Origin of the sequence: Hyunsoonleella sp. 2307UL5-6, from assembly GCF_047345485.1 — a bacterium.
In the GTDB taxonomy this organism is placed as follows: Bacteria; Bacteroidota; Bacteroidia; order Flavobacteriales; family Flavobacteriaceae; genus Jejuia.
Window position 1 is genome coordinate 288358 of the sequence record NZ_JBLFEN010000004.1, and the last position, 57671, is coordinate 346028.

51 protein-coding genes and 1 tRNA gene (2 of these 52 only partly in view) are annotated in these 57671 nt (G+C 31.7%); 18 read left to right on the forward strand and 34 right to left on the reverse strand.

Annotated elements, in window-relative coordinates; genetic code table 11:
* Both ACKGJY_RS09405 and ACKGJY_RS09410 read left to right on the forward strand, forming a co-directional pair.
* Positions 1 to 2993: the 3' portion of a T9SS type B sorting domain-containing protein gene (locus tag ACKGJY_RS09405; RefSeq protein ID WP_413973624.1), read on the forward strand. It extends 298 nt beyond the left edge of the window; 2993 of the gene's 3291 nt are visible here — the last part of the coding sequence; its start codon lies off the left edge, out of view; its stop codon occupies positions 2991 to 2993.
* A gap of 321 nt (positions 2994 to 3314) precedes the next feature.
* On the forward strand, positions 3315 to 5321 hold the full coding sequence (locus ACKGJY_RS09410) for a vanadium-dependent haloperoxidase (protein WP_413973625.1): 2007 nt from the start codon (positions 3315 to 3317) through the stop codon (positions 5319 to 5321).
* 61 nt (positions 5322 to 5382) lie between these two features.
* Here ACKGJY_RS09410 and ACKGJY_RS09415 read toward each other — a convergent pair whose 3' ends face one another.
* Positions 5383 to 6063: an SIR2 family NAD-dependent protein deacylase gene (locus ACKGJY_RS09415; protein WP_413973626.1), complete on the reverse strand. Its 681-nt coding sequence runs from the start codon at positions 6061 to 6063 to the stop codon at positions 5383 to 5385.
* Positions 6064 to 6125: 62 nt separating this feature from the next.
* On the opposite strand from ACKGJY_RS09415, the gene ACKGJY_RS09420 reads away from it, so the two are divergent.
* On the forward strand, positions 6126 to 6785 hold the full coding sequence (locus tag ACKGJY_RS09420) for a TrmH family RNA methyltransferase (RefSeq protein ID WP_413973627.1): 660 nt from the start codon (positions 6126 to 6128) through the stop codon (positions 6783 to 6785).
* A gap of 8 nt (positions 6786 to 6793) precedes the next feature.
* On the opposite strand, the gene ACKGJY_RS09425 is transcribed toward ACKGJY_RS09420, so the two are convergent.
* From ACKGJY_RS09425 to ACKGJY_RS09435, 3 genes are all read right to left on the reverse strand, one after another.
* Entirely contained in the window at positions 6794 to 7570 is a 777-nt protein-coding gene (locus ACKGJY_RS09425; RefSeq protein ID WP_413973628.1) for a carboxypeptidase-like regulatory domain-containing protein, read from the reverse strand.
* 147 nt (positions 7571 to 7717) lie between these two features.
* Positions 7718 to 9484: a DEAD/DEAH box helicase gene (locus tag ACKGJY_RS09430; protein ID WP_413973629.1), complete on the reverse strand. Its 1767-nt coding sequence runs from the start codon at positions 9482 to 9484 to the stop codon at positions 7718 to 7720.
* A gap of 606 nt (positions 9485 to 10090) precedes the next feature.
* On the reverse strand, positions 10091 to 11170 hold the full coding sequence (locus ACKGJY_RS09435) for an alanine racemase (protein ID WP_413973630.1): 1080 nt from the start codon (positions 11168 to 11170) through the stop codon (positions 10091 to 10093).
* A gap of 98 nt (positions 11171 to 11268) precedes the next feature.
* Here ACKGJY_RS09435 and ACKGJY_RS09440 point away from each other — a divergent pair, with 98 nt between their 5' ends.
* Positions 11269 to 11763, forward strand: coding sequence for a MarR family winged helix-turn-helix transcriptional regulator (locus tag ACKGJY_RS09440; protein ID WP_413973631.1), 495 nt, complete (start codon positions 11269 to 11271; stop codon positions 11761 to 11763).
* 28 nt (positions 11764 to 11791) lie between these two features.
* Here the strand turns inward: ACKGJY_RS09440 and ACKGJY_RS09445 are convergent, their stop codons facing one another.
* From ACKGJY_RS09445 to ACKGJY_RS09460, 4 genes are all read right to left on the reverse strand, one after another.
* Positions 11792 to 12802, reverse strand: coding sequence for an NAD-dependent epimerase/dehydratase family protein (locus ACKGJY_RS09445; RefSeq protein ID WP_413973632.1), 1011 nt, complete (start codon positions 12800 to 12802; stop codon positions 11792 to 11794).
* A 59-nt stretch (positions 12803 to 12861) separates the two neighbouring features.
* Entirely contained in the window at positions 12862 to 13431 is a 570-nt protein-coding gene (locus ACKGJY_RS09450) for a Crp/Fnr family transcriptional regulator (RefSeq protein ID WP_413973633.1), read from the reverse strand.
* A 79-nt stretch (positions 13432 to 13510) separates the two neighbouring features.
* Positions 13511 to 14743 (reverse strand): M48 family metallopeptidase, encoded by a 1233-nt coding sequence (locus ACKGJY_RS09455; RefSeq protein WP_413973634.1) that lies wholly within the window; start codon positions 14741 to 14743, stop codon positions 13511 to 13513.
* A 7-nt stretch (positions 14744 to 14750) separates the two neighbouring features.
* Positions 14751 to 15545, reverse strand: a complete 795-nt coding sequence (locus tag ACKGJY_RS09460; protein ID WP_413973635.1) for a TrmH family RNA methyltransferase — start codon at positions 15543 to 15545, stop codon at positions 14751 to 14753.
* 84 nt (positions 15546 to 15629) lie between these two features.
* On the opposite strand from ACKGJY_RS09460, the gene ACKGJY_RS09465 reads away from it, so the two are divergent.
* On the forward strand, positions 15630 to 16418 hold the full coding sequence (locus tag ACKGJY_RS09465) for a DUF6503 family protein (protein ID WP_413973636.1): 789 nt from the start codon (positions 15630 to 15632) through the stop codon (positions 16416 to 16418).
* 186 nt (positions 16419 to 16604) lie between these two features.
* Here the strand turns inward: ACKGJY_RS09465 and ACKGJY_RS09470 are convergent, their stop codons facing one another.
* Complete coding sequence (locus ACKGJY_RS09470; protein WP_413973637.1) at positions 16605 to 17606, reverse strand: DUF3810 domain-containing protein; 1002 nt, start codon at positions 17604 to 17606, stop codon at positions 16605 to 16607.
* Positions 17607 to 17917: 311 nt separating this feature from the next.
* Here ACKGJY_RS09470 and ACKGJY_RS09475 point away from each other — a divergent pair, with 311 nt between their 5' ends.
* A complete protein-coding gene (locus ACKGJY_RS09475) occupies positions 17918 to 19378 on the forward strand; it encodes an aminoacyl-histidine dipeptidase (protein WP_413973638.1) in 1461 nt (486 codons plus the stop codon).
* Between the two features lie 157 nt (positions 19379 to 19535).
* On the opposite strand, the gene ACKGJY_RS09480 is transcribed toward ACKGJY_RS09475, so the two are convergent.
* The 9 genes from ACKGJY_RS09480 to ACKGJY_RS09520 form a co-directional block, all read right to left on the reverse strand.
* Entirely contained in the window at positions 19536 to 21119 is a 1584-nt protein-coding gene (locus ACKGJY_RS09480) for an Eco57I restriction-modification methylase domain-containing protein (protein WP_413973639.1), read from the reverse strand.
* Positions 21112 to 21747, reverse strand: coding sequence for an HNH endonuclease (locus ACKGJY_RS09485; RefSeq protein WP_413973640.1), 636 nt, complete (start codon positions 21745 to 21747; stop codon positions 21112 to 21114). Before ACKGJY_RS09485 ends, ACKGJY_RS09480 begins: the two co-directional genes overlap by 8 nt.
* Positions 21744 to 22415 carry a hypothetical protein gene (locus ACKGJY_RS09490; protein ID WP_413973641.1) on the reverse strand — a complete coding sequence of 224 codons (672 nt, stop codon included), beginning with the start codon at positions 22413 to 22415 and terminating at the stop codon, positions 21744 to 21746. The genes ACKGJY_RS09485 and ACKGJY_RS09490 overlap by 4 nt, the downstream gene beginning before the upstream one ends.
* Before the next feature lie 6 nt (positions 22416 to 22421).
* A complete protein-coding gene (locus ACKGJY_RS09495; RefSeq protein WP_413973642.1) occupies positions 22422 to 24851 on the reverse strand; it encodes a sensor histidine kinase in 2430 nt (809 codons plus the stop codon).
* 347 nt (positions 24852 to 25198) lie between these two features.
* On the reverse strand, positions 25199 to 25438 hold the full coding sequence (gene yidD / locus ACKGJY_RS09500) for a membrane protein insertion efficiency factor YidD (RefSeq protein ID WP_413973643.1): 240 nt from the start codon (positions 25436 to 25438) through the stop codon (positions 25199 to 25201).
* A 115-nt stretch (positions 25439 to 25553) separates the two neighbouring features.
* Positions 25554 to 27035 carry a cysteine--tRNA ligase gene (cysS, locus tag ACKGJY_RS09505; protein WP_413973644.1) on the reverse strand — a complete coding sequence of 494 codons (1482 nt, stop codon included), beginning with the start codon at positions 27033 to 27035 and terminating at the stop codon, positions 25554 to 25556.
* 46 nt (positions 27036 to 27081) lie between these two features.
* Entirely contained in the window at positions 27082 to 27756 is a 675-nt protein-coding gene (folE, locus tag ACKGJY_RS09510; RefSeq protein WP_413973645.1) for a GTP cyclohydrolase I FolE, read from the reverse strand.
* Positions 27757 to 28130: 374 nt separating this feature from the next.
* Positions 28131 to 29654 (reverse strand): OmpP1/FadL family transporter, encoded by a 1524-nt coding sequence (locus ACKGJY_RS09515; protein ID WP_413973646.1) that lies wholly within the window; start codon positions 29652 to 29654, stop codon positions 28131 to 28133.
* Positions 29655 to 29772: 118 nt separating this feature from the next.
* A complete protein-coding gene (locus ACKGJY_RS09520) occupies positions 29773 to 30978 on the reverse strand; it encodes a hypothetical protein (protein ID WP_413973647.1) in 1206 nt (401 codons plus the stop codon).
* Between the two features lie 129 nt (positions 30979 to 31107).
* Between ACKGJY_RS09520 and proS the strand changes: the two genes are divergently transcribed.
* From proS to rpsT, 3 genes are all read left to right on the forward strand, one after another.
* Entirely contained in the window at positions 31108 to 32586 is a 1479-nt protein-coding gene (gene proS, locus ACKGJY_RS09525; protein ID WP_413973648.1) for a proline--tRNA ligase, read from the forward strand.
* 114 nt (positions 32587 to 32700) lie between these two features.
* Positions 32701 to 32772, forward strand: a tRNA-Glu gene (locus tag ACKGJY_RS09530).
* Between the two features lie 25 nt (positions 32773 to 32797).
* On the forward strand, positions 32798 to 33049 hold the full coding sequence (gene rpsT / locus ACKGJY_RS09535; protein ID WP_413973649.1) for a 30S ribosomal protein S20: 252 nt from the start codon (positions 32798 to 32800) through the stop codon (positions 33047 to 33049).
* Between the two features lie 86 nt (positions 33050 to 33135).
* Here rpsT and ACKGJY_RS09540 read toward each other — a convergent pair whose 3' ends face one another.
* From ACKGJY_RS09540 to ACKGJY_RS09560, 5 genes are all read right to left on the reverse strand, one after another.
* On the reverse strand, positions 33136 to 34113 hold the full coding sequence (locus ACKGJY_RS09540; protein WP_413973650.1) for an MBL fold metallo-hydrolase: 978 nt from the start codon (positions 34111 to 34113) through the stop codon (positions 33136 to 33138).
* 1 nt (position 34114) lies between these two features.
* Positions 34115 to 35131, reverse strand: coding sequence for a COX15/CtaA family protein (locus ACKGJY_RS09545; RefSeq protein ID WP_413973651.1), 1017 nt, complete (start codon positions 35129 to 35131; stop codon positions 34115 to 34117).
* Positions 35132 to 35502: 371 nt separating this feature from the next.
* Complete coding sequence (locus tag ACKGJY_RS09550) at positions 35503 to 36921, reverse strand: CCA tRNA nucleotidyltransferase (RefSeq protein ID WP_413973652.1); 1419 nt, start codon at positions 36919 to 36921, stop codon at positions 35503 to 35505.
* Between the two features lie 40 nt (positions 36922 to 36961).
* Positions 36962 to 37531, reverse strand: a complete 570-nt coding sequence (locus ACKGJY_RS09555; RefSeq protein ID WP_413973653.1) for an L-threonylcarbamoyladenylate synthase — start codon at positions 37529 to 37531, stop codon at positions 36962 to 36964.
* A complete protein-coding gene (locus tag ACKGJY_RS09560) occupies positions 37524 to 38633 on the reverse strand; it encodes a glycosyltransferase family 4 protein (protein WP_413973654.1) in 1110 nt (369 codons plus the stop codon). Before ACKGJY_RS09560 ends, ACKGJY_RS09555 begins: the two co-directional genes overlap by 8 nt.
* Before the next feature lie 154 nt (positions 38634 to 38787).
* On the opposite strand from ACKGJY_RS09560, the gene ACKGJY_RS09565 reads away from it, so the two are divergent.
* Both ACKGJY_RS09565 and ACKGJY_RS09570 read left to right on the forward strand, forming a co-directional pair.
* A complete protein-coding gene (locus tag ACKGJY_RS09565) occupies positions 38788 to 39588 on the forward strand; it encodes a lipopolysaccharide kinase InaA family protein (protein ID WP_413973655.1) in 801 nt (266 codons plus the stop codon).
* A gap of 2 nt (positions 39589 to 39590) precedes the next feature.
* The gene (locus ACKGJY_RS09570; RefSeq protein ID WP_413973656.1) at positions 39591 to 40589 is read left to right on the forward strand and encodes a glycosyltransferase family 4 protein; all 999 of its coding nucleotides are present in this window, start codon (positions 39591 to 39593) and stop codon (positions 40587 to 40589) included.
* Here ACKGJY_RS09570 and ACKGJY_RS09575 read toward each other — a convergent pair.
* Positions 40574 to 41344, reverse strand: a complete 771-nt coding sequence (locus ACKGJY_RS09575; protein ID WP_413973657.1) for a glycosyltransferase family 2 protein — start codon at positions 41342 to 41344, stop codon at positions 40574 to 40576. The two genes, ACKGJY_RS09570 and ACKGJY_RS09575, sit on opposite strands and share 16 nt — an antisense overlap.
* Before the next feature lie 42 nt (positions 41345 to 41386).
* On the opposite strand from ACKGJY_RS09575, the gene ACKGJY_RS09580 reads away from it, so the two are divergent.
* A complete protein-coding gene (locus ACKGJY_RS09580; RefSeq protein WP_413973658.1) occupies positions 41387 to 42214 on the forward strand; it encodes a glycosyltransferase family 2 protein in 828 nt (275 codons plus the stop codon).
* Here the strand turns inward: ACKGJY_RS09580 and glf are convergent.
* A complete protein-coding gene (glf, locus tag ACKGJY_RS09585; protein WP_413973659.1) occupies positions 42204 to 43310 on the reverse strand; it encodes a UDP-galactopyranose mutase in 1107 nt (368 codons plus the stop codon). The two genes, ACKGJY_RS09580 and glf, sit on opposite strands and share 11 nt — an antisense overlap.
* Before the next feature lie 59 nt (positions 43311 to 43369).
* On the opposite strand from glf, the gene ACKGJY_RS09590 reads away from it, so the two are divergent.
* Positions 43370 to 44410 carry a beta-1,6-galactofuranosyltransferase gene (locus ACKGJY_RS09590; RefSeq protein ID WP_413973660.1) on the forward strand — a complete coding sequence of 347 codons (1041 nt, stop codon included), beginning with the start codon at positions 43370 to 43372 and terminating at the stop codon, positions 44408 to 44410.
* Here the strand turns inward: ACKGJY_RS09590 and ACKGJY_RS09595 are convergent.
* Entirely contained in the window at positions 44393 to 45460 is a 1068-nt protein-coding gene (locus tag ACKGJY_RS09595; RefSeq protein ID WP_413973661.1) for a glycosyltransferase family 9 protein, read from the reverse strand. The two genes, ACKGJY_RS09590 and ACKGJY_RS09595, sit on opposite strands and share 18 nt — an antisense overlap.
* Positions 45461 to 45541: 81 nt before the next feature.
* Positions 45542 to 46357, reverse strand: a complete 816-nt coding sequence (locus ACKGJY_RS09600) for a 2,3,4,5-tetrahydropyridine-2,6-dicarboxylate N-succinyltransferase (protein ID WP_413973662.1) — start codon at positions 46355 to 46357, stop codon at positions 45542 to 45544.
* 346 nt (positions 46358 to 46703) lie between these two features.
* Between ACKGJY_RS09600 and ACKGJY_RS09605 the strand changes: the two genes are divergently transcribed.
* The 5 genes from ACKGJY_RS09605 to ACKGJY_RS09625 all read left to right on the forward strand — a co-directional run bounded on the left by ACKGJY_RS09605 (position 46704) and on the right by ACKGJY_RS09625 (position 49375).
* The gene (locus ACKGJY_RS09605) at positions 46704 to 46967 is read left to right on the forward strand and encodes a hypothetical protein (protein WP_413973663.1); all 264 of its coding nucleotides are present in this window, start codon (positions 46704 to 46706) and stop codon (positions 46965 to 46967) included.
* Between the two features lie 104 nt (positions 46968 to 47071).
* On the forward strand, positions 47072 to 47482 hold the full coding sequence (gene ruvX, locus ACKGJY_RS09610; protein ID WP_413973664.1) for a Holliday junction resolvase RuvX: 411 nt from the start codon (positions 47072 to 47074) through the stop codon (positions 47480 to 47482).
* Positions 47483 to 47548: 66 nt separating this feature from the next.
* A complete protein-coding gene (gene def, locus ACKGJY_RS09615) occupies positions 47549 to 48139 on the forward strand; it encodes a peptide deformylase (RefSeq protein ID WP_413973665.1) in 591 nt (196 codons plus the stop codon).
* Between the two features lie 58 nt (positions 48140 to 48197).
* A complete protein-coding gene (locus tag ACKGJY_RS09620; protein ID WP_413973666.1) occupies positions 48198 to 48617 on the forward strand; it encodes a DUF5606 domain-containing protein in 420 nt (139 codons plus the stop codon).
* An 86-nt stretch (positions 48618 to 48703) separates the two neighbouring features.
* Positions 48704 to 49375, forward strand: a complete 672-nt coding sequence (locus ACKGJY_RS09625; protein WP_413973667.1) for a Crp/Fnr family transcriptional regulator — start codon at positions 48704 to 48706, stop codon at positions 49373 to 49375.
* Between the two features lie 89 nt (positions 49376 to 49464).
* Here the strand turns inward: ACKGJY_RS09625 and ACKGJY_RS09630 are convergent, their stop codons facing one another.
* From ACKGJY_RS09630 to ACKGJY_RS09660, 7 genes are all read right to left on the reverse strand, one after another.
* Positions 49465 to 51420: a DUF349 domain-containing protein gene (locus ACKGJY_RS09630; RefSeq protein ID WP_413973668.1), complete on the reverse strand. Its 1956-nt coding sequence runs from the start codon at positions 51418 to 51420 to the stop codon at positions 49465 to 49467.
* An 89-nt stretch (positions 51421 to 51509) separates the two neighbouring features.
* The gene (locus tag ACKGJY_RS09635) at positions 51510 to 52256 is read right to left on the reverse strand and encodes a shikimate dehydrogenase family protein (protein WP_413973669.1); all 747 of its coding nucleotides are present in this window, start codon (positions 52254 to 52256) and stop codon (positions 51510 to 51512) included.
* Entirely contained in the window at positions 52249 to 53265 is a 1017-nt protein-coding gene (locus tag ACKGJY_RS09640) for a DUF368 domain-containing protein (RefSeq protein WP_413973670.1), read from the reverse strand. The genes ACKGJY_RS09635 and ACKGJY_RS09640 overlap by 8 nt, the downstream gene beginning before the upstream one ends.
* Complete coding sequence (locus tag ACKGJY_RS09645) at positions 53265 to 54185, reverse strand: DUF368 domain-containing protein (RefSeq protein ID WP_413973671.1); 921 nt, start codon at positions 54183 to 54185, stop codon at positions 53265 to 53267. Before ACKGJY_RS09645 ends, ACKGJY_RS09640 begins: the two co-directional genes overlap by 1 nt.
* A 42-nt stretch (positions 54186 to 54227) precedes the next feature.
* Positions 54228 to 55616: a tetratricopeptide repeat protein gene (locus ACKGJY_RS09650; protein ID WP_413973672.1), complete on the reverse strand. Its 1389-nt coding sequence runs from the start codon at positions 55614 to 55616 to the stop codon at positions 54228 to 54230.
* Between the two features lie 151 nt (positions 55617 to 55767).
* Positions 55768 to 56961, reverse strand: coding sequence for an aspartate aminotransferase family protein (locus ACKGJY_RS09655; RefSeq protein WP_413973673.1), 1194 nt, complete (start codon positions 56959 to 56961; stop codon positions 55768 to 55770).
* 5 nt (positions 56962 to 56966) lie between these two features.
* Positions 56967 to 57671, reverse strand: partial view of an OstA-like protein gene (locus ACKGJY_RS09660; protein WP_413973674.1) — the final stretch only. It continues 1083 nt past the right edge of the window; 705 of the gene's 1788 nt are visible here — the last part of the coding sequence; its start codon lies off the right edge, out of view; it ends in the stop codon at positions 56967 to 56969.

Sequence of the window (57671 nt, forward strand, 5' to 3'; positions counted from 1 at the left end):
GAGGCGCTCCAATGGATTACACCGATTTGATAGCAGCAGTAAATGATGTGGTTTTTGAGGCTACTTTAGATACTGATCCAGGTGAAAAATTATTTTCATTTACAATAGGAAGCGCAAATTATTTACCGTCTACAGATCACTATTACGAATACGTTCCGGCTTTAGGAATTACGTGGACTGATGCTAGAGCAGCCGCAGATGCTAGAACATTTTTTGGATTAAAAGGCTACTTAGCCACAATTACTTCGGAGGAAGAAGCACAACTTTCTGGTGAACAAGCAGCTGGTGCAGGTTGGATAGGAGGTAGTGATGCCCAAACTGAGGGGGTTTGGCGTTGGATGACTGGCCCCGAAGCAGGAACTATTTTTTGGAATGGTTTAGCCAATGGGACTACGCCTAATTTTGCCAATTGGAATGCAAATGAACCTAATGATTTTGGGACAGGTGAGGACTATGCGCACGTTACAAGCCCAAACATTGGGGACAGAGGGTCTTGGAACGATTTACCAAATACAGGCGATGCAAACCCTTCAAGTGAATTTCATCCGCAAGGTTATATTGTAGAATATGGTGGCACACCGGGAGACCCTATTCTTAATATTTCTGCAAGTACTAGAATTACTATTCCGCAAATTACTAATACTACTACTCCAATAGCCAGTTGTGGACCAGCGCGTTTTACATTACAAGCCACCGCCTCTAATGGTGATGTTGCTTGGTTTGATAGTGCAACTGCAACAACTCCCTTATTTATAGGCAATGTTTTTAATACTCCAGTAATAAATGCAACAACAAATTATTATGCTATGGCTTCTGTAAATGGATGTCTTTTTGGCATGCGTACTCAAGTTACTGCAACTGTAAATCCAATTCCAACTATAGAAAGTATAACGGAGCAAACTATTTGCGAATTTGGTGCAACTACAATTAGTGCAACAGCTTCTGCAGGTATTATAAATTGGTATAATGTACCAGTAGGTGGTACCATTATAGCTACGGGTACATCTTTTAGCACACCAGCACTTTCTAACAGCACTACGTATTTTGTAGACGCCACTAATAATGGGTGTACAACAGGCACAAGAACAGCTGTAAATGTTACGGTTTTAAAAACACCAGCCCCAATAGGAAATACAGTTCAAGAATTTTGTGATATTGATATGGCAACTTTAGATGATGTATTGGTTACAGGAAGTAACATTAAATGGTATACCTCAAATACAGGAGGTACACTTTTAGAGGGTAGTACTATTTTAACAGATAATGGATTGTTTTATGCTTCACAAACCATTGATGGGTGCGAAAGTTCTAGTAGATTATCAATTGAGGCTTTTATTTATGATACAGTAGTTGCGTTATTGCCTTCTGAAATAGATGTACTAGAAGTATGCGACTCTGATGAAGATGGGGATGACACAAATGGTTTTACAGAATTTGATTTAACACTTATAGAACCAAATGTATTGAATGGTAGTAGTCCAGATGAATTCAATGTATTCTATTACTTCGATGCTGCTAGAACACAAGAAATTACTACGCCAGAGAACTTTCAGAATACCGTAGTAAACCAGCAACCTATTTTTGTAAGCATCATAAATGATTTAAATATAAATTGTGTTACAGACTTAGAATTTATGATAAAAGTAAATCCGCTTCCAGAAGTAGCTCCTGTAGTAGTTTTTGAAAATTGTGATGTAGATGGTGTTTCTGATGGATTTACAGACTTTAATTTGAATATGTTAGATGAAATCATAACAAATGAAAATTTGAGTGCTATTACAATCACCTATCATTCATCTATGACTGATGCTGAAACAGGTAATAATGTTTTAAATCCTTTGCCATATAATACTCAAATAGGAAATATTATATATGGTCGTATAGAAGACAATATAACCTCTTGTTTTAATGTTTCTGAAATCTCTTTAGAAGTCTCTACAACGGTGTTACCACTTGCATTTGTTCAAGAAATAGATGTATGTGATGATGATGCTACTGCAGACGGATTTCATGAGTTCGATTTAACTACATTATCTCAAAATTTTATAGATCAATTTCCAACAGGGCAGAATTTAACAGTACATTATTTTAAAAGTTTATCTGATGCACAATTGGTACAAAATGAAATTATATCGCCTACAAATTATGTAAATGATACTCCTTTTTCTGAAATACTTTATGTCCGTATAGAAAGTGAAGACAATGGTGCCTGTTTTGGAATTGGACCTAATGTACTACTCACCGTTTATCCCAGACCTGAGTTTGAAGTAGATCAATCTGAAACGTTTTGTTTAAATGGAGGATCAATTATATTAAATACTTTTAATCCTAATGGGATATATAGTTATGAGTGGACAAATGCTAACGGAATTACCATTAGTACTATGGAATTTGCAACCGTATCCCAAGAAGGGATATACTCTGTAATAGCAACATCTAATAAGAACTGCGTGTCTTTACCTGTTACTTTTGAAGTTAAAGCCTCAGGAATATCAAACATTACTGCAGATGATATTACTATTGAAGATGTATCAAATAACAATACAATTAGTATTGATAATTCAGATATAGGAATTGGAGATTATGAGTTTGCTTTAGATAATGAATCTGGGCCTTTTCAAAACACACCAACATTTAGTAATGTATTAGCTGGCGAGCATACAGTTTATGTAAGAGATACAAATGGCTGCGGTGTAGTTGCTATCCCCGTTTTTATTATGGGCTTTCCTAAGTTTTTTACGCCCAATGGTGATGGTGAAAACGATACATGGAATATTAGAGGTTTAGATAATGCGTTTCTTCAAAACACAACAGTTTTTATTTATGATAGATATGGTAAACTCATAAATCAGTTAATAGCATCTAGTGGTGGTTGGAATGGTACTTTTAACGGGCAACTTCTGGCAGCAGACGATTTTTGGTATGTCATAAACTTAGTTGATACTACTGGAAAAGTACAAGTATTTAAAGGGCATTTTAGTTTGATTAGATAAATGTGTGCTCAACAATAAGTTGTTAACATTTTATACTATTTTTAATAATTTAACATATTTACTGTAAATTCTTTCAATAAAAATATTACATTTGTAATCTCCTACAAATTAATAGCTGTATTTAAAATTAAAATATGGTTAATCAAAAAGCAAATCAATTTCTTTAATATTTATTTAACATCAATTTATTTGGTGTAAGTTATTCCCTTTTAACTAATTCGGTAAGCATAGTTGTGTTTATATATTTTCAATTTTTTTGAAGTAGGTCATCTTTAATTCTTCCTAAGAGATAACTTTTTTTTAATCACAAAAACTATAAAAATGAATTCAAGTAGAAGAATTTCCGCATGGAAAAAAAGGGATGAAGCCAACAGAATCGCTAATCAAAGACCACATCCACGTCATTTCGCCAATGAAGACGAACAAAAATTCAGGCATAAAAAAGATTCTAAAATATCTGAGTGTCATGAAAAAGATCATCATCATTTGGAAAAGCTAGAAACTATAAACTTAGATGGAAAACCGTCGTATTTAATGAGTTTCACTAAAGGTTTGCCTCATAATAAAGAAACTGGATTATTAAGTAATCCTATTCATTATCAATATTTTGTAAGAGGTATAGATAGTGGAGATCCTAGAGATTTTAGAGATACGCCTTTAGGCCCTCAAGGCTTTATTGGAAATCTTGTTAATTGTAAAGAAATTGATGCGAAATATTGGCATTCATTTAAGGCGAAAAAAGGAGGAAAAAACAAAACCCCAGTAGGTTTAAGAGCATGGGAAAGCCAGAGTGCTGGTTTGTCTTTTGATTTAGAAGGCGCCGATGCTCAAGCCGTAACAATGCCACCAGCTCCTAGTTTAGGAAGTGCTGAACTTACTGCGGAAATGGCTGAGGTTTACGCACAGGCTTTATTGCGTGATACAGCATTTAACGGTTTAAGTGCTGGCGTTATAGAAAAACAGTATATTGAAAAAAAGCATAACAAAATACCTAAAAATGGTGTTGTAAATAAAGCTGAGTTAGATAGTTTAGGAGCTGAAAAGCAAGCTGTAGAAAGCTATTTGAAATATACCGAACATTTAAAAGAACTAGATTGGTTTAATGATACTGATATTAAATTAAACCAAGCTGAAGCAGACAGACGTTGTGGAAGAATACACCCAACGCCATCTAGCGCATTTAGAGGCATTACAAAAGGTGATGATATTGGTCCTTATTTATCTCAGTTTTTATTAATAGGTAACACAGGAATTAATGGTAATGATGCAGAGCGAGAAGCAAAAGATGGATTAATTACTTATGGTGCTATTAATATAGATCAGCGCGTAAGAACAGCAACCCCAGAGAGAGATTATATGACTACTTGGGAAGAATGGCTAGATGTTCAGCATGCAGCAAGTCTTGGAGGACTAGAAACGTATTTACCAAAAAGTGATTCTAATTCTCGACGCTTTATTCATACACCCAGAGATTTAGCAACTTATGTTCACTATGATGCGTTATATGAAGCTTATTTAAATGCATGTCTTATTCTTTTAAGTTCTGGTTGTCCTTTAGATCCAGGAATTCCTTTTCAAGAAGATGATAACCGCGATCATCAACAAGGTTTCGCTCACTTTGGTGGACCACATATTTTATCTTTAGTGACAGAGGTTGCTACAAGAGCTTTAAAAGCTGTACGTTTTCAAAAGTATAATGTTCATAGAAGATGTCGCCCAGAAGTTTTAGCAGCTAGAATTACAAAAACTGATACGCTTAAAGAAATGGCGCCTGAATTAAAAGATGTTCGAGACCATTTAAAAGATATTTTAAAACATGTTGATTTACATAATAAAGCACAAAATGATGCTGATACGGACAAAATTATAAATCATCCATTATCAAAAAATTATTTATTACCTATGGCGTTTTGTGAAGGTTCTCCCATGCATCCCGCTTATGGTGCAGGTCATGCAACAGTTGCAGGAGCTTGCGTAACGGTTTTAAAAGCTTTTTTTGATTGTCAAAAAACATTTAAACCCAATGGAAAAGACTCTGATATGGCATACGTATCTGTAAACAATGGTAAAGAATTAAAACAAGTACCTGTTTTTGATCAACAGTGTAATAAAGCTCATTTAACAGTAGAAGGAGAGTTAAATAAGTTAGCATCTAACATTGCAATTGGTAGAAATTGGGGTGGAGTTCATTATTTTACTGATTATTATGAATCTATATTAATGGGCGAACAGATTGCTATAAGTATTCTGGAAGAACAAAAAGTTACGTTTACAGAAAACTTTTCAATGACTATTCCTTTGTTTGGTGGTGGTTCTATTAGAATTTAATAAGTATATATTCTCTAATTATAGTTATGTGGTGCTCAAAAAAGATGAGCATCACATACTATTATGAGGAAAATAGTTTTATAGCCTTATCTACCCCAATTGTAGCAGGTTCTGCAATTATAGTAACGTCTGTTTTATTTTCAATGTTTGGTTTAGGGTCAATAAAATATATTGGAGTTTTAGTAGGAGCATAGTGCATTAAGCTAGCAGCAGGATATACTTGCATAGAAGTGCCTATAATTAATAAAATATCAGCAGTTTCACATAGTTGTGCTGCTTTTTCTATAAGCGGAACATCTTCTCCAAACCAAACAATATGTGGGCGTAATTGATGTCCTTTTTTACAAACATCACCTAAAACTAAATCGGTTTTCCAATTTTGTATGTCATTTTCATCATAGGTACTCCTTACTTTTAATAATTCACCATGCAGATGTAATACATTTGTGCTTCCGGCGCGTTCGTGTAAATCATCAACATTTTGAGTGATTATAGATACGTTATATGTCGTTTCTAATTTAGCTAAATCTATATGCGCTTGGTTTGGTGTTACTTTAAATAATTGTAGTCGTCTTTGGTTGTAAAAATCTAAAACAAGCTCGGGATTTTTTGTGAATCCTTGTGGTGTGGCTACTGCCATAACATCGTGGCCTTCCCACAAACCATCAGCATCTCTAAATGTTTTTACACCACTTTCTGCGCTTATGCCAGCGCCTGTAAGTACAACTATATGCTTTTTCATTTTATAAATATAATAACATTTAATTGTACCCTAATAGTTAAACTTTAGTATTTTTAGCCTCTATGGATATTGTATTATTAAAACATCTAGAATCTTTTTTAACTACGCAACGTAGAGAAAAGTTTGCGAAGGTTATAGCACAACGCACTAAGCATTTTACAGTAGCTACAGAAGATGTATATCAATTACACAATACAAGTGCAGTAATACGTAGTTGTGATGTGTTTGGGATACAAGAAGTAAGTATTGTAGAAGAGCATAACAGCAAACGTATTGATAGAGAAATAGCTATGGGCGCTCAAAAATGGGTAGACCTAAATCGGTATCATACTGTAAAATCTTGTATCAATAATTTAAAACAACAAGGCTATCAAATTGTAGCAACAACTCCTCATAAAACAGATTGTAATTTGGATGATTTTGATGTGACTAAAAAATCTTGTTTTTTCTTCGGAAGAGAAACAGAAGGCTTATCTAAAGAGGTTTTAAACTCAGCAGATTGTTTTTTAAAAATTCCTATGGTGGGATTTACAGAGAGTTTAAATATATCAGTATCTGCTGCGATTATTTTACAGCATGTTACAAGTAAATTAAAAGCAACCGCAATAAATTGGCAATTATCAGACGCTGAACAATTAGAAAAACGACTAGATTGGTGTAGAAAAACAATTAAAAGTTATGGTGATATTGAACAGAGATTTTACACAAACAAAAAAAGTTAATTTATATGCTAAATACGATCTTTTCTTCTGTTACTTAACAATTTGTACTCCTCATAACATTCACTTATGGCATCAAGTATTTGTAGGTCGTTAGCGGTTTGAATGAAACCTTTAGAGTAGTTACATTGACTCACGATTTCATCTAAATCTACACGTTCAACCTTTAAAAGTGCGGTTAACATTTCTCTATCAAAACGAGATGCTAAAAGATTTCTAATTTCGTCATCTTTTTTCATCTGTTTTAACTTTCGTAGTTCATTAGGTTTTTTCCCAAACATACGATGTAAAAAATCAGCAGGATTAAAAATAGAACCAATAACTTTAGTTAATCCAGATTTTTTTCCAGCCTCGTAACCTTTTGATAAACCAGCAATTTGATACCTGTAATTATCATTTATTTGTGGTACTTGTTTAATGTCAACCTCTAAATAACCTGTGAGTTTTAGTTGATTTACTACAACCTTTTCTAAGGCTAAGGCTAATTCAGTCAATTCAATTTTAGAGCTACCAAATTTTAACCAGTCATTAGTTACTCTAACTTTAATACTTTTAAAACCTAAGTACGAAAAAATTAGCGTATCATTAGCTTTAGCAGTAATAGCAAATTCACCTTTACTATTAGTTGTGGTACCTTTAACCTGGTTTAGGTTAACGATATTTACACTCTCTAAAGTATTATCGTTTGCAGCATCTACAACAACACCAATAGCTTTAGCATCATCGTTTTGTGCCATTGCAAGAGCAGAGACAAAAAGAAAAACAAAGATGCTTAAAAAGCGTTTCATGGGTGTTTGTATCAAAATTATTAGATTATAAAAATACTAAACAAAACAGTAACATGTTAACGTAACTGTTTTAATTTGACTAAAAATTAACAAAAAGCATACCTTAAATTAGTACCTACAATATTTTTGTTGATTATAGTGTTATACTTAGCGTCTAGAACGTCTTGGTCTAGAACTTGCAAAATCGCCTGATTTATTAGAACGTCTCGATTTAGATTTATTGTCGCTTCTGCGTCCGCCATTATTACCAGAACCAGAATTACTTCTTCTATCATCGCGTCGCTTACCACCGCGATTTCTATCACGTCGTCCGCCACTACGTTTTCTATTTTCAGAGACTTCTACATTAACAAAGCGTCCGTTATATTTATAGTCTGTAAAAAATCCTAAAACTTTCTCTTTTAAGCTGTTTTCTGTATTAAAAAACGAAAATGTATCTTTTGCTTCAACTTTAAACACATCATCCTGCCCAAGTCCTAACACTTCTTTTAAGAAGTCTTTTAAGCTCATCCAATCAAAACCGTCTTTTTTACCAACATTAATAAAATAGCGTGTAGAGTTACCACCGTCTCTATGATCGTCGTTAGAAGCAGATATATTTAAATCTAAAGATTTTTGATAATAATTGTAGAATCTAGTAAACTCAACCGAGAAAAATTTCTTAATTAATTCATCTTTACTCGTATCTTCAAATAAGGTATTAATATCGCCTAAGTAAGGATCTATGTCGTGGTTAACCTCTGTATTATGTACCTTTTTAGCTAAAGACATCAACTGTACCTCACAAATTTGCATACCATTAGGTATCTCTTTTTTCTCAAACTCACGTTTAATGATACGCTCAATACTTTTAATTTTACGCACCTCACTTTTTGAGACAATTACCATAGAGACTCCTGTTTTACCAGCACGCCCAGTTCTACCAGAACGATGTGTATAGGTTTCAATCTCGTCTGGTAATTGGTAATTTATAACGTGTGTAATATCATCCACATCAATACCACGCGCGGCTACATCAGTCGCTACAAGCATTTGTATTTGTTTATTTCTAAACTGTTTCATGACGATATCCCGTTGGTTCTGGCTTAAATCACCGTGTAACGCTCCAGCGCTATACCCATCTTCAATTAGGCGTTCTGCAACCTTTTGTGTATCGCGTTTTGTGCGACAAAATATAACCGAAAAAATATCAGGATTAGCATCACTTAAACGTTTTAAGGCTTGGTATCTATCTCTAGCATTTACTAAATAATACTCGTGGGATACGTTACTTGTACTTTCATTTTTATTACCAACAGTAATTTCCTGCGGGTTATACATAAAATTTTTAGCAATTCTAGAAACTTCACGAGGCATTGTAGCCGAAAATAACCATGTGTTTTTATCCTCTGGTGTATGTGATAAAATGTCAGTGATATCCTCTTTAAAGCCCATGTTTAACATTTCATCAGCTTCATCTAAAACCGAGTATTGTATTTTAGAAATATCAACCAAACGTCTGTTAATCATATCCTTCATACGTCCTGGAGTGGCCACAATAATTTGTGCCCCACGTTTAATCTCACGTGCTTGGTCTGTAATGCTAGAACCACCATAAATAGCCACAACGTTAAGGCCTTTACAGTATTTGCCATACAATTTCATTTCGTTGGTAATTTGCAAACAAAGCTCTCTGGTAGGCGATAAAATTAAACCCTGTGTCGTTCTACTAGCTACATCAATTTTTTCTAACATTGGGAAACCAAATGCCGCAGTTTTACCTGTTCCGGTTTGGGCTAAAGCCACTAAATCGGTTTCAGAATTTAATAAAATTGGGATTGCTTTTTCTTGAACTTCACTAGGTTTTTCAAACCCTAAATCTGTAATTGCTTGTAATAGGTCGTTATTAAGACCTAAATCTTGGAATGTGCTCATTTAATGTATTGTATGCGATTTATTATGTGGTGTTACATAAAGAAGCGATCGACATACTTAACTTAAACTTCTAGTAACACATCCTCACCCTGAGGAATTTAGTGAAACTCAAATTTGAGAAGCTAGTATAAGCGAACTCAGATTTGTTAGTTGAACTAACTCCGAACTTGTTTCAGAGTCTCAACCTATTTGTTTCAAGCGCCAAAGATAGCTAATTTATTGGCATTCCTTCAAAGTATGGAATCTTTTTAAAAATAGTAAGGTTTTTATAATAATTGGGTGCCTTCCTGCCAGTAGGTAGGTAGATAGGTCCACTACAATCCTTTCCGCAGGGTTTATCGGTAAATGTCATTGTTTTAGAGGTACGATTGTGGTAATCTGCTTAATTTTTATTTGTGAAATGGTATATAGGCTTTTTTTTAAGTTTGGTTTAAGCTATTATTGAATGCATTTCTTGTGTATAGTATAAGAAACTAGTTGGAAATTTTTATAGATTCAACTAAAACTCAATACTTAGTAAATTATTATCTAATGTATTTACTATCTCTTAATATCAGCCATTTAAGAAAATAAATAATCTATATTTTGCAGATATACTGATATATTCTATAGTCTTGATATCTCTTGTCCATCAAAGGTAAAATAGCTTTTCATTAAGTTACTCGTCATACAAGAATGTACAGGAAGAATTATAACATAATCTCCTATTTTGTAGTTTTTAATTTCACCTTTAGGTGCTGTAATTATGCCATGTTCTTGTGATAAACTTTTTATATATGTATTTGGTATTACATCACCCCAGCCTCGTTCTAATCTTTTAGCTAACCGCCCAAAAACTAAGCCATCTTTATCATTTATTCTATCTTTAGAGAGATGTACACCACCACCATAAATAACTATTTCTGATCGGTTTTCATGTATAGCAACTATAGGACACGCTACAGCTACTGCTATTTGAGATATTAAGTTAGAACCTATAAGGTTTTGAGTTAAGTCGTAAAACACAAAATTACCCGGTCTTATTTCGTTAACTCCAGAAAACGTTTCTGCAACACTACAACTTGGTGTATCGCCTAATGAGACTATAACATTAGGATATTTAGCTCTATATTTTTGTTTTAAGGTGTTCATTATATCTAAACTATCCTTATGTATTTTAATAATATCATGTTTGCTTCTGCATGTGTAAGTATGCCCCGCATGACCCAAAAAACCAGCAAAATGTATTAATGCATTATCTTTTATTTTATTTAATATGTTATCAATTAAATTAAAGTTTGTTGGAGCTATTCCTGTACGGTGGTAACCAACATCAATTTTAAGAAAAACGTTAATTTTAAATTTTAAATGTTTGCATAGAAATAAAATGCTTTCTTCATTTTCAATAGAAAGGTTAAGCGTAATCTTTTTAGCTAATTGATTGATAGGATCAATCTCTAAAATATTAGTAGGAAAAGCAATAGTAATATCATTCCATTGGTTAGAGAAATACTCTGCCATTGTTACAGAAGAAACTGTAATTTTTTTTACACCAACGTCTTTAAACCATGATCCAATTTCTAAAGATTGGTGGGTTTTAAAATGCGGTCGCAACTCTACATTATGTCTATTTGCTTTAGACAACATGTTGTTAATATTTTCTTTGCATTTTATCTTATCTATAAACAGCGTTGGTGTTGTTATCATGTTTTATATTATCTTTATATGAAGATACTTTGCAAATATACAATTTATCTTTATATAAAGGTAAATTGTATATTTGAGACAAATTCAAAATAGTAATAATGAAAGAAAATGACTTAATTGATGCCTTAATATTAGAATGGAAACAAGAAAAGCCAGAGCTAGATAGTTCTGCTATGGCAGTTGTTGGGCGTATATTAAAATTGAGTAAAATTCTTGAAAAAACGGCAAGTAAAGCGCTGTCTGATTATAATATACACTATACTGATTTAGATGTTTTGGCAACCATTAGGCGCTCTGGTAAACCATACCAATTAACACCGTCTAAATTAATGCAATCTGTTTTAATCACTTCTGGTGCTATGACGGCTTTATTAAAAAGGCTTGAGAAATTAGATTTAATATATCGGGCTGCAAATTTGGATGATGGTAGAATAAAGTTGGTTGGGTTAACAAAACAAGGTGTAAAAGTAATAGATAAAGCAATTGAAACTCGATTTAATGAGGCTAGTACATCAATTAAAAGCCTTAGCTATTCTGATAAAACAATGCTTTCTACTTTACTTAAAAAGTTATTAATCGCTTTAGATACTTGATAGTCTTATAATGACATCTTTCCTGTGTTTATGCTAAGATTTTATGATTATGAGTTTTTAAAAACTTAAAAGCATCCTCCAAAGCTTTTTTTGAAGATTTAGGATTAAAGTTTAGCTCTTCTTTTGATGTAGTAATGTTATAATCTTGTTTTAAACCATAAAACATATCTAAATAGTGGCGTTGTAAAAGCGGCTCTTTACCAGTAAGTTTACTACCAAATTCTAACAGTCCTGCAATACCATATAAAATCCATTTTGGTGCTTTTTTAGGCGTTTTTAATTTTAACTCAGGATATAATTTGGCAGCTATTTTTACGCTTTCTTGTAATGAGGTGTGCTTTGGGTTAGATAAAATATACCTTTCGCTATTTCGACCTTTTATCATAGCGTTATACGTTCCCATGGCAACATCTTTAACATCTACCCAATTTAAAGTTATATTAGTATCCAGAGGTATTTCTCCATTTAAAATTTGCAATAATAGCTTGTTAGAATAGCTTAGTTTATAAGCTTTAGAACCTATCATGGCAGAAGGTAAAACCACAACAGTTCTAATACCATATGTTTTCCCTAATTCTATAGCTAGTTTGTCTGAATCGTTTTTAGAATTGTAATACCAATTTCTTCGGTCTAAATTATACCCATTATTTACATCGGCTGGCAGTTTTGTGAAATCTAAACTAGCTACAGAACTAACATATACAATATTCTTAACACCACAAATTTTTGCAGCATCAAAAACATTTTGAGTGCCTTGCATATTTACATCATAAATTTCTCGTTTTGGGTGTTTTGCCCACATATTAAAATTTGCAGCTACTGCATAAACGTTAGTTACGCCCTTAAATGCTTTTAATAGAGCTGTTTTATCGGTTAAATCGGCTTGTAATACTTCGCAATCTAACGTTTCAAATGGTGTAGTATTATTTATGTCTCTAACCGTTGTTTTTACTTTATGGTTTTTAGAAAGTAATAACCTTACTAAGTTGTTACCTAAATGTCCATTGCCTCCTGTAACTAATGAAATTTCTTCGCTCATTTTTTAAATCTTAATCGAGCAAATTTCTAGAGTTTTTTAACCATAAGAAATAACATTTGTTAGAAAACGATTTGCTTTCGAATACGACTTAAGGATTGTGGTTCCATGCCTAAATATGAAGCAATATTATCAATAGATACATTTAAAGCTAATTCTGGATGTTGATTTATAAATTTCAGGTAACGCTCTTTAGCAGTTAAAATTTGAAAATCTTTTACACGTTCTGATTTACAGCTTAAATGTGATTTGGTTATCTCATTTGCAAGAATAGCGGCGAAGTTTGTTTCTTTTTGTAAACGCTCAAAATCTGGTTTTGATATTCTTATAAGATTACAATCTGTAACGGTTTCAAAATAATCCAACGATGGTGTTTCGCTCATAAAACTATCTAAAGAAGTAAAAAAGTCACTAGTTTCAACAAGGTGCTGTATTACAATTTTTCCATCAATATTTTGATAACCTTTAACAATTCCCGTTTCTAAAAAATAAATGTAACGCTCTGTATCTCCTGCTTTTAAAAGCTGTGTTTGAGCTGGTTTTTTTTTAGAAACAAAATAAGTTTTAGTTAATTTAATCTCATTAGGAGTTAGAGAGATTTTTGATTGTATATGATTAATAAGTTTTTGCATTGTTGGAGATATTTTGGTACTAGATATTTTAGTGACATCTAATAATTATACGAAATTATAAGATGATTTTTATATAATCTTACTTCCTCAAATTCCCAATCCGTTGCAAAAGTGTAGGATGCGAATAATGCATAAATACATACGCGGGATGCGGTGTTAAATTACTTAAACTATTTTTAGATAGTTTTTTTAGCGAAGTAATAAGTGGCTCGCCTTTATACGTGTTTTTAGCATAATCGTCCGCTTGGTATTCAAACTTTCTAGAAAATAGATTCATAATCAACCCTGTAATTTCAGAAATAGGAGAGTAGAGTAGTCCAAAAGCAATCAATCCAATATGGAAACTAGGTATTTCAACTCCCAAAGCTTGAGATAACAACGGATTTGAAATAAATAAGGATAAAATAAAAAGTGTAAACCCTGTCAATATTATAGAAGCAAATAAATTAAAAATAATATGCTTTTTTTTGTAATGCCCAACTTCATGCGCCAAAACAGCAACAATTTCTTCATCTTCTAAATCATTAATCAACGTATCATATAACGTTACACGTTTTTCGCTACCAAATCCAGAAAAATAAGCATTGGCTTTTGTGCTGCGTTTAGAGCCATCAATCACAAAAATCTTATCTAATTTAAACCCAACTGTTTTGGCATAAGCCGAAATTTTATCACGCAGCGTACCTTCCTCTAAAGGCGTTTGTTTATTAAAAAGAGGTACAATCAATTTAGAATAATACATATTCATAAATAATGTAAATGCAGCTACTAAAGCCCAAGCATACAACCAAAAATATCGACCTGTAACTTCGTAAAACCAAATGATTAGTGCTAAAATACCGCCACCTACTAAAGCCATCATCAACCAACCTTTTATTTTATCTAAGAAAAAAGTACTCACTGTAGTTTTATTAAAACCAAATTTTTCTTCAATAATAAACGTGCTGTAATATGAGAACGGTGTGGTTAAAATATCGCTACCAATCATAATAATACCAAAGAAAATAAGCGCTACTATAATAGGGTTGTCGCTGTAGTTTCTTGCAATAGTATCTACAAACTCAAAACCATCAAACCATAAAAAACAAAGTGTTAAAACCAAAGAAAAGGTTGAAGTTAATACTCCGAATTTATAAGTAGTAGCCTTATAGTTTTGAGATTTTTTATATTCTACATCATCATAAACATCTCGTAAATCTTCATGAAGTGTGTCATTAAAATGTTTAGCATTTAGGGCATCTAAAACTTTATCAATTATAAAATTGATTACAATAATAGTTATAATGATGTAAAATAAAGTTGTTGATGTCATTTTTGCATTATTTGAAATTCCGTTGTCTTTTCGCCTCAAAAATAAGAATTCCAGCAGCAACAGATACATTCATAGAATCTATTTCTCCTTGCATTGGTATAATGATATTTTTTGTAGAGTGTTTTAACCAATCGTTACTTAGGCCAGTGGCTTCTGTACCAACTACTATAGCGGTTGGTTGGGTAAAATCTTGGGTATGATATTCTACTGAGGCTTGTAAAGCAGCACAAAAAATAGTAATGTTATTTGCCTTTAAAAAGTCAATAATTTCAGACGTCGTTCCTGTGGCAATAGTATTGGTAAAAACACAACCCACACTAGAGCGAATGATATTAGGATTGTATACATCGGTTTTAGGGTTCGCAATAATTACGGCATCCACATTAGCCGCATCGGCAGTTCTTAAAAGCGCCCCAATATTTCCTGGTTTTTCGGGTGCTTCTGCAACTAAAATTAGTGGATTTTTTGTTTCAAAAGTAATATCATCTAAATTATTATGTTTAGATTTTGCCACGGCTAAAACACCTTCTGTAGTGTCCCTGTAAGCTAGTTTTTGGTAAACTTCTTTAGAAATCTCAATGACTTCTGTATGTTGATTTGTTAAGTTGTTTATGTGTTCAATTGAAACTAAATCAGCATAAAATAAAACGGTTTTCAATGCATAACCACCTTTTAAAGCTAAAGCAATTTCGCGTTTACCCTCAATTAAAAAAGTTTCTGTTTTTCGGCGTTCGCGAGACTTATCTCTAAGTGAAACAAGTTGCTTAATAAAACTATTTTGCGTGCTGTAAATCGTTTTCATAAAAAGTTAAACAAAAGTAATCGTTTTCATGTAATTTTATACCATTAACTTCGTCTAAGTATAAAACTATAAACCAAATACATAATGAAAAAAATATTTCTTTTAGTCTTAGCTATTTCAATAATTTCTTGTAAAAACAAAACAATACCAACTGTTGATTATTCCGAAGAAAAACTAGATGTAACCACTAGTGTTTATCCAGAAAATATCTCTAAAGTTTTTGCTGCACATGGAGGCTTAGATGCTTGGAACAAGATGCAATCTTTAGTATTTACCATGGAAAAACCAGATGGTGACGAAGTAACAACTACAGATTTAAAAAACAGAAAATCGCTTATAGAAATGCCAAAACATACTATTGGCTTTAATGGTGAAGATGTTTGGCTAAAACATAAGGACACCACACAGTATAAAGGCAATGCAAAGTTTTATTATAATTTAATGTTTTACTTTTATGCAATGCCCTTTATTTTGGCAGACGACGGTATTATTTATGAAAATACAGACCCTTTAGTTTTTGAAGGGAAAACCTATCCAGGAATAAAAATTGCTTACGAAGCAGGCGTAGGAGAGTCCCCAGAAGATGAATATATTTTGTACTACAACCCAGAAACTTACCAAATGGAATGGTTAGGTTATACTGTTACTTTCTTTTCAAAAGAAAAAAGTGCAGAATTTCATTTTATAAAATATAGCGATTGGCAAACAGTAGAAAACATCGTATTACCAAAAACGCTTACATGGTACAACTACGAAAATAACTTACCTACAGAAAAGCGAAATGACTTACCATTTACCAACATAAAACTTTCAAAAGAAAAACTGGACGCTTCTATTTTTAAAGCTCCAGAAGGCGCTACAATAGTAGAATAAATAACATAAAAGAACACATTAATTAGTTTTAATAGTCTCGATATGTATCGGGATTATTAGAACTAAACGTGTTTTAAAAAACAACCTTTTTGTGTTTTATAGCTTAAAATAACCTGCGCCATTTCATCTTAGCAAGAAAAAAAAGAGTTTAACTTTGTATTTAAAACATAAGTTCTAAATAAAACATCACACGTCCTCTTTATCCAAATAATTTACCAAAAGCGCCACAACATAGCTATAACTCTCCATCCCTTTAGATTGATTATTAGCCTTTAAAAAGCCACTATAAAATACTTTAAAAAAAGGCTCAAGCGGATTTTCATGAGCTTTCCAAAATAAGCGCGACGCTTCGTAGTTTTTTCTAATACCCAAATTAACATCAGCTAAAACATCTTCAAATAAGCATTCGTCCCGCCTATAAATTTCATTTAAACAAAACCGTAATCCAAAGGTAAATCCACAATATTTTATATAGATATCGTCGTTATTGGAAGCCGACATAAAGCCAATAAAATTAGCCTCGTTTTCTGCAGCATAACCCAATTGGTGCGCAATTTCATGAGCACTCGTTGTGGGGAATTTGTACATAGGTATCCGCCCATTCACTTGCGCCTCATTAGTTAGTGGGTTTAAATAACCACTAAAACCCATATATGTTAACGGATAACTAAATAACGATTGTTTGGTACTGCGCGGTACATATTCCAAATTCGGAAATCGGTCTTCCAAATTTTTGTAACCACTCGCAATTAACTCAAAAACAGTAGTTTTATCATAAGGTACAACCACAGCCAAAGTATCATTTTTCATGATATTTACGTGCAATTCGTTAGACGCCGCAATCAACTTCTCTGTAACGCGCACTAACTCTTCAGTACTGTAAGTCGCCTCTAAATCTAAATTTTTATGTAGCGGCAAACGGTAGTAATTTAACCCCCAAAATAAATGAAACGCAAAATATAATAAGGAAACCGCCGCAACAATATCCACTACCCAATTTCTAAAATCTTTACGCACCCGTTTTCGGTTGTTTACAAACCACCACAGCATATAAATACCACCAAGCCCATACACCAAATCACCAAACGAAAACGGTAACCATCCCAACACAAACCTAAAAAGTTGCGACACATAGCGGTACACGCCCTCACTGTAATAATGCTCAACAAACTCAGGGTTCTTAGCCAATAATTTTACTAACAAAACCTGAGGAATCAAACACAACCCAAGTAGCAATTTTTTATTTTTCAACATACCTCAAAAATACTAAAAATTTGTACCCAGTCGTCGTTTACTATTAGCTAAGGTTTCTTCCTGCTTTCCACTGTATCTTTTTGCGAAGCAGTCCCAAACTTGTTTTGGAATCTCATAAAGTTTAGTTTCTATTTGCTAAGTTAAATCCTTACAAATAAGTAGCAAAAAGGATGCCGTTTCAATCAGGAGTAGCTGCCAATGTCGTTGCATTTTTGCTATCTTTGATATGCGTTATAAAGAAAACTATGAGTAAAGAGATAAGACAACTAGAACCTAAACAACTTTGGAATAAATTTGCCGATTTAAACGCTGTACCACGCCCTTCAAAAAAAGAAGAACGTGTTATTGCTTTTATGAAACATTTTGGTAAAACTCTAGGGTTAGAAACTATTGAGGATGAAGTAGGTAATGTTATCATAAAAAAGCCAGCAACACCAGGAATGGAAAACAGAACTACCGTGGTAATGCAATCGCATTTAGATATGGTGCATCAAAAAAATAGCGATACCATTTTCGATTTTGATACCCAAGGTATCGAGATGATAGTTGAAGGCGATTGGGTAAAAGCCAAAGGCACAACCCTTGGCGCAGATAATGGTTTAGGTGTAGCCACCATTATGGCTGTTTTAGAAAGTACCGATATACCGCACCCAGCCATAGAAGCACTATTTACTATAGATGAAGAAACAGGAATGACGGGAGCTATGGGCTTAAAAGGCGGTTTATTATCTGGTGGTATTTTATTAAATTTAGATACTGAAGAAGATGATGAAATTGGTGTGGGGTGCGCAGGCGGTATAGATGTAACTGCAACTAGAACTTATGAAGAAGAGGAAACCCCAGAATTTAAAATAGGATTTGAAATACAGGTAAAAGGCCTCCAAGGCGGGCACTCAGGCATGCAAATTCATGAAGGTTTAGGGAATGCCAATAAAATTATGAACCGTTTGTTATTTGATGGTTTTGAAAACTTCGGATTACGAATTTCAGAGATTGATGGTGGAAGTTTACGAAACGCCATCCCCAGAGAAAGTAAAGCTATTGTTGCTATTGATGCTGTACATGAGGATGCTTTTTTGTTTGAACTAGCCCAACTTACAACTACCATAAAAAAAGAATTAAAAACTATGGAACCCGACTTAGATATTACACTTTCTAAAACCGAAGTTCTAGAAAAAATAATGGATTTAGGCGTACAAGAAGGATTTACAAGAGCCTTGTATGCGGCGCTAAATGGTGTGTACCGTATGAGTGCTGATATTCCTGATTTGGTAGAAACCTCAAATAATATTGCCAGAGTTATTGTAAAAAAAGGTAAGATTACAGTGGGTTGCTTAACGCGCTCATCCGTAGAGACTTCTAAAATGGATTTAGCCAATGCACTACGTGCTACCTTTGAACTTACAGGCTGCGAAGTAGAATTCTCAGGAGATTATCCTGGGTGGACACCTAATATGGATTCTGCTATTTTAAAAGTCATGGCAAAACTTTACGAAGATTTAAATGGTGAAAAACCACATGTAGCAGCATGTCATGCGGGTTTAGAATGTGGTATACTCGGACAAAATTATCCAGAGATGGATATGATAAGTTTTGGGCCAAATATTAAAGGCGCACACTCTCCAGATGAACGTGCCCAAATCTCATCAGTACAAAAATATTGGAAGTTTGTTTTGGAGATTTTGAAGGCTATACCGAAGGGTTAGGTTTTGGTTTTGTTTAGCGATTAAATCGCTATAATTTTTTTATATATTGTTGTACACCAGCTTTTCTTTCCGAAAACTTTCTAGCGTTATCAAAGATATACTTTTTTGAAATTTTGTATTGTGTTTAGGCTGTAGCGAATTGCAAATTTGTATGGCTTTAGGCATTGGCATATTCACGTAATCTTTTCTTTTTTAATTTATTTCTAATTTCTGTCAGTTTTTGTAGATTCTCATTATTAATCCCCAAAGTTGAGTTAAGTATGTTAAAATCATTTTGATTTAATATTTGTTCAATATTTGATTTATTTTCAAAATCAGTTATGAATTTTTCAAATTGAATTTGGGTAATCTCAACGTATGGAATGGGTAACTTTTTAAATTCACTTGGAATCAATTCTAAAACTCCACCACCATAATATCTGCCATCTAATTCTGAAAGAAGTAAGGTAAGCGTATTGTAGAATGAATAAATAAAACTATTCAAGTCAAATCCATTTTTCATATCAACTTTGTAAGCAGAATCAGTCACAAAAGCATCTGAATTGTTCTTTAAAAGCTTTGGGTATAAGTGACTTCTTTTAAAAAAGAAAGCATCTGGACTTTCTGAAATATTAGGAATCACATACCAATTGTTTCTGATTCTACACTTATACCTATCAGGAATTTCTTCTAATTCACCAAGTTTTAAATACTCTCGTAATTTTTTTGAAATCTTATCATTGTCATTTAGTTGTAAAAGCCTTGTCGGACGATTATCTTTTTCAAGTTCTTTAATATTTTCATCGTTAAAAACCACACTTCCATTTACATAGAGTCCTTTTTGGATAATTGGTTTTGTGTATTTTGATAAACCGTATTTGTTTTCAGTTTCTTTATCAATTATGAAAAACTTGTTTGCAGCCGTTACGATACCAGGTCTTGAGACAGAATAATCATTTACAGTTTTAAGCTCTTTCTTTAGATTATCTATAAATGTTAATTCATCAGAAGTCAAAAAATGATGTGTCCATTTTACTTTTGATGAAACTAGCAATTCGTTATTCCTTAAAACGAAGCTGTTATTTACTAGTGTTTCTTTTGAAGAAATATTAGTAAAAAACTCGCCTTTATTATTAGATTTTTTATAAGCGAAAAGTACGATTGTATCTTGCCCTTTGCATTCAAACATCAGATTATTGAAAGTAAATATTTCAATTCTTTCAAATTGAGCTTTTAAATATTCTCTAATCTCTTCTGCAAATTTAACTTGCAATAATTCTGATGGTAAGACAAATGCCAAAACTCCATTTTTAGCCAACAATGTATTTGATTTCACTAAAAATGTTGTCCAAATATTTTTAACTGATGCTTCTGTCAAATTTTCATTAGAATGTACTTCTTTACTTAATTCAATTTGTTTTGAAGTAAGAATATTTTTTTTGACATATGGAGGATTACCAATTACAGCTGAATATTGTCTATTTGTTGAAAATTCTAAGAAGTCCGTTTCTACAAATGAAGCTGTTTTTCTCGTCCATTTATTTGAAGCTGTTTTTAATTCAACTTTGTTAATGTCTAATGCTGTTAAATTGATGTTTATGTTTTTCTCTTTCTCTAATTCTGAAATAAAAGATCCATCACCAACACTTGGTTCCAATATTGATATACGAGTTCTGTTTCCAAAATAAGATAATACTCTTTTAGAAATAAAGCTTGCTAAATATGCAGGCGAATAATAGGAACCTGTACTTTTTTTATTCATTATAAAATGACGCTAATTCTTTCTGTAAAAAATAATGTTTTTTACAAATTGGATTAAGTTTGTTTTCTATCTCTTTATATTCGTTACTATCTTCTGGGTAACTAATTAACTCTTCAATTATTTTCTCAATTGCTATTCTTGTTTTATTATATTTCCACAACAATTTTATTTCTTCCATTCTTTGGTCAAACTTGAATGCAGTTGTCGCCATCCATTTACCAACTGGCGTATGCCACATTATTTCTCCATCATTAGTTCTATATAAGTGATTGTCATAATCTGGATCACAAGGTTCAATGAAACCTTCATTACCATTATGATAAACATCATCTCGTTGAGATGGCCAATGTTTTGATTTATTGTTGTTACAAAATCTACAAGAATAAACAAGATTTGAATATTTAGATAATCCTATTAGACTTCCAGAATTTAATATAAAATCTTTTGGTACAAAATGATCGATTTCAAAATACGTTAGTGTATATCCAAACCCATCAAAAGCACCACAATATCCACAGCAATGATTAAAATCCTCTTCTAAATCAGGTTTGTGTTTTTGATAATTTTTTCCTCCTTCCGACTTTGAAGGATTGATTCTTCTTTCAGGAAATATTTCTCTTACACTCATTGCTTCTTCTTTTTATCAATAAGATTTTTTAAGAACTCTTCCGCTTCATTTTTTAAATCTTCCACATCAGACAAATTTTCGGATAGCAATAAATATTCAGGCACCTCTATTTTATTTGAAGGATCAAGTACTTTTAGCTCCTTTTGTAATTTTAAAAGATTGTGCTTTTCATCTGGGTTCAATTTTTGAATCTTACCCTTTTCTAATAAATTAGAAATTTTATTTTTTCTTCGTTGAATGTGTTTTCTATATTGTTCAATACTTCTTTCAAGAGTTGTTATAAAATGTTGTACTTTTTTATCATCATCTTCACCTTCTCTAAAGATTTTATCTTTATCAAAAATAATTTTCCAATCTTCTACGTGTGGTTCAGCGTCATCCTTTTTATTTGTGAAAATAATATGAGGAAATAGAGGTTTGGCATCATAAATAGCACTTTCAACAGCTTCTCCATTAAAGACCACCAAATTAGACTCATCTAATTTGTAATCTATCATTAGCAAGTCAATATTAGAATTATAAACCTGTTCCATTAAATCGTCAATAGTCATTCCATGAGTAAAATCATAACCAATAACTTCAAATCCAAATTTTCTAAATCTTCGTTGATATTTTCTGACTTGTTTAACATCTTCGTCAACATAGCCAATTCTGTATTTAGCTTCCATAATCTTTTATTTTCTAATTGGAAAAGACATTAAAACAGAAAACCCCTTTTCTACTTCCAAAATATCTATTGTTCCGTTGTTGTCATCAATTACAGACTTTACTAGATACATACCTAGACCTGTTCCTATTTCTTTTCCTTTCCTATCTCTTTTTGCAGTTTTAAATGGTAAGAATATTTCTTCTTTATCCTCAAAAACTTTATCTAAACCAATACCGTTATCTGAATATGTAATTTCAATATAATCACCTTTAAGACAAACTGAAATGTCTATGACTCTTTCTTGTATTTCAATTAGATTATTAAATGAATCAATTGAATTGTTAATTAGATTGGTAAAAATAGTTGACATATCCATTTCGAATGCTCTAAAATCGTATGTTACATTTTTTGTTTTATCATCAATATTTAATGAGATGTCCTTCTTTTTAAATATTCTACTCCAAGATGTCTTTAAAGATTTTAAGAAGCCTGAGAATTTAAATTTGCCTCTAGTTCTTTTGTCTTTTTTAATTGCTGTTAACGCATAGTCGACCCAATGAATTATTTTATCAGAATTTTCATCTAATAATTCAATTATATCAATACCATCTTTATATTCATCAGAATTTTTATTTTCTTTTGGAACAATAGATTTGAATATTCCTTCAAGTTCTTTTACTTCAATAGCGTTATCCTTAATTTCCTTTAATTCGTGAGCAAAGGAAGAAACTACTAGTCCTAAACTTGCTAATGACCTGACTTGAACAATTTCTTGGTTTTCTTGTTCTGCCTTTTCATCATCAATAGCTTTGAAAGTATCCTTGAAAGCTTCTTCATAAGTCTTTTTTTCTTCCTCTTCCTTTTTTTCTTGGAATAAATCTACTTTCCCCTTTTTGCCGTAAATGGACTCTTCTACTTTTTTCCTTTTTTCAACTATTTTGTCCGCAAGTTCTTCTGCTCGTTTCTGAATCTCCTTTTCTCTTTTTAGCTCTTTTGCTTTTTTGTTTTCAAGGAATAAAGGATTCAACATTTTTGTTCTGTCAAACTCAAATTCGTGAATTACTGCTACTATAATAGTTTTAAAGGTGTCGAAAGCATCATTTTCTTGTAATGCTCCTCTATCGGATTTGTCGATAAGAAGCGGGTTGCTTTTTCTTGAAATTGTAATTATACCAGCAGTTTGTTCAGGTCTTACTCTCCAATCTCCAATTCTTTGACCTCCACCAGCAGGACTTTGAGCTACTCTTGCTCCTAATTTAAGCCAATCATTGGTTGGGTCACCATAAGGTCTGACTCTAAAAGAATCTCTATAAATTTTAACACCACCAAAACGTTCTAGAGTTGATTTTCTCTCTCGAGCAATAACCGTCTTAAAAGGATACCCTTCTTTGATAGAATTTGAAAACTTCAAGTAATAAAAAGTCAAATCGAAACTACCTACATCTTTAAGTAATTTCTTGTTCGAATCATTTAGTTTCCAACTTAAAACTTTGTCAATAGACTTGTTATATGTAAATGTTTTGCTTTCTAGGGTTTTTAGGTCATAAGGGTGTTTTTTTGATTTATAAACATTTGGATATTTCTTTTTTAAAGATTTAATGTCAATCTCGTTTCTTGTTATTTCAAATTCAACGTTTAGAGTCTTGGCATTATAACTTGCCTTTAATTTGTAATCAAAATCGTTAAAAAATGCTGTTTCAACTTTACCAAACTCTTTGGGTTGCTGAAAATGTTTAAAGAAAACTTCAAAAGGGATATTAAGTTCTTTTGGTGGAATTAGTGCTTCTAAACTTTTGAAGACAGAAGATGTTTCTTCATTAAACCAATCATCTTTTAAGTTTGCTATTTTAATGATTGTACCTCTATCAAAGTTTAAATCCATTATAACTTTTTCTATAAGCACATTGTTATTCGTAAGGCTTTTAATTTTACCCTTAAAGTCAATTTTAGCAGACTCTAATTCTGCTTCAATTTGTGAAATAGCTTTGTCCGCATTATCAAATTGATTCCAGTCCATTTTCCAAAAAGAGCCAATACCATCTTTTGCATTTTTAGAAAGGGTCCACATTTCAGTTTCAAATCCAAGTCTGTCTAATGCAAAACGTCCAATTCCTTTTGCACCTGTTTTAGTTCTTTTGTCGTCAGATACATAATCTTTCTCCTTATTGCCTGTTCCAATTTGCATCCAATGGTCTTTAATAACTTTTTCAGTCATTCCTTCACCATTGTCAATAATATATAAAATGCTTTTTTCTCTTACAGGAATTTCAATTTCTTTTCCATCGCTGTCTTTTACCTTTTTTGTTGGAATGTCAAAAAGTACTAGGCAATTTTTTGCATCAGCATCATAAGAGTTTTTGACTAATTCTATAATAGCTCCTTCTGGGTTAGAGAAATTCTCTCTACCCAACAACTTTCCCGCTCTTGCGGAAACTTTGAAAGCAACCTTAGCCATTATTAATTTCTAATTTTAAATGTTTGCAAACTTCTTCTAAAACTTCAGCAGGTTCACTATCGATTGCTAAAGCAATTAAATAAGGTTCTTCTGTAATCTTTATAAATGTTTGACACAAATATATATAAATAGGATGATTATTTAGATTTTCGGGATATTCAATTCAGTCGGATGCGGAGGGTAAGTTCTTATTATTTTGTGAAGTCCGAGCAAAATCAAAAGAGCTTGACTGTACGGTTGGATTTTCAGAGCTTATGCATAATAAAAGATAAAGTTCCATTTAAATGAACTTTATCAATTATTAAACTAAGTTAGTTATTTTTCTTACAAATACTGAGTATCTACAGTCACTTTTTATCCTTATTAGGCACAGGGTCATACCCAGAACCACCCCAAGGATGACAACTAAAAATACGTTTTATAGCCAACCAACCACCTTTTAATAACCCATGTTTTTGTAAAGCTTCTTTGGAGTAATGCGAACATGTGGGTTGGTATCTACACGTAGCTGGAGTAAGTGGCGATATAAGCGTTTGGTACACTTTTATCAAAAATAAAAATGGTGCTATAAGTAGTTTTTTCAACATTATTTATAATTCCCATAAAAGAGAATATCTATCTTGTTTTTAAATTGTAAACCCTAACTTGTTTAGGATACTTATATTAAGAGGCGATGTTAAAATAAAATGAGAATACCCTAAACTAATTTACAGAAAACGAAGTACCGTCTTTACCATCTTTTAGTTGTATGCCAACTTTAGCCAACTCATCTCTAATTTTATCAGACATTGCAAAGTCTTTATTTGCTCTGGCGTCTTGCCTTAGTTTAATTAATACATCTACAGCACCAGCTAATTTATCGCTTCCAGAATTTGCTTCGGCTACATTTTCTAAGCCTAAAACGTCAAACACAAAAGCATGCATTGTCTGTTTTAATACCTGTAAATCTTCAGCAGAAATACTGGCTTTTTTATCTTTTATCTGATTTATGAATTTTATGGCTTCAAACAAATGTGCAATAAGTATGGGCGAGTTAAAATCATCATTCATCGCATCATAACAGTGTTGTTTCCATGCTGAGACATCAATACTAGAAGTTCCAGTTGCTGATATGCTTTTTAGTAACTGCATACCATCCATTAGTCTATAAAAGCCTTTTTCGCTGGCTAATAATCCATCATCCGTTAAATCTAAAACACTTCTATAGGAGGATTGTGCCATAAAAAAACGAATAACGCTAGGGGAGTAGGCTTTACTCATTTTATCGTTATCTCCAGATAGTAACTCGTTTGGGTTTATGATATTGCCAGTAGTTTTAGACATGCGTTGCCCGTTTAACTCTAGCATGTTGGCATGCATCCAGTAATTTACGGGAGATTTTCCTAGTGCAGCCTCATTTTGAGCAATCTCACATTCATGGTGCGGAAATTTTAAATCCATACCACCGCCATGTATATCAAATTGTTCGCCCAAATATTTAGTGCTCATTGCTGTACACTCTAAGTGCCACCCCGGGAAACCATCACTCCAAGGCGAAGGCCAACGCATAATATGCTCCGGTTCGGCTTTTTTCCAAAGTGCAAAATCTTGCGGATTTTTTTTATCGCTTTGCCCGTCTAAAGCACGTGTATTATGTATTAAATCTTCTAGCTTACGCTTGCTTAATTTACCGTAGTCATTGGTTTCATCAAACTTATGAACATCAAAATATACAGAGCCATTTACTTCGTACGCAAATCCGTTTTCAATAATTTTACTTATTAATTCAATTTGCTCTATAATATGTCCTGTGGCAGTAGGTTCTATACTTGGTGGTAAAAAATTAAACGTATTTAGAATATTGTGAAAATCTACCGTATAGCGCTGTACAACTTCCATAGGTTCTATTTGCTCTAAACGCGCTTTTTTAGTGATTTTATCTTCACCAACATCGGCATCGTTCTCTAAGTGTCCAGCATCGGTAATGTTTCTAACATAGCGTACTTTATAGCCTAAATGCTTTAAGTACCGAAACACCATATCAAAAGACATAAAGGTTCTTACGTTTCCTAAATGTACATAGCTGTAAACGGTTGGCCCACAAACATACATACCAATATAGCCCTCGTTTATAGGTTTAAAATCTTCCTTTTTTCCGCTTAGCGAATTGTATATTTTGATGTGGTTGGATTGGTATAGTTGCATGTTGCTGCGCTAAAACGTTAGTATCTAATTTTTGGATTAATTTATGTTAAAACTGAGTATCGAGTTTAATATAATCTAAAAACTCACGACGCGTATCTATATCTTTAAATTTACCTCCAAATTCTGAAGTTACCGTGCTACTTTCAATATCTCGAATACCTCTAGAATTCACACATAAATGTTTAGCATCAATAACACAAGCCACATCTTTAGTGTTTAAAACTTTTTGTAGCTCTTTAACAATTTGTATGGTTAAGCGTTCTTGCACCTGTGGGCGTTTAGCGTAATAATCTACAATACGATTCATTTTAGACAAACCTACTACAGTTCCGTTAGATATGTAGGCAACATGTGCTCTACCAACAATTGGTAATAAGTGGTGTTCGCAGGTAGAATATACTGTAATATTTTTTTCAACAAGCATTTCTCCATACTTGTACTTATTATCAAACGTAGAGGCTTTTGGTTTCTTTTTAGGATTTAAACCACCAAAAATTTCATTTACAAACATTTTAGCCACTCGGTTTGGTGTGCCTTTTAAACTATCGTCAGTTAAATCCAGACCAAGTGTTTCCATAATATGGCGTACATCGTCTTTTATAACCTCTATCTTCTCATTATCAGTAAGTTTAAACGCATCACTACGCATTGGTGTGTCTTCCGAAGTACCAACATGATCATCACCTAAAGCATCAAACTCCTCTAAATTATCAAATTTCATAAATATCTACTCAAAATTTAATTTGCAAAGATAAACATTTCTCAATTTTAGCGATTAAAGCTGTGTTAATAATGCAGCTTAAAGCGTTATTATGCAATTCATATTTTTTGGGAGCCTGCCTATCAGTGGTATTGCAGGTAGGTTATGTCGGGCTTTATTCATTAATTTTTATTTCAAATTAATAAAATATTAAATATAAATATTTTACGAGTCATTCTCTAAGAGGAACTCCTACAATCGCTCAATCTCAAAGGCAACTTAATTGGTCTATTTTACATTATATTCTTTGTTTAAAGAATTTTTGTTAACCTAAAAAAGCTTGAATTTATTGAAAATTCAAGCTTTGTATATATAATATATAATTGTAACAGGGTTTAAATATTAAAACCTAATGTTAGCGTAATATTCGAGTTTTGTCTGTCTATTGTTACAGTATCAATTAAACCCACGTTAAATAAAGGCGTTTCATCTGTTCTTTCCCATTTATCATAAGTAAGATCTAGCCTTGTGTTTCCAAAATTATAACCAAAGCCTAAAGAAAATCCAGTTAAATCACCTACGGTTACGCCATCTACATATGGGCTTTCTTCAAACCTGTAACCACCTCTAAAGCTAAATTGTTTATGCTTGTATTCACCACCCAATCTGTATGTTGCGGCAGTAGTTAGTATATTACTAATATCAGCATTCAAATCTGTAAAATCATTTTCAGGTCTAAATTCTGTAGTGCCATAATTTTTAGTAGAATAATCAAAACTCAATAAGCCTTTTTGTCCAAAAATATATGCTGCACTACCAGTTATTTTTGATGGTGTTTGTAATCTGTAAGACGGAAATACATTAGTAATTTGCGGGTTGATGTTTATATTAAAAGGCTCTCCATCATTACCAGCTGTACCTAAAAATTGAGAGGTTTCTTCTTGTATCGTGTACCAAGTAGGCGAATCGTATGTTAAGCCTACTCTAAACGCATTCGTGAGTTTTAAAATACCACCTAATTGAAATGAAAATCCAGAACCTCTAGTAGATAAGTTATTTTCAAATTCAACATCTGTTACTATAGATCCTGTATTATTATTGTCTTCAAACAATAGGGTAGAACGATCGTAATCAATAAAATGAGAATTCAAATTAACACCTAAATATAAATCATCTCCATATTGTGTGGCAAAGTTTACTGCAATTTTACCGTTATAGCCAGTAGATACAAACGTGTAATCGTGGTTAAAGTTACCTTCTCCAACGTTTAATAGATAGTTGGTGTTATCATCTTCATTATTTTCTGGATCTAATATAAAAGACTCAAAACCCAAAAATGCTTGTTGATGAGCAAATCCTAAATCGTTCCCAATATTAACGTAGGCGTCATCTAATGTTTCATTTGGGAAAGCTGAAATTTCATCTAAACGTAGTCCTTGAGCCAAATCAAAGAAGTAACTTCCAATTGTGTTATTAAAGTTGTTGCTATTAGTATTTGTACCAAAGGCAGACCAACTGTCATCAAAATTATTAGTTCTATCGTAAGCCACACCAATTGTAAACTTTCTCCAAGGCGAGTTGCTGGTATTTTTAAACACAAAAGAAGCGCCACCTTGTGTTAAATCAAAATTAGAATCGTTTGTACTAACAGTACCATTAAAATACCGTGTATTAGTATTAATTTCTTGATTTCCTAAAGAAAAAGAAGCATGACTTTGACTAAATACTGCGGCACCTGCGGGGTTAACGTTTACGGCACTCATATCACCACCTAAGGCACCAAAGGCACCACTTAAGGCTCTAAATCTTGCAGTTCCTTGAATATTATCTTGAGAGTATCTTAAAGCGTCACTTATATCTTGACTATATAGTGTAGACACAGATAGTAAGCCTATGCATAATAATTGGAGCTTTTTCATATGTTTTATTTTAATGGGCATTAGTAGTCCAAGGATGTTTAAAATAATCATTGCGTTTTATACATTTTGATTATTTTAAACATCATAGGAATACCATATTTTTTTATTGATTTAACTATTAACGTCTTCTGCCTCCAGATGAACCTCTAGAACTTCCTGAACTTCTAGAACCTCCTGATGATCTAGATACAGACCCTGAACTTCTTGAAGACGATGATCTTGAATATGACCCGCTACTTCTACTAGAACTAGATCTTGAAGAACTTCTGCTATAGTTAGAATTTCCTCCTCTAGAATAATTTGATGAAGAACTTCTTCTAATAGGTGTAGAGTATCTACTGTTAGAGGAAGATGATCTATTATTACGTGAATACAAAGGTTGCCTTGAGCTGCTTCGTCTTACCGTTGAGTTTCTATTTATAGAACTAGAATTACCAGATCTAACCACTCTTCTAGCGGACGTACCGTTATTTCTTACCACACTGTTACTATTGCGTCTTGCGGTGCTATATCTTGAAGAAGGACTATTGCTGCGTGCAACACTTGTTCTTCTAGAGGTACTATTATACCTTCTAGCGGTTGTGTTACTTCTATCATTTGTAGATAAGCGTCTGTTATTAGCCACACTACTTCGTCTTAAAGAATTATTTGTAGAATTTCTACCAAAAGTAGCAGAACTTCTTCTTGTATTATTGTATGCAAACCTGTTTCCAAACCTATTAAACCCGTTTCCAGCTATAAATCCATTACCGTAAAACCCAGGATATCCCCATCTGTTCCAACCGAAGCCACCGCCCCAACCGAAGCCTCCGCCAAAGCCAAAGCCACCATTAAACCATGGATTGTTCCATCCACCGCCCCAGCGGTTCCATCTATTCCATCCCCAATTATTCCAACCAAAGCCTCCGCCAAAGCCAAAGCCAAAGCCGCCATTTAACCAAGGATTCCATCCCCAGTTGTTCCATCCGTTGTCAATATAGTTTATTGTAACATTATCATTAACTTGTCCCCAACCTGCATTACCTTGATAATCGTTATTTAAATTATCATCTGTAGCAATATTATCTTCACTACTGTAATTATCTATATCTGTAAAAATAGCGCCATTGTCGGTAGCAACTTCATACTCTTGTGCTTTGTTTTTAAAGTAATTCTCGTAATAATCATTACCTTGAGCATCTTTGTTAGCATTAACAACATTTTGTTGGTTTTGAGGCGTAGTGTTAGTACCACCATAAATACCATCATTGTCAACACCAACATATTGGTACGAACCACAAGATGCTAATCCAAAGAACAATCCAAAGATTGCTGCGAATTGCATTTTCGATTTTAAGTAGTTAATAATTTGCATATCTCTATAATTTAATTGTTGAACATAACAAAAATAGTTAGTTTTGCGCAACTATTTTTTTATTTAACATAGTCACAATATTTGTGCCAAAAAAGCAATATGAGCAAAAAACTTACTAGTAGGGCAGAAGATTATTCAAAATGGTATAACGAACTGGTTGTCAAGGCAGATTTAGCAGAGAACTCTGCAGTAAGAGGTTGTATGGTAATTAAACCCTATGGGTATGCGATATGGGAGAAAATGCAAGCAGAATTAGATAAAATGTTTAAAGAAACAGGACATCAAAATGCATATTTTCCACTGTTTGTTCCTAAAAGTCTGTTTGAAGCTGAAGAAAAAAATGCTGAAGGATTTGCAAAAGAGTGTGCAGTTGTTACACATTATAGGTTGCAGTCTGATCCTGATAGAGCGGGTAAATTACGTGTAGATCCCGAAGCAAAACTAGAAGAAGAATTAGTTGTTAGACCTACAAGTGAAGCTATTATTTGGAACACATATAGAAAATGGATTCAATCTTACAGAGATTTACCCATATTAATTAATCAATGGGCAAATGTTGTGCGTTGGGAAATGCGTACTCGCTTATTTTTACGTACAGCTGAATTTTTGTGGCAAGAAGGCCACACAGCACATGCTACAAAAGCAGAAGCTATTGAAGAGACTAAATTAATGAATGGTATATATGCAAAATTTGTGGAGAATTTTATGGCTATACCTGTTATACAAGGTGTGAAATCTGAAAGCGAGCGTTTTGCAGGTGCTGAAGATACTTATTGTATTGAAGCATTAATGCAAGACGGTAAGGCATTACAGGCCGGAACATCTCATTTTTTAGGTCAGAATTTTGCAAAAGCATTTGATGTTAAATATGCTAATAAAGAAGGGAAGCAAGATTATGTTTGGGCAACTTCTTGGGGCGTTTCCACACGTTTGATGGGTGCATTAATAATGACACATAGTGATGATAATGGTTTAGTATTACCGCCAAATTTGGCACCATACCAAGTAGTTATTGTACCTATATATAAGAATGATGAGCAGTTTGAGGCTATTAGTAAAGTAGCTAATGATATTATAGGTGATTTAAGAGATAGAAATATTTCTGTAAAATTTGATAAACGTGACACATTGAGACCTGGTGCAAAATTTGCACAACACGAATTACAAGGAGTACCCGTGAGAATTGCAATTGGACCAAAAGATTTAGAAAATGAAACTGTTGAAGTAGCTAGAAGAGATACATTAAGTAAAGAAGTAGTAATTTTAGATAGAGTGAGTGTTGTAATAGAAAACTTGCTAAAAGATATACAAACATCACTATATAAAAAGGCGCTTAGTTTTAGAGAAGAACATATTACACCTGTAGATACGTTTGATACATTTAAAGATACGTTAGAGCGTAAGGGCGGATTTATCTCTGCACATTGGGATGGCACTATTGAGACAGAAGATAAAATAAAAGAGTTAACAAAAGCTACAATACGCTGTATACCGTTGGATGCTAGAGAAGAAGAAGGTGTTTGTGTGTATTCGGGAAAGCCCTCTAGCAAGCGTGTTTTATTTGCAAAAGCATATTAGATTAATTTTTTTTTAAAAAAGTTTAATCTACAGTTGCAACATTTAAAAATAGTTGTATTTTTGCATCCGCAATGGAAACGTTGTAGGTTCATTTAAATAATAAAATAACCAAATGGCCCGTTCGTCTATCGGCTAGGACGCCAGGTTTTCATCCTGGTAAGAGGGGTTCGATTCCCCTACGGGCTACAATTTTTAATAAGAAAAAAACAAAATGGCAAATCATAAGTCAGCTTTAAAAAGAATAAGAAGTAACGAGAAAAGACGTGTGTTAAATAAGTACCAACACAAAACAACTCGTAACGCTATAAAAAAATTACGTGAACTATCTGATAAGAAAGAAGCAGAAGCTATGTTTCCTTCAATCGTTTCTATGTTAGATAAATTAGCTAAAAAGAATATTATACATGCTAATAAAGCTGCAAATGTAAAATCTGGTTTAGCGAAACACATTCAAGCATTATAGTAAATTATAATTTACAAATACTATAAAAAAACCACTCTTTAGGAGTGGTTTTTTTATAGCATATATTTTAATTTTCCTAAATAATGTTATAGTTTAAAGATATCATTTTTTCTGGCGATTCTAAATCCTTCATCTAAAATATGTTTAGTTTCTTTACTTTCAGGATTTAGTAATGGATTAGTATGATTAAAATGAATGAAAATCACTTTGTTTTTCTCTTCTTTTCTTAGCGTTTTGAATTTTTCAATACTTTCTATAACAAATGGATGTGGAATTTCACTAATGTCTCTATTGTTAATTTCTTCGTTATTGTAAAACGTCGCATCCAAAAAAGCATAGTCTACTTTTTTTATTTCTTCTAGAATATTTTTATTCCATTTTTCCCATTTGTCAATATCTGGAATAAATAAAGCACTTTTATTTGGCCCTTCAATTTTGTAACCAACAGTTTCAGACAACTCATCTCTATGAGGTACTAAAACTGGAATTACTGTAATAGTATTAGATAGTACTATTTGCTCTTCGTTTTTAAGTGTATTTAGTACAATGTTTTTGTTTTTTACTAGCAAATTCCAAGGTGCATTATTTTCAAGAAACACATTCATTTTAGGCATGCCATACACTAAAATTTTAGTTGCATTTGTAGCTTCTTTACCTAAATACATCAAACCTGTGTAATGCCCTATATGTGCATGTGTTAAAAAAATACCGTCTACTAATTGATTTGTATTCTGATTATCAAGTTGGGTAAGTGTTTTTATTTGAGAACCAATATCAGGCGTAGCCTCAAATAAATAGGTTTTATGATTTTTAGCATCGATAAGGCCTAACGAAACTACATTTCTGTTTACGGTTGAATTATTAAATAAACCAATGCAGCATTTTTTTTTACAACCAATTTGAGGAGCACCAGCATCTTGTGTGGTTCCTAGAACTATAAGTGATGTCTCATTTACGCTTGTATTCTCTGTAGTATCGATAGAAACTATTTTTTTACTAGATACATTGTTATTGCAAGCCAGAATAAATAGAACTAAACTTAATAATATAAAGTGTGTTTTCATTTTACTTACTAAATCTATGTAACGTAAATACCATTGCTGAAAGTAATATAAATGCACCAACTTGATGTGCAACACCTAGCCAAACAGGAACTTGTAATATTATAGTAAGTACACCTAATAGAAATTGTATAAATACCATGCCTAAAAGTACAGCAATACCTATAACTTGATTTTTAGTGAGTATAAGTTGTTTGCTTTTTCTCCAAATAATAATAACCATGAGTACAACAACGTACGCTAAAATTCTATGCACAAACTGTACGCCACTTTTACCTTCAATAAAGTTTTTATAAATAGGCGTTTGTTCAATATATACAGTTTCGTGCATAAATTTGCCTTCACTCATCATAGGCCAGTGGTTGTGTATCCACCCAGCATCTAAGCCAGCAACAAAAGCACCATATATAATTTGAATTAGTAATACCACTAAGCCAACCCGAACTAAATTTCTAAAACTTTTTGAGATATCTTTCTTTTTAGGATAAATCAAGTCTAATGCTACCCAAAAGGTATAAGCAAAAGTTAAGAATGCTGTGGTTAAGTGTGCAGCTAGCCTGAAATGACTTACATCTGGTCTGTCTACCAATCCGCTTTTTACCATATACCATCCTAAAAATCCTTGAAAACTACCCATTATTAATAGGGTAAAGGATTTTTTAATCGTAGGTTTAGAGAGTTGTTTAGTAATTAAAAAATATAAAAACGGAATTATAAATACCAAACCAATTAGTCGTCCTAAAACACGATGAAACCACTCCCAGAAGTAGATGTCTTTAAAATCTTCTAAACTAAAATGATTGTTTAGCTTTTGGTATTCAGGGTACTCCTTATACAAATCAAAAGCTTCTTGCCATTCTAAATCGTTCATAGGTGGAATGGTGCCAGAGATTAATTTATAATTAGAAATTGAGAGACCAGAATGCGTTAATCGGGTAATACCACCAACAATCACCATAATAAATATGAGGATACATCCAGTTAATAACCAGTAAATTACACGTTTATTATCCTTTTTCATAATTCAATTTTTTTTCAAAACAAATACTATTATTTATAGTCTTTAAAATTTACAGCTTTTTTTAAATATATGTAATGTAATCATTTAAATAAAATTCATTAACCCGTTGTGCATTTGGAAAAATTCTGTCAATTCGAGTGAATTTCACGATTGAAATGAGTGAAATTTGTATCGAGAATAAGAATTTTTAATATGAATTGGTTCTCGATACTATTTTTTTATCAAAAAAATCACTCGAACTGACATTGCACTGTTTATTTCAACTCAAAATGCACAATGGGTTTCATTAATACTTTTTTAAAGAGTAACTTAAATGAAATACTAGATTGGCAAAGATTAAGTTTTAGAATCTGCACATAGTAATCTTAATATTAAGCGTTTAACTTTAACCCTAGCTGCTCTCCTTTTTTAAGCATCAAGTTGTAAGCAGCAGCATGTTCATTAGGTATTTCTCCTTCTAAAATGGCTTCTTTTATTGCTTCTTTTATGATACCTATTTCTCGTGATGGTTTTAAATTGAAGGTTTCCATAATTTCAGCTCCTGATACAGGAGGTTGAAAATTTCGTACTTGGTCGCGCTCTTCAACTTCAATTATTTTATCACGAACAATCTTAAAATTGTTATGATATTTATTAAATTTTCTTGGGTTTTTAGTGGTAATATCAGCCTCACAAAGCGTCATTAAATCTTCTACATAATCGCCAGCATCAAATACTAAGCGTCTCACAGCAGAATCTGTTACCATATCTTGGGCCAAAACAATTGGGCGAGAACTCATAAACACCATTTTTTGAACAAATTTCATTTTATCATTCAATGGCATTTTTAAACGTTTAAATAAATGGTATACCATTTTAGAACCTTCAAATTCATGCCCATGAAACGTCCAGCCTACTTTTTTACTAAAGCGTTTGGTTGGTGCTTTACCAATATCATGTAACAGTGCAGCCCAACGCAACCATAAATCATCAGTATGTTTTGCAATATTATCTACAACTTCCAGGGTGTGGTAAAAATTATCTTTATGGCGTTGTCCTTCAATTTCATCTATACCTTTAAGTGCTGTTAATTCTGGTAAAATGTGTTTTAATACTCCTGTTTTTTCTAATAGTAAAAAGCCAATTGATGGTGTTTTGCTTTCTAGTATTTTATGAAGCTCTACAACAATACGCTCATTTGTTATAATTTTAATGCGTTCAGCATTCCTAGTAATGGCGTTTAAACTTTCTGTTTCAATTTTAAAATTTAATTGTGTTGCAAACCTAATAGCACGCATCATTCGTAAAGGGTCATCACTATAAGTAATATCAGGGTCTAATGGTGTTCTAATTATTTTGTCTTTTAAATCTTGTATCCCGTTAAATGGATCTAGTATATCGCCAAAATTAGCTTCAGATAAATTAATAGCTAATGCATTTATAGTAAAATCCCGTCGGTTTTGGTCATCTTGCAAAGTACCATGTTCAACCACTGGGTTTCTACTATCTTTTGCGTAAGATTCTTTTCTTGCTCCCACAAATTCAATTTCAATATCATTGTGGCGTAACATTGCAGTACCGTAAGTTTTAAATACTTGTACTTTTGGTGTGTTAGGTAAGTTTTTAGCAACCTGTTTAGCTAATGCAATACCACTACCAATGGCAACAATATCAATATCTTTTGCATCACCGCGTTTTAATAAATAATCACGAACAAATCCGCCAATAACATAGCTGTCTAAATTAAGCTGATTTGCTGATTTAGAGATTACTTTAAATATATTGTTTTTTATAGCCTCTTTATAGTTCATGAATAAAAATAAAAATGCAACTTGATAAAAATTAAGCGATCTATTTTCGTAAAATCTTCACAATATTACTGTTGCTTATTTGAATTATTGCAGCATGTATTTTGCAAATTTTTTCTTTTTGCAAATTTACGACATACGCTACATCTTTTAAAATAGCTGGCACTATTTCTTTAAAGGATTTTGGTATAGTTTCTCCCTCAATATGAGCTAGCGTTGTTGCCAAAGCCCCGTTTAATCGTCTTGATAGTTGGTAGCAAAAGTCATCATCAGGAATTCGTATGGCTATGGTATTATCTTTTGCTATTAAATTTGTAGCTAAATTTTGTGGAGCTTCATAAATTAAAGTAGTGGGTATATCTGTGATTTCTAATATGCTTTGAGCGGCTAAAGGTATTTGTTTTACATACTTATTTAACATGCGATCATCGGCAACAAAACACGTAATATTTCTTTGGCTTTTACTTTGTTTTATTGCGAATAATTTTTCAACAGCTTTGTTATTAGTGGCATCACATGCGATACTCCAATACGTATCTGTAGGTAGTATAATAAGACCTCCGTTTTTTAGAGTAGTAACTGCATTTTTTACTTCAGCATGTATATTAGGCATCTTTTAAAACAGATTTATAAATTTTTACGGTTTCACGTGCCATATTTTCAGTGGTAAATTGCGCTAAAAGTATCTTATAACTTTTTGAAATAAATTGTGCTTTAAGGTTTGTAGAATTATTAAGTTTTAGAAGGTGTGCTGTTAACGTATCAGCATCATGAATTGGTGCTAAAAAACCATTAACTTCATGAGTGATAAGTTCTGAAATACCACCAACATCTGTACTTACAATAGGTGTTTTATGATACATAGATTCATAAATAAATTGTGGTAAGCCTTCACTTTGAGAGGTCATTAACGCTATATCAAATTGCGGAATAAAGTTGGAGGCCTGTGGTGTATATCCCATAAAAATAAGATGCTCTTGTAAATTTAGTTGGTTAACTTTTACTTTTAATGCATCGGTTCGTTCGCTAAATGTCCCTATTTGTATAAAGATAAAATTGGTGTGTTTTTCAATATTAATAATTCTATCCACCACATTAATAAACGTTTCTAAATGTTTTGCTTTAATATGATTACCTATGTGTCCAACAATAGTTTTATGGTTTGGTATATTATATTTTTTTCTAATTAAAAAAGGTGTTTTGGTACTTTTAGTTTTTAAGTTAGTACCATGGTATACCGTAAGAAGTTTGTTTTTATCTACAATAGCTTTTTTCGCAACGTTTTTAGTTTCATTTGAAACACATAGTATTTTTTTAATTTTTGAGTAATTATATTTAAATAATGTTTTTTTTCTATCCTTAATAGGGAACGATGTTTTTTTACTTAAAACAAAAGGCGGTAAATTGTATATTTTATCTGCTATTATTGTTAATTGTAGAGCGCTTGGGTCGTGAATATGAATTAAACTTATCTGGTGTTTTTTACATATTTTACCAAGCTTAAATACATATCGTAAATCTATTTTTATTCTTAGCGGTGCAGTTATGTATTGTATTTTTGTTTTAGAAAGACGCTCCTTAAAAGGTGAATCTTCAACACATAAAACAGTGTTTTTTATTTCAGGATTAGAAGTTAATAATTCACTACATAAATTTTCTATGTGGTATTCGCCACCGCCCCAATTTGTTACTGCCGATACGTGTAAAATATGCATTAAGTTTTCTTTCTAATCGTCCAATTAACGATGTAATCAAAAGTACATTAAGCATATTGATTACACAAATTATATAATATGATGTCACACCATTTCACTCCATTTTATTTAAATATATTTGCATATAAGCTTGCGCTATATAAATGTGTTTTAAATGAAAACAACCTTAGTTGTACATCCTAACAAAAAACCACTAACAGATAAAGTTAGCGATGCTATTATCAACTTTGATAGTTACACTAAAGTGCTTGGAGATGCCGAACGTAATGTGATTAAAAATGTGGATATTAATGGTGAAATTTATACAATTAAATCGTTTAAAATCCCGAATCTTATAAATAAAGTAGCTTACAAATTTTTTAGAAAGTCTAAAGCAGAACGCTCGTACATGTATGCAAATAAATTATTGGATTTAGGAGTTAAAACACCAGCACCAATTGCATATCAAAAGCAAACTACGCCTTTTGCGTTTAAAAGGAGTTTTTATATTAGTGAATTTGTAGATTGTGATTTGACTTATAGAGAGTTAACTACAGATTTTGAAATTGAAGACTATGATGCTATTTTGCGCGCATTTACCAGATTTACGTATGATTTACATGAAAAAGGTGTTCATTTTTTAGACCACTCGCCTGGAAATACATTAATATGTAGAAAAGAAAATACTTATAATTTTTATCTGGTAGATTTAAACCGAATGAATTTTGGTGTATTAAATTTTGAAACACGCATGAGGAATTTTTCAAAATTAACTATTCATAAGTCTATGATAAAAGTTATGGCTAACGAATATGCAAAATGTACAGGATACGATGAGGACAAAATTTTTAATGCTATTTGGAATTACACAAAAGCATTTCAGGATAAATTTTATAGAAAAATAAGAATTAAAAAGCGTATTTTCTTTTGGAAGAAAAAATATAAGAATAGAGTTTCAGAATCGCCAATTAAATAAACATGGGAGAACAACTTTACTTCGCAATAGTCCATAAATGGAAATATGTAATAGCGATTTTAAAATCAAAATTTTATAGTTCGCCAGAGTCTATTAAAAAATTGATTTACGTAGCTAGAGAAAAAGATAAAGATTGGATTTTTGGTGCAAAAGTAAGACGGCTATCTCGATATTCTTCTTTAGATGCAGATACACATTATCATGATAAACTGCGAAACCTTCCCGAGGCCGATGGTTATTTTTTTATTTATCAAAATTATTTTTGCAGATGTATAAGAAGTACACCTAGTATACTAAAAAAGAAGAATGTTGTAATGTTTACACACCCAAATTGGTCTAAAAAATACTCTAAAACACATGTGGTTTGGTGTTTAAATAAGGCTGATACTATTATTTGTTTAAATTCTGATGTCAAAAAATATCTAATTGAATGTGGTGTAAGACGAGATATACTTGAGGTGCTACACATTGGTACGTCATCACAAACATTTTATAGTCATAAACGCGGAAATGGCGATGTTGGCTTTTGCTCTAATTTTGGGATACGTAAAAACCCCGATTTAGTTTTAGATATTATTAAAAACATGCCAAATATAGATTTTCATTTAATTGGAAGAAATTGGGAAAACTACGATAGATATAATGAGCTAAAAGTTTTGCCTAATTTTATATACCATAATGATGTACCTTATGAGTCTTATCCAGATTTATATAATAAATTAGATGTTTTTATTTCTCCATCACTTTTAGAAGGCGGTCCTGTGCCTATTCTTGAAGCAATGATGTCTAATTGTGTGCCAGTTGCTTCAAAAACTGGTTTTGCACCAGATTTAATTCAACATGAAAAAAACGGGTATTTGTTTGACCTTGATGCTACTTATAAGGATGTTATGCCATTAATTGAAAAAGCATTTAAAAATACAATTGATACACGGCAATACGTAATGCCTTATACTTGGGAAAACTGCTCAAAAACTATAGATGGTTATTTTTTAGGTTGATGTTGCCGCTGTAGCTCTAATAATTTAGTATATTTTAAAAACGTAATATTTGCAGTTTGCGCACATATTACAAAGCCGTTAATACCATCTAAAAAACCTAACCTTAAAACATAAGCTTTAAAAAACGCCCAAGTTGGGTTACCTACTATTTTAATAAATGAGGCTGTTTTACCTTTATCAAAATAGGCCTTGGCGGCAATTGTAGAAAAATATTCGGTTTTATTGTTAAACTCAGAATAGGTTTGATACGTCCAATGTAAAATATCACCTTGTAAATGTCCAGTTTTTGATTTAGAATCTTTTAAAAGCACATTATCATGAGGGTTAATACCTTTCCATTCTGCTTTTCTTCTATCAAAAACTCTCAGCTTTTTATTGGGGTACCAATCCGAATGTTTGATCCATTGCCCACAAAAATTATTAAATCTGTTGCAAAAATAGCCATCAAACTCCCAATTCGATTTCAACGTAATTATAGATTTTTGTAGCGTTTCAGAAAGTGCTTCATCACCATCTAAAGAAACAATGTAGTTATGTTTAGCTTGTTTTAAGGCAAAATTCTTTTGTTCTATATAGCCTAAAAATGATTGTTCAATAAAGGTAACCTTGTATTTGCTACAAATAGCTTTTGTTTGGTCTGTTGAAAACGAATCTACCACCACTATTTCATCAACCACATTTACCAAAGATTTAAGGCATGCTTCAATGTTTCTTTCCTCGTTAAATGTTATGATAACACCAGACAGTTTAATCATATATATCATTAAATTTTGATAAAAATAGTTATTTTTGAAGCAATGAGCGCAATTGACATTTCAGTAATTATAAGTACCTATAATATGCCCGAATGGCTTGAGAAAGTATTATGGAGTTACCAATTTCAAACATTTAAAAACTTTGAAGTTATAATTGCCGACGACGGTTCTACGGATGATACTAGAATATTGATAGAAGCGATAAGTCTTAAACTTAATTACAATATTACCCATGTGTGGCAGCCCGATGCAGGTTTTCAAAAAACAAAAATTTTAAATAAAGCCACTGTAGCAGCTAAAGCTGATTATTTAATTTATACAGATGGCGATTGCATTGCAAGAGCAGATTTTGTTGCAACACATATGAGTTTGAGAGCTAAAGGTTTTGCATTATCTGGAGGTTATTTTAAATTGACTAATAGTGTTTCTAATATTATAACTATTGCTATTATTTCGTCACAAAATTGTTTTAACACCAATTGGTTACTGCAACATGGGCAACCAAAAAGTTTTAAAATGAATAAATTAAGTACATCAAAATTAAGAACAAGGTTTTTAAATACATTTACAACCACCAAAGCAACTTTTGATGGCATGAATGTATCTGTTTGGAAAGAAGACGTTATAAAAGTGAATGGTTTTGATGAACGTATGCAATATGGAGGAGAAGATAGGGAACTAGGGGAGCGTTTGATGAATAACAATATTAAATTTAAACAAGTACGCTACAGTGCCATTTGTTTGCATTTATATCATGATAGGCCTTATAAAAATGATGATGCTTTTAAAAAAAACAAAGCTATACGAGCTACAACAAAAAAGTTAAAATCTACATTTACAAAATATGGTATTGTAAAACCTAAGGGGTAAACTCTTTTTTTGTTTTAGCAAGTGCAGATGCTATAACTTGATGCATATCATAGTATTTATATTCTGCTAGTCTACCTCCAAAAATCACATTATTTTCAGTTAAAGACAGTTGTTTATATTGTTGGTATTTCTGTTGGTTTTCAGTATTGTTTACTGGGTAATACGCCTCTTTCTCTGGTGTCCAAGTTTCGGGATATTCTTTGGTAACAACTGTATGCTTTTGCTTACCAAATTCAAAATGCTTGTGTTCTAAAATTCTTGTATATGGTACATTCGCATCATTATAATTAACCACAGCATTTCCTTGATAATTATCAATCTCTAAAACTTCATGCTCAAAACGTAAGGAGCGATATTCTAACTTACCAAATTTATAGTTGTAATACTCATCAATATTTCCTGTATACACTACAGTTTTTACTAAAGCTTCAAGTTCTCTTTTGTTTTTCAAAAAATCTACACCAGTTTTAGTTTCAATACCATCAAGTAGCCCCTTTGTTATAGTGTTGTAACCGCCATTGGGAATACCCTGGTATGTATCGTTAAAATAATTATTATCAAAAGTATATCTTACAGGAAGCCGTTTTATAATAAAAGCAGGCAGTTCAGTAGCCTTTTTGCCCCATTGTTTTTCGGTATATTCTTTAATTAACGTTTCATAAATATCTTTACCAATAAGCGATAGAGCTTGTTCTTCAAGATTTTTTGGGTTTTTAAATCCGTATTTTTCAATTTGTCCTTCAATAATATCTTTGGCAGCTTTAGGAGTTTGTACGCCCCATAGTTGATGAAACGTATTCATATTAAAAGGTAAATTATAAAGCTTACCTTTAGATAAAGATAGCGGAGAATTAATATAATTATTAAATGTTGTAAATTGGTTTACATACTCCCAAATAGCTTTATCATTAGTATGAAAAATATGTGCACCGTATTTATGTACATTGATACCATCTACATTTTCGCAATACACATTACCGCCTAAGTGCGCTCTTCTGTCAATTACTAAGCATGTTTTGCCTTTTTTTGTGGCTTCGTGTGCAAATACAGCACCAAATAATCCGGCACCAACAACTAAATAATCATACTTTTGCATACATTTATATTTTCAACAAAGCTAGGTATATATTTAGCTAAAAAAAAGATTTCATTTCAATGTATTACATTTCTAGAAATTATAAGTCATTGTTTAATGCTGCTGGAAAAGCAAAAACAGATTGTGAGTTTGTTTTTGAGAAATTAGGCTTTAAAAACTTAGGCTTTAAACAGTCTTCCATACCTAATTCAGCTATTGGCACTATTAAAAATTTCTTTGGAATTTTTATGGCTTTGTTAAGGTTGCCTAAAAAAAGTACTATTGTAACGCAATACCCTAATAATAAATTTAGAGGTATGATTTTATTTTTTTCAAAGATGAAAAGGTGTAAAATAATAACCTTAGTGCACGATGTTAGGATTTTAAAAGGAAGAACAAAAGATGTTGAGGCAGAACTTAATCAAATTATAACATCAGATGTTATTATAGTGCATAACCCTTCTATGAAACAATGGTTTTTAGAGCAAGGTGTAGTGATACCTATTATCGTTTTAGAAATTTTTGATTATGTTTCTGAGAAAAAACCAATGCAAAACTCCAATAGAATTTTAAATAACACCTATGATATTGCTTATGCTGGTGGTTTTGGTGATGGTAAAAATTCATATATTTTTGATTTTGATACGCTTGAAAATAGTAACTATAATTTACGATTGTACGGTATAGGATTTGATCCTAACAAGCGTAAAGTAGAGGAGGAGGCATCTGTAGTATATTACGAAGGTGTTTTTAAATCTGATGAAGTAGCGTATAAGATTGAATCGGATTTTGGACTGGTTTGGGATGGTATTTCTACAGAAACTTGTAGCGGAAATTATGGTGCTTATTTAAAGTTTAATAACCCACACAAAACATCGTTGTATTTATTATGTGGTTTGCCAATTATAATTTGGGATAAAGCAGCATTAGCTGGTTTTGTAAAAGAGAATAACATTGGTATAACTGTTTCTAATTTAAAAGATTTAAATACTATTTTAGATAATTTAAGTGATACAGCATACAAAGACATGAAACAAAATGTAGCAGACATTCAAACTAAAGTAATGAGTGGTTATTTTGTAGAAACTGCTGTTAAAAAGGCTTTAGACATCTTGGTGTAGATTAGCTAAAAATGTTTTTAGTTTTTTTGAAAATAAATTAGGACTAAATTGAGAATAATAATTTTCAATATTATGTTTTATATTCTTTATAGATGTATTTTCAAAAATTTCAGGCTTAAATTCATTTAAATGAACTGATATATTTTTGGTTTCATCTTCAAAAATTTTCCACGTGTTTTTATCAATCCAAGGCGAAAATATTGCAAACGTTGGTATGTTTATTGCTTTAGCCATATTTATAGCACCCCCTTCGTTTCCTATAAGTGCTGTACAGTGATAGGTAATAGCAATAAACTCTCTCAAGCTTTTTCCAAAAATATTTAAGTGAATGTGTTTTTGAGTATCTGGTTTACAAAGGTTGTAAATAGCTGTAGCTTGCTCTATCTGTTTAGGGATGTAATTAAATAAAATATTACCACCGGTTGATGTAACAATAGTATCTATTACCGATGCCATATATTTAAAAGGGTATGTTTTGGTATCACCACTACCTAAAACACTAATCATATATAATGGTTTAGAAGTGTTTAATTCAAAATTAATTAATAAGTTTTTAGCGTTTTTTATTTCCTCTGGAGTAAGGTAAATTTTAGGCTTAACGTTAGGAATGGTTTTGCAAATAGGTTCTAACAGTTGTAATCTATTTTCAATAGCTAAACCTTGATTGTTTTTTGAAATTTTATGACGTTTAACAGGATGAGAGTAAAACTGTTGTGTATACCATTTATAATAGCCAATACGTGTTTTAGCTTTTGAAAACAGTGTTATAAAATTACTCGACCATTTTCCATACACATCAATTACAATATCATATTTTTCGTTTTTAATGGTTTTTAAAAAATTATAAAACTGTAGTGGGTTTTTATCTATAGTAGGCGTAATGTGTATAACCTTGTCAATATTAGGATAGTGTTTTATAATAGGTAAAGTAGGAGTATTAACTAAATAGTGAAGCTCATCATCAGGATAATTTTTTCTTAAAGCAGAAAAAATAATGGTAGATGTTAATACATCACCAATCATCTTTTGCTGAATGACTAAAATCTTCATAAGCTTCAAAATACAAACAAAAAATTCCAAATTCCAATTAAAATGTTTTTGGAATTTGGAATTTAATTATCGTTATTTAATTTATACTGCTACACTATGCTCTCTAAGCGCATCGTTAAGCGAAGTTTTCTTATTTGTACTTTCTTTACGTTTTCCTATAATAAGTGCACAAGGTACGTTGTAACTTCCAGAAGGAAATTGTTTTGCATAACTACCAGGAATTACTACTGATCTTGCAGGTACAATACCTTTATACTCTTTAGGTTTGTTTCCAGTAACATCAATAATTTTAGTACTCATAGTTAGTACAACTCCAGCGCCTAAAACAGCTTCAGTTTCTACTTTTACACCTTCAACAACAATACAACGCGACCCAATAAAAGCATTATCTTCTATAATAACAGGTGCTGCTTGTAAAGGTTCTAAAACACCGCCTATACCAACACCGCCAGATAAATGCACATTTTTACCAATTTGCGCACAACTACCAACAGTAGCCCAAGTATCAACCATTGTACCTTCATCTACATATGCGCCAATATTTACATAACTTGGCATTAAGATAGTACCTGGAGAAATGTAAGCACCATGTCTTGCTACAGCATTAGGTACAACACGAATACCTCTTTCAGCAAAATTGCGTTTTAATGGAATTTTATCATGGTACTCAAAAATACCAGCCTCTAAAGTTTCCATTTTTTGAATAGGGAAATATAAAACTACAGCTTTTTTTACCCATTCGTTTACTTGCCAACCACCTTCAATAGGTTGAGCAACTCGTAATTCACCTTTATCTAATAGATCTACTACATGTCTAATAGCATCAGTTGTTTTGGTTTCCTGTAAAAGGTCTCGGTTATCCCAAGCACTTTCTATAATTTGTTGTAATTCTGTCATTAGTATCAATATTTTGGGCAAATATACTATGTAATAGCTAAAATAGTGGTGTGTTTTATCTTGAAATATTTTAAATGTTATAGTGAAATACTATTAGAATTTTAAATTTTTAGGGTATGTTTTATGTGTTAGTACTTCTAAAAATACTGATGAACTGTATTTGCTATGTATTTTGACGTTGATTATTGTATTACAGCGTTTATTACTACGTTTAAACTGTTTATCGTCAAAATTATACCGTTTTTCTAATAATCGAAAATTCAATAGTGTACAACTAATATATTGCATTTGAGCAATGTAGCACATGTATCTTTGAAGTGTTGAAACAAATGAAACAACACAAATCATGAAAACAAATTTTTACATCTTATTTATCTTATTACTTTCTTTTTCGGCCATAGGCGCTCAAAATGAGATTAAGACTGATGGTGTAGACGCTAAAATTACTGTTTCTGAAGTTAAAGAGGCTAAAGTAATTATAGATACCGTAACAATAAAAGAGACTATTGCTAAAAGTAGTAGTGATATTAGAATTTTCTTAAATAGAGAAAGAAAAGTTGATAACATCAAATTAGTATTTCCTAAACTTAACAGTAGAAAATTATCATAAATTTTAAAAGTATTCAAATTTAATTATAAGGTTAAATAAAAAAGACTGTCTGTTAGGGCAGTCTTTTTTTAGTTTAATAAACTACTTTTGTACAAAAAAAAGTAATGCCCAGAATTTTAGCAATAGATTATGGTAAGATTAGAACAGGAATTGCAGTAACTGACGAATTGCAGATAATTGCTTCTGGGTTAACAACTGTAGCAACAAGCGATTTAATTTCCTTTTTAAAAGAGTACACTTCAAAAGAACGTGTTGAATTATTTTTAGTTGGAGAACCCAAACAAATGGATAATTCGCCATCTGAAAGCGAAGTATTGATTATTGCCTTTCTAAAAAAGCTTTCAAAAGTTTTTCCTAAAATGCCTGTAACTAGAGTTGACGAGCGCTTTACATCTAAAATGGCGTTTCAAACTATGATAGACAGTGGTTTAAAAAAGAAACAACGAAAAAATAAAGCACTAGTAGATGAAATTAGTGCCACATTAATACTTCAAAGCTATCTATATTCTCAATAGATTTTTTCTCCAATAGATTAATTTACACTACAAGAATTGTATTTTTGCAAAAAATAATCCTAATAAATGATTTTACCAATTGTGGCATATGGCGATCCAGTTTTAAAAAAGGTTGGAGAAGATATAACAAAAGAGTATCCTAAATTAGATACCTTGCTAGAGAACATGTTTGAAACGATGTACAATGCCATGGGTGTTGGTTTGGCGGCACCTCAAATTGGGATACCCATTAGATTATTTTTAGTAGATACATCTCCATTTGCAGAAGATGATGTATTGTCAGAAGATGAAAGAGCTGCTTTAAAAGATTTTAAGCGTGTATTTATAAACGCTAAAATTATTGAAGAAGAAGGCGACGAGTGGGCTTTTAATGAAGGGTGTTTAAGTATACCAGATGTAAGAGAAGACGTTTTTAGAGCTCCAAAAATTACAATAGAGTATTATGATGAGAACTTTAAGAAGCATACCGAAACATTTGATGGTTTGATAGCTAGAGTAATACAGCATGAATATGATCATATTGAAGGTGTTTTGTTTACTGAAAAATTGTCAAGTTTCAAAAAAAGACTCATCAAAGGGAAGCTATTAAATATTTCAAAAGGGAAGATTAATGTAGATTATAGAATGCGTTTTCCAAATCAAAAAAAGAAGCGATAATTTTGTGATGCATCTTAAAAATATGATATTAGCACCTCTAAAAAAATAAAAAATTACTATGGGCTTAGAAAAAATATTATCCATTTCTGGAAAGCCAGGACTTTATAAATTAGTAACTCAAACACGAGGTGGGTTTGTTGCAGAATCTTTAATAGATGGCAAGCGTTTATCTATTAGCCTACAAAATAATGTTAGTGTTTTAAGTGAAATTGCTATTTACACATTAACAGAAGAAGTGCCTTTATACAAGGTATTAGATAAAATACGCGATAAAGAAAATAGCAAACTATGTAGTGTTAAGCCTAAGGATAGTAAAGATAAATTAGAGGAATATTTTTTTGATGTTTTACCTGATTATGACGAAGATAGGGTATATGTTAGCGACATAAAAAAGATAGTACAATGGTATAATTTATTACAGCAACATGACATGCTTAGTTTACTTGATGATAATTCATCTCAAGAAGAAGAAGAGTAAATAATTATCCTTCTGGTATTTTTTTGCAATATTTATGTAAGTAGTGCCAATTGTTTACGACAATATAAATTATAAAATCGTAAACTATGAAGTCCCTTTGGTTTTTTGAAGACACTAACCTTTTCAAAATTTTATGTCCGCACAAATTCAAAGCTTACAAGGAATGCCATAATTTTGATGCTTATAAAAAGCAGGATTATATTTATTTTGAGCAAGATTCAGCTAATAAAGTTTACCTTATAGAAAAAGGTAAGGTAAAAATAGGATACTACAATCAGCAAGGTACCGAAGTAGTTAAGGCTATACTTAGTCGTGGAGAATTATTTGGTGAAACTGCAATTTTTGGTGATGTTAAACGAGATGAGTTTGCTATGTCTATCGATAATACGACAAGTATTTGCCCGATAGGTGTAGACGCTATGCATGATTTAATGCGTGATAATCAAACATTTAGCTTAAAAGTTTATAAATTTATTGGTTTAAGACTTAAAAGATTAGAAAGACGACTTCAGCTTTTATTGTACAAGGACGCTAAAACTCGTTTGGAAGAGTTTTTACATGAATTGTGTACTGATTATGGTTACGATTGCGAGAAAACAGGAGATAAAATCATTCAACATCCTTATACACAAAAAGATATAGCATCTTTAATTGGTACTTCTAGGCCAACTTTAAATATATTATTAAACGAATTAAAAGAAGATAATATAATAGCGTTTAATAGGAAAGAAATAAGAATATATAGTCAACCTGCATAAACGTTTAGCCTAAATATTTTAGGCTTACTATAAATAATTCATAAAAAAAGCATGATTTTAAATCATGCTTTTTTTATGAATTATAAACTTTAGTATAATTTTTTTATTTCATTAAGTTTAGACTTCCAAAGTTCCAGCTCTTTTTTGTGTTTGGCAATATTAGCGTTTACATCTTTAACTAAGGGGTTGTCGTCATTAACGTTGGTAAAAAATTGTAAGTTATTTTCTAACTGATTAATTTGTCCTTTAACCTCATCAATTTTTTTACGGATAAAAGAACGCTCATTATCTAAGCTTCTATTATTATCGTTATTGCTATTTAATGTCTCAAGCTTGGTTTCAAACTTTATCATTTCAGCTTCGTTTCTATCTATTTTTAGTTTTGAGAAAACTTCATCAATAGCTTTATTAAATTTACCTTCAACAAAGCGTTTATCATTAGGTACTTTTCCAATATTTTTCCATGTATTAACATGTGCTTTAATTGTAGCTAAATCTTTATCCTTATCGTTTGTAAGTTTTAGTGTTTTTAACTCATCAAGCACTTTTAGTTTTTTATTAAATGCTTCAATAAACTCTTTGTTAGCTTCATTTCTTTTAGAATGTACTTTATCAAAGTAAGTGTTACAGGCTGCTTTAAATTGCTTCCATATTTTATCGCTATCCTTTCTTGGAACATGACCTATCTTTTTCCAATCGCTTTGAATTTTCTTCATTAAAGGTGTAGTAACTTCAAAATCATCACTGTCTTTATTGTCTTCAGCTATTTTAACTAATTCTATTTTCTTTTGAAGATTTTGGTACTGTTCCTTCTTTAAATCTTTATAAAACGCATTCTTTTTTCTATTAAAACTTCTAACTACATCCTTAAACTTTGCCCATGTAGCTTCATTAACTTTAATAGGTACTTTACCGGCATTGAAAAATTTTTCTCTTAATGCTTCAACTTCTTTAATCTTCTTTTGCCACGTACTATGAGATTTTGATGTGTCTGCCGCTACTGCCTCTATAGCGGCAATTATTTCATGTTTTTTCTCAAGGTTTTTTTCATAAACCTTATCTATTTCTTTAAAATAAAGTTGCTTTTTCTCATTAATTACTTTGGTTGCAACTTTAAAACGTTCCCAAATTGTTTCGCGATGCTCTTTACCAACTGGACCCAGTTCTTCCTTCCACATTTTATGAAGCTCCTGTAACTCTCTAAAAGCTCGCATGGTATCGTCATCTTTAGCAAGCTCTTCAGCACGTTCAATAATCTTAGTTTTTTTCTCTAAGTTGTGCTTAAAATCTAAATCGCGTAGGTCTCTATTCAAATGTAAAAAATCATAGAATATTTCTACGTGATGGTGGTAGCTATTCCAAGCGTTATTATATCTATCCCGTGGTATTGGTCCTGTATTTCTCCAACGTTCTTGTAGTTCCTTAAAGTGTTTATAGGTTGAGTTTATATTCTCTTCAACATTAATTAGGCCTTTTAACTCTTCAATAATTTCAAGCTTATCTTTAAGATTTTGTTTAAGATTTTGCTCAATATTTTTGTAGTGGTCATTAAGTTTATTTCTATAGTCTCTGTATGCAGTTTTAAATCGTTTTTGTACAGGACTTGAGTAGTAGAAGTCTATTTCATTACCACCATCATTTATAAAATCTGCTTTTTTCTCATCAACTAAAGCATTAAATTTTGTGTTGAATTCATTTTTTATGGTATCAATATGACTTTTTATAGCCTGAACTTTTTCATTTTTTAAAAGTTTTTCAAGTTCTATAGTTAGAGCTTCTAAAGACATTTTATCGTACTCTCCAAATGCTATAGTATGTCGCTCTTTATTGCCTTCGTCTTCAGCATCTTCAGCGTTAGATTTTTCTATTTCATTTAAACCATCATCTTCAGTAGTAGTTGATAATTTTTCTGAAGAATCTGCTCCATCAGGTGTATCACTATTTTCTTCGGGAGTATTTATAGATGTATCATCAGTTTTAGGTTCTGATGTTTCTATATTTTCTTTTTTTCCATCTGCATTTTGCAGGTTATCTAGCTCAGACATTTTAATAAATGTTTAGTATTTGTATTGTTTAAAGATACTAACAACTAAAGTATTTACAAAAAAAGGGAAGCTGTTTTAATGTATTTACTTTATCTAACTATATCCCAAATAGACCAAGCTTTTTCTGCTTGTAATTTTAGCATTTTAAGACCATTCATTGTTTTAGCACCTTGTGCTTTACCTAGTCTTAAAAATAGTGTTTCTTCTGGGTTATACACTAAATCAAAAAGAATATGGTTTTCTGAAATACCATTGTAGGGAATTTTTGGGCACTCTTCTATATTAGGAAACGTACCTAAAGGGGTACAATTTATTATGATTTGATATTTAGAAATAATAGCCTCAGTTAAGTCCTCATACGTATATTTTACTTTTTTAGAAGCGGTTCTTGATACATAGTGGCATTTAATTCCGTTTTCTTCCTTTAACGAATACAATATTGCTTTACTGGCACCACCAGTACCTAAAATTAAAGCTTTTTTGTGTCGTTTGGTTAGTAATGGTTTTAATGAATTTATAAATCCATAACAATCTGTATTATAGCCAACAAGCTTACCTTTTTTAGTTAACTTTATAGTGTTTACAGCACCGATAGCTTCCGCCTTTTTATTGAGTTTGTCTAAATAGGGTATTACGTCTTCTTTATAAGGAATAGTAACGTTTAAACCTTTTAAGTTCGTTGTTTCTCGTATGATTTTCGGAAATGTAGTTATGTCTTCAATATCAAAATTTTGATAGCTAACATCTGTAATATTTTCTTTTTCAAACTTAGTTTTAAAATAATTTCTTGAAAATGAGTATGATATATTTTTACCTAAAAGTCCTAATTTATGCATGTTTTTTTCTTTTTTGACCGTATATTTCTAAACCTATTACTATTGCAAAACCCAGTAGTATAAAACCAATGGCAAAGTAAGTTTCTGCGGTTAATTCTGGAATGTAGCGTTTGTAGTTTTCTATAATTTTTTCTCCTCTAGAATCTAATAAAAACGAGCCGTTATCGGTATACTTATAAATTGTTTTTTTCCAAGGCCATACCACACCTAGCGATCCGACTATAAATCCTATTATTGATGCAGTAGTAATGCTTTTATAATGTTTTAAAATATAGCTTAGTAGATGAGAAAAGGTGACGAGACCAGTAACAGAACCCAATGTAAAAACCGCTAAAACCTCAAGCATTCTCATACGGGTTTCATTGTAAATAAAATTGAAATTCCCACTGAATATCTCAGATATAGTATCATAAAGTGCATTAACAGAATCAACTAGTAACAACACATAGTTACCTAATAAAATTAATATAAACGAACCAGAAAACCCAGGTAGTGTCATACCTGATACGCTAATAATACCACAAAAAAAAACAAACAAGAGGTTATCATTTTCTTTAGCAGGGTTTAAAAAACTAATACCTAAACCTAGTGCAATGCCTAAAGCTAAGGATAATAGTGTTTTATTGTTCCAATCTTTAAAATCTTTATTAATATAATATATAGAGCCAACAATCATCCCAAAAAAAACACTCCAAACGTATAATTCGTAATGTAAAATGAGATAGTCTAATACTTTAGAAACACTAAAGTAACTTACAACCATACCAAAAAACAATAACCCTAAAAACTTACCATTTATATAATTAAAAAAGCTTTTAAATCTGCCATTTATAAGTAATTTAAAAGCTTTTCTGTTTACCTTTTTTAATGAGTAGATAAATTCTTCATAAAAGCCTGCAACAAATGCAACAACACCACCAGAAACTCCAGGTACTTTATTAGCAGCACCCATGGCTAGCCCTTTAAGCACTAGAAAAATTTTATCATTAACGGTTTTGGTGTTTTCCATTATTGTTTTTTACTGCCTATTTTTTCAAGAGTTAAAATAGTTAAAAAGCCTAAAATCATCAATACTATGGAGGGTATAAGATGATTGTCTCCATTAAAATTTAAAGGAGAAATACTTTGTTGAATAAGTGGTAACTCTGCGCCTTTAGAGTTTGTATACCAAGATAGTGTTTCTTTCCATGGCCAAACTTTATTTAATGATCCAAAAATAAAACCTGTTAATAACGCAAGTGTGATATTATGATAGTGCTTAAATAACCATTTTAATACATGACTAAAACTTAATAAACCAATAATAGCACCTGTTATAAAAAGTATTATTTTTTTAATATCTACATCGTGTATAGCATCACTAAGGGTTTTGTAAGAACCTAGAATTATAAGTATAAACGAACCAGATATACCAGGTAATATCATAGCACAAATAGCTATAGCGCCAGCTATAAATAGAAAATACTCATTATCACTATTCTCCATTGATGGGAGTGTGGAAATAAAGTATGCTAGAATTGCACCAATACCTAGAGCAATTATGGTTGCAATATTCCATTTTGTAATTTGTTTGCCTACAAAATAGATACTGGCAATAATGAGTCCAAAGAAAAATGACCAAATTAGTATGGGGTGATGTTCTAAAAGGTATTTTGCTAATTTCATAAATGATACAAAACTTACAACGATACCCGTAAGAAGTGCTACTAAAAAATTACCGTTAAGATCTTTCCAAAATTGTACAATACCTTTTTGAAAAAGTGTTTTAAATAAAGGTAGATTGATATTACTTATAGTAGATATTAGTTCTTCATATATTCCAGAGATAAAAGCTATAGTACCTCCAGATACTCCAGGTACAGCATCAGCAGCACCCATAGCTACACCTTTTAAAGAAATAATTAAGTAATCAATAAATCGTCGTTGCATACCTTAAGTTTTAAATATCAAAGGTATATAATTTGAAGTAATTTACGACTTAGAATTTAACAAGCGTTGTACTTGAATATTATCTAATAGTTTAGGGAATAATTCATCTAATATAAAGCTATACTCTCTATTGTATTTTAAGCCGTTTTTTAAATGAAATATGCCTTTATCAATTTCAAGTATTGTAAAAAACAAACCACTTAAACGATATTCAATCTCAGCATGTTCTGGATAGAATTCAGTAGCTTGTTCAAAATTAAAAATAGCTGCTTTTAGTTCTCCTAATTTTAATAATAAATCACCTCTAGCAATCCAAGTATCTATTTCAAAATTACCTAGTTCTAAAGCTCTTTTGTAGCCACATTCTGCTTCTTCAAAGAAATTTAAGCGATGATTTATTTGTGCATATAACTTCCAATAGTTTACATTTTCAGAATCTATATTAATTGCTTTATTAATATAATAAAGTGCTTTTTGAAAGTTTTTTTGCTTTTTATAGAACTTAGTTATAGCTATCCAACCCTTATCCAGCAAAGGATCTTCATGAACTGTTTTATAGTAATATTGTAAGGCTAAATCTAAATTTTTAAGTTTTTCGTAGCAATGCCCAATTCTTAGTAGCGCAAAAGATGTAGGATCATCTAATGTTAAGGTAATAGTATAATTTTCAATGGCTTCTGTATAATTGCGTTGCTTTTCTAAAACCTTTCCGCGTTCTAGATAAGCGCCAACAAAAGTATCATCTGAAATTATAGCAAAATCAAAAGCTGCTAATGCTTTTTTATATTTTTTTGATGTAATGTACTGTTTTCCTAATTGGTGCCATGCAATTTCGCAATAGGGGTTTTTATCTAAAAATATATTCAGATACTCTATAGCCTCATTATGCTGCTCTAAATAGTCAAAACAATATATGACATTATATAGAGCCGAATAATCATCAATATCTTGTTCAAGACATTTCATAAAATTAGTCTTGGCATCTTCAAAAGCATCTATAAATAAATATTCCATTCCAATGAGGGAATAAATATCTGAAACATCAGCTGTTAAGCTTAATGTATGTTTAAGTACATCTATGGCTTTTTCGTGCTTATCTTGTTTGGATAGTATGTTTGCCTTTTGAATAAAAATTTCTTCATTATGTGGCTCTAGTTGATACAGCTTATTTAAAAGCGCATTAGCATCATCAAGATTATTCTCAAAAATAAATATTTCAACTTTAAACAGTTTTAAGTTTATTGATGAAGGGTGTTGTTGCAGCCCAAGTTTAATAGCTTTTTTAGCTAAAGCTATTTTACCTTGGTTAAGGTAATGGTGGATTATATTTTCAAACTCTTCTGAATCAAAAAACAAAACATGGTTTGTTTTTAACATAGATTCAAATTTTGTAAGAGGTAAATTGTTGTTGTCGCTTTGACTAAACTCCATAAACACGTTTGAGTGTACTGTTCAACTTTTATAAAAGTAGCGTTCTATTACAGGTTTTTAGGAATTTTATATTAAATGTTTTTAACAAAGTAATGAACAGTTTAATACATAATTAGCATTAAGCGTTTGTTTTTAGTTAAAAATCAGAGGGTTAATTGTTCTCTTTTGTTGCTATTTTATCTAGAATATTACAGATTATAGAGCATCCTTTAATAATTTCATCTTTAGAAATGGTTAAAGGTGGTGTTATTCTAACCGCTCTTGGCTCAAATAATAACCAAAAAAGTATTAAACCTTTATGTTGACTTTCTAGTACAAGTGTATTTGCAATATCTGCTGTTGGAAGTATAAGGGCTAGCATTAACCCTTTGCCTCTAATTTCTTTGATTAAAGAATGTTTAAGACGATTTTTGAATAATTTTTCCTTTTCAATAGTTTGAGAGATTAAGTTGCTTTCTGTGATTTCTTTTAATGTAGCTAAAGCCGATGCAGCAATTAATGGATGTCCACCAAATGTTGTAATATGTCCGAGTTTAGGGTTATCCATTAAAAGATCCATTACCTCTGTTGAAGCTGTAAATGCACCAATAGGTAAACCACCCCCGAGACCTTTTCCCGTAACTAAAATATCAGGAATACAATTGTAGTGTTCAAAACCAAATAGTTTTCCTGTTCTTCCTATTCCTGGTTGTATTTCATCTAAGATAAGTAGTGCACCAGTATCATTGCATCTCTCACGTACTTTTTTTAAGTAGTTATTTTTAGGCTCAATAAATCCTGCACCACCTTGTATGGTCTCTAGAATAACACAAGCTGTTTTTGTAGTGATATGTTTTAGATCAGCTTCATTATTAAACTCAATAAATTTAACATCAGGTAATAATGGTCTAAATGCTTTTTTTCTTTCTTCGTAACCCATAACGCTTAAAGCTCCCATGGTGTTACCGTGGTACGCTTTTTTAGCTGAAATTATTTCGCTTCTTCCTGTAGCTCGTCTTGCAAGTTTTAAAGCACCTTCTATGGCTTCTGTCCCAGAATTAGTTAAATAGGTTTTTTGTAACGTTTCAGGTAAATGTTTAGCTAATAGTCTTGTAAGATCTACTGCTGGTTTTTGAATATACTCACCATAAACCATAACATGAAGGTATTTATTTAATTGCGATGTTATAGCTTGATTTATTTTTGGATGATTGTGGCCTAAAGGGCAGGCAGATACTCCTGCAACAAAATCTAGATAGGGTGTCTGGTTTGTGTCATAAATATAGCTACCAGTAGCATGCGAAACTTCCATTGCCAACGGGTGCGGTGTGGTTTGTGCTTGGTGTTTGAAGAAGTCTTCCTTCATTATGGCTAATTTTTATCTTTAGATATGAGAGGTTTTGGCAATGAGGTTTTAGTAACTTTTTTTTCTATTAAGGGTTTGCTTTTAATCTTTTTAGCCTTTTTTGTGTTTATAGTTGGTACCTTATTTAGCTGCTTTTTAGTGTTTTTTAAAGGTGCTTCATCAAAAAAATCGTCTTCAGGAATATAATCATCAAGTCCTTTAATTATAGGTAATTCTAGTGGAGGATCATCCTTAAATAAATCTTCAACACTATTAGGCTTCTCTTCTTCTCTCCAATCAAAACCTTTTAAAATACGTTCTTTTTTTGGAAAATCTTCTTCTGGATACACTTTACCATCTACTTGATTGATTTTTCTAACTTCGTCAATAGCATTATCATATAATAGGATCTTAATTAAACCAGATTTAGATTTATCAATACCTACTAACTCACCATTATCATTTCTCATGTAATAAATGGATTGCGCATTTTTAATAATATCAACATTATATAGTTCATTTTCATCATTAAATAAACCTACAAGTTTTTTTCCATTAATTTGGTTATGGCCGTTACCAAGAGAGTCTTTACTAATTAAAAATGCATTATTAAATACAATGAGCGAATCTAGTTTATCATTTTCAGTATCCGATTGTAAATGAATGGTATCTCCAGTCATTTGGTTACCTAAATTCCATAAAATTGGTTTTCTTGCTGTAGAAAATGCGGT

Coding starts and splice junctions, on each gene's coding strand:
- ACKGJY_RS09410 (WP_413973625.1), top strand. CDS start 3,315: ATGAATTCAAGTAGAAGAATTTCCGCATGGAAAAAAAGGGATGAAGCC.
- ACKGJY_RS09415 (WP_413973626.1), bottom strand. CDS start 6,063: ATGAAAAAGCATATAGTTGTACTTACAGGCGCTGGCATAAGCGCAGAA.
- ACKGJY_RS09420 (WP_413973627.1), top strand. CDS start 6,126: ATGGATATTGTATTATTAAAACATCTAGAATCTTTTTTAACTACGCAA.
- ACKGJY_RS09425 (WP_413973628.1), bottom strand. CDS start 7,570: ATGAAACGCTTTTTAAGCATCTTTGTTTTTCTTTTTGTCTCTGCTCTT.
- ACKGJY_RS09430 (WP_413973629.1), bottom strand. CDS start 9,484: ATGAGCACATTCCAAGATTTAGGTCTTAATAACGACCTATTACAAGCA.
- ACKGJY_RS09435 (WP_413973630.1), bottom strand. CDS start 11,170: ATGATAACAACACCAACGCTGTTTATAGATAAGATAAAATGCAAAGAA.
- ACKGJY_RS09440 (WP_413973631.1), top strand. CDS start 11,269: ATGAAAGAAAATGACTTAATTGATGCCTTAATATTAGAATGGAAACAA.
- ACKGJY_RS09445 (WP_413973632.1), bottom strand. CDS start 12,802: ATGAGCGAAGAAATTTCATTAGTTACAGGAGGCAATGGACATTTAGGT.
- ACKGJY_RS09450 (WP_413973633.1), bottom strand. CDS start 13,431: ATGCAAAAACTTATTAATCATATACAATCAAAAATCTCTCTAACTCCT.
- ACKGJY_RS09455 (WP_413973634.1), bottom strand. CDS start 14,743: ATGACATCAACAACTTTATTTTACATCATTATAACTATTATTGTAATC.
- ACKGJY_RS09460 (WP_413973635.1), bottom strand. CDS start 15,545: ATGAAAACGATTTACAGCACGCAAAATAGTTTTATTAAGCAACTTGTT.
- ACKGJY_RS09465 (WP_413973636.1), top strand. CDS start 15,630: ATGAAAAAAATATTTCTTTTAGTCTTAGCTATTTCAATAATTTCTTGT.
- ACKGJY_RS09475 (WP_413973638.1), top strand. CDS start 17,918: ATGAGTAAAGAGATAAGACAACTAGAACCTAAACAACTTTGGAATAAA.
- ACKGJY_RS09480 (WP_413973639.1), bottom strand. CDS start 21,119: ATGAATAAAAAAAGTACAGGTTCCTATTATTCGCCTGCATATTTAGCA.
- ACKGJY_RS09485 (WP_413973640.1), bottom strand. CDS start 21,747: ATGAGTGTAAGAGAAATATTTCCTGAAAGAAGAATCAATCCTTCAAAG.
- ACKGJY_RS09490 (WP_413973641.1), bottom strand. CDS start 22,415: ATGGAAGCTAAATACAGAATTGGCTATGTTGACGAAGATGTTAAACAA.
- ACKGJY_RS09495 (WP_413973642.1), bottom strand. CDS start 24,851: ATGGCTAAGGTTGCTTTCAAAGTTTCCGCAAGAGCGGGAAAGTTGTTG.
- yidD (WP_413973643.1), bottom strand. CDS start 25,438: ATGTTGAAAAAACTACTTATAGCACCATTTTTATTTTTGATAAAAGTG.
- cysS (WP_413973644.1), bottom strand. CDS start 27,035: ATGCAACTATACCAATCCAACCACATCAAAATATACAATTCGCTAAGC.
- folE (WP_413973645.1), bottom strand. CDS start 27,756: ATGAAATTTGATAATTTAGAGGAGTTTGATGCTTTAGGTGATGATCAT.
- ACKGJY_RS09515 (WP_413973646.1), bottom strand. CDS start 29,654: ATGAAAAAGCTCCAATTATTATGCATAGGCTTACTATCTGTGTCTACA.
- ACKGJY_RS09520 (WP_413973647.1), bottom strand. CDS start 30,978: ATGCAATTCGCAGCAATCTTTGGATTGTTCTTTGGATTAGCATCTTGT.
- proS (WP_413973648.1), top strand. CDS start 31,108: ATGAGCAAAAAACTTACTAGTAGGGCAGAAGATTATTCAAAATGGTAT.
- rpsT (WP_413973649.1), top strand. CDS start 32,798: ATGGCAAATCATAAGTCAGCTTTAAAAAGAATAAGAAGTAACGAGAAA.
- ACKGJY_RS09540 (WP_413973650.1), bottom strand. CDS start 34,113: ATGAAAACACACTTTATATTATTAAGTTTAGTTCTATTTATTCTGGCT.
- ACKGJY_RS09545 (WP_413973651.1), bottom strand. CDS start 35,131: ATGAAAAAGGATAATAAACGTGTAATTTACTGGTTATTAACTGGATGT.
- ACKGJY_RS09550 (WP_413973652.1), bottom strand. CDS start 36,921: ATGAACTATAAAGAGGCTATAAAAAACAATATATTTAAAGTAATCTCT.
- ACKGJY_RS09555 (WP_413973653.1), bottom strand. CDS start 37,531: ATGCCTAATATACATGCTGAAGTAAAAAATGCAGTTACTACTCTAAAA.
- ACKGJY_RS09560 (WP_413973654.1), bottom strand. CDS start 38,633: ATGCATATTTTACACGTATCGGCAGTAACAAATTGGGGCGGTGGCGAA.
- ACKGJY_RS09565 (WP_413973655.1), top strand. CDS start 38,788: ATGAAAACAACCTTAGTTGTACATCCTAACAAAAAACCACTAACAGAT.
- ACKGJY_RS09570 (WP_413973656.1), top strand. CDS start 39,591: ATGGGAGAACAACTTTACTTCGCAATAGTCCATAAATGGAAATATGTA.
- ACKGJY_RS09575 (WP_413973657.1), bottom strand. CDS start 41,344: ATGATTAAACTGTCTGGTGTTATCATAACATTTAACGAGGAAAGAAAC.
- ACKGJY_RS09580 (WP_413973658.1), top strand. CDS start 41,387: ATGAGCGCAATTGACATTTCAGTAATTATAAGTACCTATAATATGCCC.
- glf (WP_413973659.1), bottom strand. CDS start 43,310: ATGCAAAAGTATGATTATTTAGTTGTTGGTGCCGGATTATTTGGTGCT.
- ACKGJY_RS09590 (WP_413973660.1), top strand. CDS start 43,370: ATGTATTACATTTCTAGAAATTATAAGTCATTGTTTAATGCTGCTGGA.
- ACKGJY_RS09595 (WP_413973661.1), bottom strand. CDS start 45,460: ATGAAGATTTTAGTCATTCAGCAAAAGATGATTGGTGATGTATTAACA.
- ACKGJY_RS09600 (WP_413973662.1), bottom strand. CDS start 46,357: ATGACAGAATTACAACAAATTATAGAAAGTGCTTGGGATAACCGAGAC.
- ACKGJY_RS09605 (WP_413973663.1), top strand. CDS start 46,704: ATGAAAACAAATTTTTACATCTTATTTATCTTATTACTTTCTTTTTCG.
- ruvX (WP_413973664.1), top strand. CDS start 47,072: ATGCCCAGAATTTTAGCAATAGATTATGGTAAGATTAGAACAGGAATT.
- def (WP_413973665.1), top strand. CDS start 47,549: ATGATTTTACCAATTGTGGCATATGGCGATCCAGTTTTAAAAAAGGTT.
- ACKGJY_RS09620 (WP_413973666.1), top strand. CDS start 48,198: ATGGGCTTAGAAAAAATATTATCCATTTCTGGAAAGCCAGGACTTTAT.
- ACKGJY_RS09625 (WP_413973667.1), top strand. CDS start 48,704: ATGAAGTCCCTTTGGTTTTTTGAAGACACTAACCTTTTCAAAATTTTA.
- ACKGJY_RS09630 (WP_413973668.1), bottom strand. CDS start 51,420: ATGTCTGAGCTAGATAACCTGCAAAATGCAGATGGAAAAAAAGAAAAT.
- ACKGJY_RS09635 (WP_413973669.1), bottom strand. CDS start 52,256: ATGCATAAATTAGGACTTTTAGGTAAAAATATATCATACTCATTTTCA.
- ACKGJY_RS09640 (WP_413973670.1), bottom strand. CDS start 53,265: ATGGAAAACACCAAAACCGTTAATGATAAAATTTTTCTAGTGCTTAAA.
- ACKGJY_RS09645 (WP_413973671.1), bottom strand. CDS start 54,185: ATGCAACGACGATTTATTGATTACTTAATTATTTCTTTAAAAGGTGTA.
- ACKGJY_RS09650 (WP_413973672.1), bottom strand. CDS start 55,616: ATGGAGTTTAGTCAAAGCGACAACAACAATTTACCTCTTACAAAATTT.
- ACKGJY_RS09655 (WP_413973673.1), bottom strand. CDS start 56,961: ATGAAGGAAGACTTCTTCAAACACCAAGCACAAACCACACCGCACCCG.